The 56128-nt window shown below is 65.7% G+C and carries 54 protein-coding genes and 1 riboswitch (2 of these 55 running past the window's edge); of the genes, 25 read left to right on the forward strand and 29 right to left on the reverse strand.

From position 1 onward, the window contains the following. A protein-coding gene (locus D8676_RS09200; protein WP_121580581.1) for an outer membrane protein crosses the window boundary here: on the forward strand, positions 1 to 88 show its 3' portion. 578 nt of this gene lie to the left of the window's left edge; the window shows 88 of its 666 coding nt (coding positions 579-666); its start codon lies off the left edge, out of view; it ends in the stop codon at positions 86 to 88. A 9-nt stretch (positions 89 to 97) separates the two neighbouring features. Here D8676_RS09200 and D8676_RS09205 read toward each other — a convergent pair whose 3' ends face one another. From D8676_RS09205 to D8676_RS09225, 5 genes are all read right to left on the reverse strand, one after another. Then, complete coding sequence (locus D8676_RS09205) at positions 98 to 805, reverse strand: GNAT family protein (RefSeq protein ID WP_121580582.1); 708 nt, start codon at positions 803 to 805, stop codon at positions 98 to 100. A 3-nt stretch (positions 806 to 808) separates the two neighbouring features. After that, positions 809 to 1315, reverse strand: coding sequence for a hypothetical protein (locus D8676_RS09210; protein WP_121580583.1), 507 nt, complete (start codon positions 1313 to 1315; stop codon positions 809 to 811). Between the two features lie 37 nt (positions 1316 to 1352). Continuing rightward, positions 1353 to 2588: a 23S rRNA (adenine(2503)-C(2))-methyltransferase RlmN gene (gene rlmN / locus D8676_RS09215; RefSeq protein ID WP_121581064.1), complete on the reverse strand. Its 1236-nt coding sequence runs from the start codon at positions 2586 to 2588 to the stop codon at positions 1353 to 1355. Positions 2589 to 2745: 157 nt separating this feature from the next. Further along, positions 2746 to 3255 (reverse strand): invasion associated locus B family protein, encoded by a 510-nt coding sequence (locus D8676_RS09220; protein ID WP_121580584.1) that lies wholly within the window; start codon positions 3253 to 3255, stop codon positions 2746 to 2748. 258 nt (positions 3256 to 3513) lie between these two features. Continuing rightward, on the reverse strand, positions 3514 to 3870 hold the full coding sequence (locus D8676_RS09225; RefSeq protein ID WP_121580585.1) for a YkvA family protein: 357 nt from the start codon (positions 3868 to 3870) through the stop codon (positions 3514 to 3516). A 121-nt stretch (positions 3871 to 3991) separates the two neighbouring features. On the opposite strand from D8676_RS09225, the gene D8676_RS09230 reads away from it, so the two are divergent. Further along, positions 3992 to 4480: a low molecular weight protein-tyrosine-phosphatase gene (locus D8676_RS09230; protein ID WP_121580586.1), complete on the forward strand. Its 489-nt coding sequence runs from the start codon at positions 3992 to 3994 to the stop codon at positions 4478 to 4480. Between the two features lie 4 nt (positions 4481 to 4484). On the opposite strand, the gene thpR is transcribed toward D8676_RS09230, so the two are convergent. Together thpR and D8676_RS09240 are read right to left on the reverse strand one after the other, a co-directional pair. Then, entirely contained in the window at positions 4485 to 5078 is a 594-nt protein-coding gene (gene thpR, locus D8676_RS09235) for an RNA 2',3'-cyclic phosphodiesterase (RefSeq protein ID WP_121580587.1), read from the reverse strand. Between the two features lie 140 nt (positions 5079 to 5218). Then, positions 5219 to 5875, reverse strand: a complete 657-nt coding sequence (locus tag D8676_RS09240) for an arylesterase (protein ID WP_121580588.1) — start codon at positions 5873 to 5875, stop codon at positions 5219 to 5221. 64 nt (positions 5876 to 5939) lie between these two features. On the opposite strand from D8676_RS09240, the gene D8676_RS09245 reads away from it, so the two are divergent. The 4 genes from D8676_RS09245 (at position 5940) to D8676_RS09260 (ending at position 10920) form a co-directional block, all read left to right on the forward strand. Continuing rightward, positions 5940 to 6647: an ABC transporter ATP-binding protein gene (locus D8676_RS09245; RefSeq protein WP_121580589.1), complete on the forward strand. Its 708-nt coding sequence runs from the start codon at positions 5940 to 5942 to the stop codon at positions 6645 to 6647. Between the two features lie 37 nt (positions 6648 to 6684). Further along, positions 6685 to 9228 (forward strand): ABC transporter permease, encoded by a 2544-nt coding sequence (locus D8676_RS09250; protein WP_121580590.1) that lies wholly within the window; start codon positions 6685 to 6687, stop codon positions 9226 to 9228. A gap of 223 nt (positions 9229 to 9451) precedes the next feature. Continuing rightward, positions 9452 to 10234, forward strand: coding sequence for a Bax inhibitor-1/YccA family protein (locus D8676_RS09255; protein ID WP_121580591.1), 783 nt, complete (start codon positions 9452 to 9454; stop codon positions 10232 to 10234). Positions 10235 to 10350: 116 nt separating this feature from the next. Beyond that, entirely contained in the window at positions 10351 to 10920 is a 570-nt protein-coding gene (locus D8676_RS09260) for a GNAT family N-acetyltransferase (protein ID WP_121580592.1), read from the forward strand. A gap of 103 nt (positions 10921 to 11023) precedes the next feature. On the opposite strand, the gene D8676_RS09265 is transcribed toward D8676_RS09260, so the two are convergent. The 3 genes from D8676_RS09265 to acnA form a co-directional block, all read right to left on the reverse strand. After that, on the reverse strand, positions 11024 to 11407 hold the full coding sequence (locus tag D8676_RS09265) for a DUF2794 domain-containing protein (RefSeq protein WP_121580593.1): 384 nt from the start codon (positions 11405 to 11407) through the stop codon (positions 11024 to 11026). A 410-nt stretch (positions 11408 to 11817) separates the two neighbouring features. Beyond that, positions 11818 to 12573 carry a DUF1223 domain-containing protein gene (locus D8676_RS09270; protein WP_121580594.1) on the reverse strand — a complete coding sequence of 252 codons (756 nt, stop codon included), beginning with the start codon at positions 12571 to 12573 and terminating at the stop codon, positions 11818 to 11820. A 175-nt stretch (positions 12574 to 12748) separates the two neighbouring features. After that, the gene (gene acnA, locus D8676_RS09275; RefSeq protein WP_121581065.1) at positions 12749 to 15442 is read right to left on the reverse strand and encodes an aconitate hydratase AcnA; all 2694 of its coding nucleotides are present in this window, start codon (positions 15440 to 15442) and stop codon (positions 12749 to 12751) included. A gap of 278 nt (positions 15443 to 15720) precedes the next feature. On the opposite strand from acnA, the gene ccmA reads away from it, so the two are divergent. The 5 genes from ccmA to D8676_RS09300 all read left to right on the forward strand — a co-directional run bounded on the left by ccmA (position 15721) and on the right by D8676_RS09300 (position 18250). After that, entirely contained in the window at positions 15721 to 16329 is a 609-nt protein-coding gene (gene ccmA, locus D8676_RS09280) for a heme ABC exporter ATP-binding protein CcmA (RefSeq protein WP_121581066.1), read from the forward strand. Between the two features lie 64 nt (positions 16330 to 16393). Continuing rightward, positions 16394 to 17059, forward strand: coding sequence for a heme exporter protein CcmB (ccmB, locus tag D8676_RS09285; protein WP_121580595.1), 666 nt, complete (start codon positions 16394 to 16396; stop codon positions 17057 to 17059). Beyond that, a complete protein-coding gene (locus tag D8676_RS09290) occupies positions 17059 to 17451 on the forward strand; it encodes an Imm50 family immunity protein (RefSeq protein WP_121580596.1) in 393 nt (130 codons plus the stop codon). Before ccmB ends, D8676_RS09290 begins: the two co-directional genes overlap by 1 nt. A 59-nt stretch (positions 17452 to 17510) precedes the next feature. Then, the gene (gene ccmD, locus D8676_RS09295; protein WP_121580597.1) at positions 17511 to 17678 is read left to right on the forward strand and encodes a heme exporter protein CcmD; all 168 of its coding nucleotides are present in this window, start codon (positions 17511 to 17513) and stop codon (positions 17676 to 17678) included. Further along, positions 17678 to 18250, forward strand: coding sequence for a DsbE family thiol:disulfide interchange protein (locus D8676_RS09300; RefSeq protein ID WP_121580598.1), 573 nt, complete (start codon positions 17678 to 17680; stop codon positions 18248 to 18250). The genes ccmD and D8676_RS09300 overlap by 1 nt, the downstream gene beginning before the upstream one ends. 38 nt (positions 18251 to 18288) lie before the next feature. Here D8676_RS09300 and D8676_RS27265 read toward each other — a convergent pair whose 3' ends face one another. The 7 genes from D8676_RS27265 to D8676_RS09330 all read right to left on the reverse strand — a co-directional run bounded on the left by D8676_RS27265 (position 18289) and on the right by D8676_RS09330 (position 23813). Continuing rightward, the gene (locus D8676_RS27265) at positions 18289 to 18453 is read right to left on the reverse strand and encodes a hypothetical protein (RefSeq protein ID WP_183097043.1); all 165 of its coding nucleotides are present in this window, start codon (positions 18451 to 18453) and stop codon (positions 18289 to 18291) included. A gap of 172 nt (positions 18454 to 18625) precedes the next feature. Further along, entirely contained in the window at positions 18626 to 19246 is a 621-nt protein-coding gene (locus D8676_RS09305) for a pyridoxamine 5'-phosphate oxidase family protein (protein ID WP_121580599.1), read from the reverse strand. A gap of 26 nt (positions 19247 to 19272) precedes the next feature. Then, entirely contained in the window at positions 19273 to 19923 is a 651-nt protein-coding gene (locus D8676_RS09310; RefSeq protein ID WP_121580600.1) for a septation protein A, read from the reverse strand. A gap of 57 nt (positions 19924 to 19980) precedes the next feature. Continuing rightward, positions 19981 to 21384, reverse strand: coding sequence for a signal recognition particle-docking protein FtsY (gene ftsY / locus D8676_RS09315; RefSeq protein ID WP_121580601.1), 1404 nt, complete (start codon positions 21382 to 21384; stop codon positions 19981 to 19983). 5 nt (positions 21385 to 21389) lie between these two features. Continuing rightward, positions 21390 to 22682 (reverse strand): tRNA (N(6)-L-threonylcarbamoyladenosine(37)-C(2))-methylthiotransferase MtaB, encoded by a 1293-nt coding sequence (gene mtaB / locus D8676_RS09320; protein ID WP_121580602.1) that lies wholly within the window; start codon positions 22680 to 22682, stop codon positions 21390 to 21392. After that, complete coding sequence (dapF, locus tag D8676_RS09325; RefSeq protein WP_121580603.1) at positions 22682 to 23563, reverse strand: diaminopimelate epimerase; 882 nt, start codon at positions 23561 to 23563, stop codon at positions 22682 to 22684. The genes mtaB and dapF overlap by 1 nt, the downstream gene beginning before the upstream one ends. 88 nt (positions 23564 to 23651) lie before the next feature. Beyond that, a complete protein-coding gene (locus D8676_RS09330) occupies positions 23652 to 23813 on the reverse strand; it encodes a DUF1328 family protein (RefSeq protein ID WP_121580604.1) in 162 nt (53 codons plus the stop codon). A gap of 305 nt (positions 23814 to 24118) precedes the next feature. Here D8676_RS09330 and D8676_RS09335 point away from each other — a divergent pair, with 305 nt between their 5' ends. Together D8676_RS09335 and zapE are read left to right on the forward strand one after the other, a co-directional pair. After that, positions 24119 to 24652 (forward strand): AprI/Inh family metalloprotease inhibitor, encoded by a 534-nt coding sequence (locus tag D8676_RS09335; RefSeq protein ID WP_121580605.1) that lies wholly within the window; start codon positions 24119 to 24121, stop codon positions 24650 to 24652. Positions 24653 to 24682: 30 nt separating this feature from the next. Beyond that, positions 24683 to 25879, forward strand: a complete 1197-nt coding sequence (zapE, locus tag D8676_RS09340; RefSeq protein ID WP_121580606.1) for a cell division protein ZapE — start codon at positions 24683 to 24685, stop codon at positions 25877 to 25879. Between the two features lie 109 nt (positions 25880 to 25988). On the opposite strand, the gene D8676_RS09345 is transcribed toward zapE, so the two are convergent. Further along, positions 25989 to 26438 (reverse strand): GNAT family N-acetyltransferase, encoded by a 450-nt coding sequence (locus D8676_RS09345; RefSeq protein ID WP_121580607.1) that lies wholly within the window; start codon positions 26436 to 26438, stop codon positions 25989 to 25991. Between the two features lie 205 nt (positions 26439 to 26643). Between D8676_RS09345 and mdh the strand changes: the two genes are divergently transcribed. From mdh to D8676_RS09395, 11 genes are all read left to right on the forward strand, one after another. Then, complete coding sequence (gene mdh / locus D8676_RS09350; protein WP_121580608.1) at positions 26644 to 27612, forward strand: malate dehydrogenase; 969 nt, start codon at positions 26644 to 26646, stop codon at positions 27610 to 27612. 28 nt (positions 27613 to 27640) lie between these two features. Further along, positions 27641 to 28834, forward strand: a complete 1194-nt coding sequence (gene sucC / locus D8676_RS09355; RefSeq protein WP_121580609.1) for an ADP-forming succinate--CoA ligase subunit beta — start codon at positions 27641 to 27643, stop codon at positions 28832 to 28834. 12 nt (positions 28835 to 28846) lie between these two features. Next, positions 28847 to 29152: a hypothetical protein gene (locus D8676_RS27005; protein ID WP_147448179.1), complete on the forward strand. Its 306-nt coding sequence runs from the start codon at positions 28847 to 28849 to the stop codon at positions 29150 to 29152. After that, on the forward strand, positions 29152 to 30048 hold the full coding sequence (gene sucD / locus D8676_RS09360) for a succinate--CoA ligase subunit alpha (RefSeq protein ID WP_121580610.1): 897 nt from the start codon (positions 29152 to 29154) through the stop codon (positions 30046 to 30048). The genes D8676_RS27005 and sucD overlap by 1 nt, the downstream gene beginning before the upstream one ends. A 115-nt stretch (positions 30049 to 30163) precedes the next feature. Continuing rightward, a complete protein-coding gene (locus D8676_RS09365) occupies positions 30164 to 33163 on the forward strand; it encodes a 2-oxoglutarate dehydrogenase E1 component (protein WP_121580611.1) in 3000 nt (999 codons plus the stop codon). 58 nt (positions 33164 to 33221) lie between these two features. After that, positions 33222 to 34517 (forward strand): 2-oxoglutarate dehydrogenase complex dihydrolipoyllysine-residue succinyltransferase, encoded by a 1296-nt coding sequence (odhB, locus tag D8676_RS09370; protein ID WP_121580612.1) that lies wholly within the window; start codon positions 33222 to 33224, stop codon positions 34515 to 34517. 108 nt (positions 34518 to 34625) lie between these two features. Beyond that, the gene (locus tag D8676_RS09375) at positions 34626 to 35030 is read left to right on the forward strand and encodes an MAPEG family protein (RefSeq protein ID WP_121580613.1); all 405 of its coding nucleotides are present in this window, start codon (positions 34626 to 34628) and stop codon (positions 35028 to 35030) included. 156 nt (positions 35031 to 35186) lie between these two features. Continuing rightward, positions 35187 to 36590, forward strand: coding sequence for a dihydrolipoyl dehydrogenase (gene lpdA, locus D8676_RS09380; RefSeq protein WP_121580614.1), 1404 nt, complete (start codon positions 35187 to 35189; stop codon positions 36588 to 36590). A gap of 312 nt (positions 36591 to 36902) precedes the next feature. After that, positions 36903 to 38036, forward strand: a complete 1134-nt coding sequence (locus D8676_RS09385) for an efflux RND transporter periplasmic adaptor subunit (RefSeq protein ID WP_121580615.1) — start codon at positions 36903 to 36905, stop codon at positions 38034 to 38036. A 27-nt stretch (positions 38037 to 38063) separates the two neighbouring features. Further along, positions 38064 to 41237, forward strand: coding sequence for an efflux RND transporter permease subunit (locus D8676_RS09390; protein ID WP_121580616.1), 3174 nt, complete (start codon positions 38064 to 38066; stop codon positions 41235 to 41237). A gap of 167 nt (positions 41238 to 41404) precedes the next feature. Then, on the forward strand, positions 41405 to 41563 hold the full coding sequence (locus tag D8676_RS09395) for a DUF3309 family protein (protein WP_121580617.1): 159 nt from the start codon (positions 41405 to 41407) through the stop codon (positions 41561 to 41563). A gap of 53 nt (positions 41564 to 41616) precedes the next feature. Here D8676_RS09395 and D8676_RS09400 read toward each other — a convergent pair whose 3' ends face one another. After that, complete coding sequence (locus D8676_RS09400; RefSeq protein ID WP_121580618.1) at positions 41617 to 42804, reverse strand: MFS transporter; 1188 nt, start codon at positions 42802 to 42804, stop codon at positions 41617 to 41619. A 149-nt stretch (positions 42805 to 42953) separates the two neighbouring features. Further along, positions 42954 to 43116: riboswitch (FMN riboswitch) on the forward strand. A 74-nt stretch (positions 43117 to 43190) separates the two neighbouring features. Between D8676_RS09400 and D8676_RS09405 the strand changes: the two genes are divergently transcribed. Beyond that, on the forward strand, positions 43191 to 43625 hold the full coding sequence (locus D8676_RS09405; RefSeq protein ID WP_121580619.1) for a 6,7-dimethyl-8-ribityllumazine synthase: 435 nt from the start codon (positions 43191 to 43193) through the stop codon (positions 43623 to 43625). Positions 43626 to 43733: 108 nt separating this feature from the next. Here the strand turns inward: D8676_RS09405 and pyc are convergent, their stop codons facing one another. The 10 genes from pyc to D8676_RS09455 form a co-directional block, all read right to left on the reverse strand. Next, positions 43734 to 47192, reverse strand: coding sequence for a pyruvate carboxylase (pyc, locus tag D8676_RS09410; protein WP_121580620.1), 3459 nt, complete (start codon positions 47190 to 47192; stop codon positions 43734 to 43736). A gap of 171 nt (positions 47193 to 47363) precedes the next feature. Next, complete coding sequence (locus D8676_RS09415) at positions 47364 to 48479, reverse strand: branched-chain amino acid ABC transporter substrate-binding protein (protein ID WP_121580621.1); 1116 nt, start codon at positions 48477 to 48479, stop codon at positions 47364 to 47366. Between the two features lie 138 nt (positions 48480 to 48617). Beyond that, complete coding sequence (locus tag D8676_RS09420) at positions 48618 to 48971, reverse strand: DUF6867 family protein (protein ID WP_121580622.1); 354 nt, start codon at positions 48969 to 48971, stop codon at positions 48618 to 48620. A gap of 9 nt (positions 48972 to 48980) precedes the next feature. Continuing rightward, a complete protein-coding gene (locus D8676_RS09425; RefSeq protein WP_121580623.1) occupies positions 48981 to 49709 on the reverse strand; it encodes an ABC transporter ATP-binding protein in 729 nt (242 codons plus the stop codon). Next, positions 49709 to 50989: an ATP-binding cassette domain-containing protein gene (locus tag D8676_RS09430; RefSeq protein ID WP_121580624.1), complete on the reverse strand. Its 1281-nt coding sequence runs from the start codon at positions 50987 to 50989 to the stop codon at positions 49709 to 49711. The genes D8676_RS09425 and D8676_RS09430 overlap by 1 nt, the downstream gene beginning before the upstream one ends. After that, positions 50989 to 52380: a high-affinity branched-chain amino acid ABC transporter permease LivM gene (gene livM, locus D8676_RS09435; protein ID WP_121580625.1), complete on the reverse strand. Its 1392-nt coding sequence runs from the start codon at positions 52378 to 52380 to the stop codon at positions 50989 to 50991. Before livM ends, D8676_RS09430 begins: the two co-directional genes overlap by 1 nt. A gap of 4 nt (positions 52381 to 52384) precedes the next feature. Beyond that, positions 52385 to 53287: a branched-chain amino acid ABC transporter permease LivH gene (locus tag D8676_RS09440; RefSeq protein WP_121580626.1), complete on the reverse strand. Its 903-nt coding sequence runs from the start codon at positions 53285 to 53287 to the stop codon at positions 52385 to 52387. Positions 53288 to 53628: 341 nt separating this feature from the next. Then, entirely contained in the window at positions 53629 to 54630 is a 1002-nt protein-coding gene (locus D8676_RS09445) for a 4-hydroxyproline epimerase (protein ID WP_121580627.1), read from the reverse strand. A 13-nt stretch (positions 54631 to 54643) separates the two neighbouring features. After that, a complete protein-coding gene (locus tag D8676_RS09450; protein WP_121580628.1) occupies positions 54644 to 55954 on the reverse strand; it encodes an FAD-binding oxidoreductase in 1311 nt (436 codons plus the stop codon). A gap of 49 nt (positions 55955 to 56003) precedes the next feature. Beyond that, positions 56004 to 56128, reverse strand: partial view of a dihydrodipicolinate synthase family protein gene (locus tag D8676_RS09455; RefSeq protein ID WP_121580629.1) — the 3' end only. The gene runs 787 nt beyond the window's last position; only the last 125 of its 912 coding nucleotides appear in the window; its start codon lies beyond the right edge, outside the window; it ends in the stop codon at positions 56004 to 56006.

The raw sequence follows: 56128 nt of genomic DNA on the forward strand, positions 1-56128 counted from the left end.
GGTTGTCGATCCGGGCGAAGGGAATCCGAGCTTCGATCCTTCGCTAGACACGGTGAAGGTCGGCATATCCTTCCGCTTCGGGCAGTAGCTGCCGACCTCAGCGCATGCGGCGAAATGACGGATCGATTCCCGGGCCGTCATAGGATGCCGAAAAGCCCGGATCGAGCCCCATCTCGTCGCGTTCGGCGAATTCGGCGCGGGTCATGCCGAAGACCACCTGGTCGAGACGCTCGCCGGTGCGGCCGTCGATGCGGTGCGAACGCAACGTTCCTTCCAGTTGAAGCCCGCTTGACCTGCAGACTTCAACTGCTCGGGTATTGCGGGCAAGCGGCTGGAAGGTCAGCTTCTCCATCTTCCGCTCAAGAAAGAAGTGACGGACCATGACGGTCACGGCGTCGGTGGCGACGCCGATGTTGCGATTTTCGGCCTCGCCGACGACGATGTGCAGCGACCCGACCTTATGGCGCAGGTCGATCTCCAGCATCATAAGACCAAGCGGGGCATCGTCCGACTTGCGGCGGATCGCAACCAGGTTTCGCCGGAGATTGTCGAAGCTCGCGACATAGGCGCGGAAGGCATCGATGCCCATGGCGTCGCGCGGCGCGTTCAACCCTTCCATCACTTCAGGCGCGGTCAGCCAGTTGGCTATCTCAGGGGTCACCTCGTCAGGCTTCAGCGTGCGGACGTGGTAGCGCTCGCTCCAGCGGTCGACGAAGACAGGCTTCAACCGGGCCGCCGCAAGTGGCGTGACGACTCGCTTGGTCGGCGACTGGGGCTGGCTTCCGAACTTCGGCATCTTCGGCATCAGCTATCCATGCGGGGCGGCAAGCTGCCGGTCAAGGCCCCGAGCCTCCGCGCCGGGCGCGGCTTCGCGCGTCCGCCAGCCGCCGGCGCCGCGGCCGGCGACAGCCCAGTAGCCGATGCCGCCGCACATGCCGGCGCCGATCACCACCAGCGCGAAATTGAGGTCGGCGATTTCGGCGAAGGCCGATCCCTCGCCGCCGCGGCTGAAGCCCAGGATGACCAGGGCGACGATCCCGCCGGCGAGCGCATGGAAGAGCCAGTCGCGCTTGCCCATGATCTCCGAAACGGCGATCGCGACGGCCGAGGGGATGAAGGCGAGATAGGCGACGAAAAGCGCGACGAAGGGCACGGAGAAGACGAAGGAACTGGTCGCGACCATGCGCGTCTCCTCGGCGGTGAAGCCGAACCAGGCCAGCATCACGACATTGAGGAAGGCGCTCGCCGCGAGCGATGCGACGGCATAGCCGACAAGGATGACGAAGCAGCGGACGAGGCCGGCGACCACGCTCATCGCGCGTGCCCGGCGGCGGTCCCGGTGCAGGGCTGCCTCACGCCTCGCCGTGTCCCGCGATCATCATCGCCTCGAGGGCCAGGCGCTCGGTCTTCTTCAGCCGCTCCGATTCCGACTTGAGCTGGCCGCAGGCGGCGAGGATGTCGCGGCCACGCGGCGTGCGGATCGGCGAGGCATAGCCGGCATTGTTGATGTAGTCGGCAAACTTCTCGATCGTCTCCCAGTCGGAGCACTGGTAGTTGGTACCCGGCCAGGGATTGAACGGGATGAGGTTGATCTTGGCCGGAATGCCGCGGAGCAGCTTCACCAGCGCCTTGGCGTCATCGAGCGAATCGTTGACGTCCCTCAGCATCACATATTCGAAGGTGATGCGGCGCGCGTTTGACAGGCCCGGATAGGCGCGGCAGGCGGCGATCAGCTCCTTCAGCGGATACTTCTTGTTGATCGGCACCAGGAGGTCGCGCAGATCGTCATTGGTGGCGTGCAGCGAGATGGCGAGCATGACGCCGATCTCCTCGCCGGTGCGCACGATCTCCGGCACGACGCCGGAGGTGGAGAGCGTGATGCGGCGCTTCGACAGCGACAGGCCGTCGCCGTCGGACGCGATCAGCAGCGCCTTCTTCACAGCCTCGAAATTGTAGAGCGGCTCGCCCATGCCCATCATGACGATGTTGGAAACCTTGCGGCCCTCGGCGGGCACGATGGCGCCGGCCGGCGTGTCGCGGTCCGGGAAGTCGCCGAGGCGGTCGCGCGCCGTCATCAGCTGCGCGAGGATTTCTTCCGCCGTCAGGTTGCGCACCAGCTTCTGGGTGCCGGTGTGGCAGAAGGAGCAGGTCAGCGTGCAGCCGACCTGGCTGGAGATGCAGAGCGTGCCGCGGCCTTCCTCGGGAATGTAGACGGTCTCGATCTCGACCGGGCGACCGGCGCCGCGCGGCGGGAAGCGAAACAGCCATTTGCGGGTGCCGTCCTCGGAAATCTGCTCCTCGACGATCTCGGGCCGGGCGATGGAGAAATGGCGGTCGAGTTCGCCGCGGAGTTCCTTGGAGATGTTGAACATCTCGGCGAAGTCGGAGACGCCGCGCACATAGAGCCAGTGCCAGAGTTGCTGGGTGCGCATCTTGGCCTGCCGCTCCGGCACGATACCGGCGGCGACCAGCGCCTCGGCGAGCTCGCTGCGGGTGAGACCGATCAGCGGCGGCTTTTCGGGCGCGCCGGCACGTGGTGAAAGCGCTGCGCGGGCAGGTGCCGTGGTGAGGTCGAGCGAGAGGGCCATGGTCAGATCATATAGGGTGGGCCGGTCCGGGATGCCGCCCAAGTCGGGCCGCATGTATCACGGCGGCGGTCCGGCGTCACGCCGGCCGTGCCTCTTAAAGCGGATGGGGCCGGTCTGAGCCGGCCCCATCCGAGAATTCATTCGAGCGGTTTCCAGCCTATTTGCAGCCGGCGATCGAATCCAGAGCGGCGGTGATGCCCTTCAGCGAGAAGGAGTAGCTCGTCTTGGTACCGCGCCCGGAGGTGGCCTTGACCTCCATCTCGGAGCCGCCCTTCATGGCGGCGATCAGCTGCGGCTCCTCGGCGGCGTTCTCGACCCAGGCCGACTTGCCCTTGGTGAACATGGTGAAGTCCTTGCTGCCGATGCTGACGGAGACTTTCGAGCCCTCCCGCAGAGCGTAGCCGGCAATGAACTGCGGCTCGAAAGAGACCGCCTGGCCGGGCCGCTGGCTGACGAAGAAGAACATGTCGCCGTGGTTGACGCTCGCCGGTTTCATCGAACTCGGCTTCGGCACGGTCAGCACGTAACAGACCTTGCCGTTCTGCGCCTGGTAGCTGTAGGTCGCCCAATCGCCGTGCTCGGCCATCTTGCGGGCGGACTGGGCATGGGCCTGGCTGGCCAGAATGACCAGCGCCAGGCTGGAGAAAAAGGTGATCAATCCCCGCATCGTCTTTCGTCTTCCTATGTTTGCCGGCTGTCCGTACTGGCTCGATTGCTGGCCGGATGCGACCCAAGCCCGTTGGGTTCATTTTGATTTAATCTGGGTTACCAAATGATGAACCCTTCGCGAGAAGGACCATCTTCGGCCGCACCGCCCGGCGCAGGTACGGAACCTGCGTTAATTTACCCCTTGATCGGGTTCAAGAGCAGGAAAAAGGCAAGAGTTTGACTTCTGCCGGTGTCGATCGCCTCCGGAAGGCAGCGATCAATCTTCCGCGAGCGCCTGTTTGGCGGCCAGGCGATGCGCCGGCGTCATATGTGCGCGCACGGCGGTGATGGCGGCGGTCAGCACCGCGACGTCGTCGGTGAAGCCGAGCCCAAGCACGATGTCGGGGATGGTGTCGACCGGCAGGATGAAATAGCCGAGGGCCGCAAGCAGGATGCCCTTGGCGCGCAAGGGCGTGTTCCTGTCGAGCGCGCAGTAGTAGGCGGCGACGACCTCGTCCATGAAGGGGACCTGCCGCGCCGCCCGCTTGGCGGTGCGCCAGAATTTTTCGCGCACCTCGCTTTCGCTGGCGTCGATGGTACGGTCGGTCTTGGCGGAACGGGTCCAGGCGGCCATTGGCAAATCTCCTCGCGCGAGAATGTGGGGTGATCCGGGCGGCGCTGCAAGATGGCGGCGGCTTGCCCGCCGGGCCGTTCCCGTGCCATGCCCTCCGCTTGCCCCGGAGACCGCCTACCTCATGCCCAAGCAATCGATCCTGTTCGTCTGTCTCGGCAACATCTGCCGGTCGCCGCTCGCCGAAGGCGTGTTCCGGGCGGTGCTTGCCGAGCGCGGCATGGCCGACGACTTTTTGGTCGATTCGGCTGGCATGGGCGACTGGCATGCCGGCCAGGCGCCGGACCATCGCGCGATCGCGGTCGCCCGCGCCAACGGGCTCGACATATCCGGCCAGCAGGCGCGCGCGATCACGGAAAGGGATTTCGAGCGCTTCGACCTGATCCTCGGCATGGACCGCAAGAACATCAGGGAATTGCAGGAGATCGCACCGGACGCCTTTCGCGACCGCATCCACCTCTTCCGGGACTTTGCCGGCGGCGGCGCGGAGGAGGTGCCCGACCCCTATTTCGGCGATGCGGCCGGCTTCGACGAAACCTACCGGCTGATCCGCGCGGCCTCGGAAGGGCTGGCGGACAGGCTGGCCAAGCCGGGCCGGGGGAAACCGGCCTAGGCCGTCACAGCGTCCTGAACACGCCCGGCGCGACATAGGGCGTTGCGGACGGCCGCTGGTCGGCGCCGCTCAGCGGCCAGGCCTCCTCGATCACATAAGGCCCGCCGCCGACCGAATCACGCGACGACATCAGCACGAAGCGGCCGACGCGGAAGGGCGCGGCGGAGAAATTGCCGCGCGCCGAAAGGTATTTCGCGACCTCGGCCGGGCTGGTGTTGCGCAGCCTCGCCAGCGTGACATGCGGCGTGAACTTGCGGGCGTCGGCGGCGATGCCCAGCCGCTGGCAGATGCGGTCGATCTCGCCCTGCAGCGCGTTGAGGTCGGGTGACGCCTTGGCGCCCGCATAGACTGCATGCGGCTTCTTGGAGCCGAAGGCGCCGACGCCTGACAGTGTCAGCGAGAAGGCGGGCCGGCGCACGCGGTCGAGCGCATTGGCGATCTCGTCGGCGACGTGGCCTTCGACGTCGCCGATGAAGCGCAGCGTCATGTGGTAGTTCTCGACGTCGATCCAGCGTGCCCCGGGCAGGCCCCCGCGCAGCAGGGAAAGCGAAAGCGCGGCGTCACGCGGAATTTCGAGGGCGGTGAAAAGTCGCGGCATGGCCAGGCTCCCTTCCTCGAATCGTACTTACAGGCTCAGCGAATCACCGATCCCCACGGGGGGCAAGCGGTTTTTCACAACTGCACGGTGCAGCGGGGATGCCGCTGCGTGAACCCGCGTTCGCCGGTTGCCGCGCCCGTTCAGGCGCTGCCGGGGCGCTCCGCGAGCAGCTTCTCGACCACCGGCAGCAGCCTTTCGACGATGCGGTCGACGCCTGCCGGGTTGGGATGCATGCCGTCGGCCTGGAGATAGCCAGGGTCGGCCGCCACTCCGTCGAGGAAAAACGGATAGAGCGGCACGCCGTGCTTTTCGGCGAGCCGCGGATAGATGGCGTCGAAGCCCGCCTGGTATTCCGGCCCGAGATTGGGCGCGGCGCGCATGCCGGCGAGCAGCACGGCGATGTTTCGCTCCTTCAGCCGCGAAATCATCGCGTCGAGGTTCTTCTCGGTGATGTCGGGGCCGATGCCGCGCAGCATGTCGTTGGCGCCGAGTTCGAGAATCACGAACCGGGTGCCGTCCGGCACCGACCAGTCGAGCCGCGACAGGCCGCCGGACGAGGTGTCGCCGGACACGCCGGCGTTGGCGATCACAACATCGTGACCCTTTTCCCGGAGTGCTTTTTCAAGCTTTTCGGGAAAAGCGTGTCCGGCATCGAGGCCGAAGCCGGCCATCAGGCTGTCGCCGAGGCCGACGATTTTGTAGGGCTCGGCCCGGGCGGAGGCAGTAGCTGCCAGGACGGCGAGCCATGCAAGAACGACGAGACGCAAGGGAAGCCGGACAGGGAATTTGAAAGCCATGCCTGAAAGACCATATGACGAAGACTGCCTTCGCCTCCTGCCCTCCATATAGGACAGATTTCACGTGACTGAACCCGTCATCCAGTTGAAGGACGTGTCGCTGACGCTCGGCCAGGGGGCGTCCTCGGTGCATGTGCTGAAGGGCGTCAGCCTCGAGGTCGGGCAGGGCGAGGCGACCGGCATCGTCGGTCCGTCTGGCTCCGGCAAGTCGACGCTGCTGATGGTGCTGGCCGGGCTGGAGCGGGTAGACGCTGGCACGGTCCGCATCGCCGGCGAGCTGCTCAACGGCAGGAGCGAGGACCAGATCGCCGCCTTTCGCGGAAAGAATGTCGGCATCGTCTTCCAGTCCTTCCACCTCATCCCCAACATGACGGCGCTGGAGAACGTCGCCGTGCCGCTGGAGCTCGCCGGCCATGCCGATCCGTTCGGCGTCGCCGCGCGGGAGCTGGCGGCGGTCGGCCTCTCCGAGCGCGTGACGCATTATCCGGGCGAGCTTTCCGGCGGCGAGCAGCAGCGGGTGGCGATCGCCCGCGCGCTGGCACCCGAGCCCAGCATCCTGATCGCGGACGAGCCGACCGGCAATCTCGACCAGGCGACGGGGCGGCAGATCGCCGACCTGCTGTTCGCCAAGGCGAAGGAGCGGGGCATGACGCTGGTGCTGGTCACGCACGACCCGGCGCTCGCGCAGCGCTGCGCGCGGCAGGTGGCGATGCGCTCGGGCCGGATCGAGACCGCGCCCGAACTGACGGCTGTCGAAAGGGCGACCGCGTGAGGAGGCGGCGCAGGGCTCCCGTCAACACGGTTTCCGCATGATGAAGGATCTGCGCCTTGCGCTCCGTTTCGCGCTGCGCGAAATGCGCGGCGGGCTGTCGGGCTTCCTCATCTTCATCACCTGCATCGCGCTCGGCGTGGCGGCGATCGGCGGCGTCAATTCGGTCGCCCGTTCGATCACCGCGGGCGTCGCCGAGGAGGGGCAGGCGCTGCTCGGCGGCGACATCCGCTTCGAGCTCAACCAGCGGCAGGTCACGCCGGCCGAGCGGAGCTTCCTGCAGGGGCTAGGCACGCTGGCGGAGAGCGCCAACATGCGCTCGATGGCGAGGCTCGAAGACGGTTCAGACCAGGCGCTGGTCGAGGCCAAGGCCGTCGACGCCGCCTATCCGCTCTATGGCGAACTCGTCACCGAGCCGGCTTTGCCACAGGCCGACCTGTTCGGCGAGAAGAACGGCATCTTCGGCGCGGCTGCGCCCGACCTGCTGTTCGAGCGGTTGGGCATCCAGCCGGGCGCTCGGATCAAGCTCGGCACCCAGACCTTCGAACTGCGCGCCAGGCTGGTCACCGAGCCGGATGCGGCGTCGGACGGGTTTGGCTTTGCGCCGAGGCTCCTGCTGTCGCTCGACGGGCTGACGGCGTCGGGGCTGGTGCAGCCGGGCAGCCTGGTCGAGCATGCCTACAAGGTCAGGCTCGACGGCCAGCCGAGCGAGGCCGATCTGGACGCCATCCGCGATCAAGCAGGCGAGGAATTTCCGCAAGCCGGATGGTCGATCCGCACGAGGCTCAACGCGGCGCCGGCGCTGTCGGCCAATATCGAGCGTTTCTCGCAGTTCCTGACGCTGGTCGGCCTGACCGCGCTGGTGGTCGGCGGGGTCGGCGTCGCCAACGCGGTGCGCGCCTATCTCGACGGGAAACGCGGCGTCATCGCCACCTTCAAGAGCCTCGGCGCGTCGGGAGGCTTCGTCTTCGCCGTCTATCTGATCCAGATGCTGGTCATCGCCGGCATCGGCATAGCGGCCGGGCTGGTGCTCGGCGCGCTGATGCCGTTCGCGGCGCAGGCTGCGCTGGCCTCGGTTATCCCGGTGCCGGCCGAGGCCGGCTTCTATCCGGCAGCACTCGGCATGGCCGCGCTGTTCGGCGTGCTGGTGACGCTCGCCTTCGCGCTGCTGCCGCTCGGCCGTGCGCGCGACGTGCCGGCGACGGCGCTCTTCCGCGAGATGGGTTTCGAGGCGGGCGCGCTGCCGCGCAGGCCCTATGTGGTCGCGGCGGTCGGCATCGCCGTCGCGCTGGCGCTGCTGGCGGTCTGGTTCTCCGGCGACCGGCGCATCGCCACCATCTTCGTCGGCGCCGTCGTCTTCTCCTTCCTCGTGCTGCGCGCGGTCGGCCAGCTCGTGCAGTGGCTGGCGAGGAGGAGCCCGCGCGTGCGCTCGGTGGCACTCAGGCTGGCCATCGGCAACATCCATCGGCCCGGCGCGCTGACGCCGTCGGTGGTGCTGTCGCTTGGGCTCGGGCTGACGCTGCTCGTCACGCTGGCGCTCATCGACGGCAACCTCAGGCGGCAGCTCGCCGGCAGCCTGCCGGAGCGCGCGCCGAACTTCTTCTTCGTCGACATACAGAGCACCGAGGTCGAGGATTTCGCTTCCTTCATCGCCAGCGAGGCACCCGACGGCAAGCTGGTCCGCGTGCCGATGCTGAGGGGCCGGATCGTCCAGCTCAACGGCATCGACGTGCAGCGCATACAGGTGCCGCCGGAGGGAGCCTGGGTCCTGCGCGGCGACCGCGGCATCACCTACGCCAGGAACCTGCCCGAGAGCTCCAGGCTTGCCGCGGGCGAATGGTGGCCGCAGGACTATTCGGGCGAGCCGCTTGTCTCGTTCTCGGCGCAGGAAGCCGGCGAGATCGGGCTGGAGATCGGCGACACGGTCACCGTCAACGTGCTCGGCCGCGACGTGACGGCGAAGATAGCGAACCTGCGCAATGTCGAATGGGAATCCATGTCGATCAATTTCGTCATGGTGTTCTCGCCCAACACCTTCGCCGGCGCGCCGCACAGCTGGCTGGCGACGCTGACCACGCCGGACGCCACCACCGCGGACGAGGCGCGCCTGCTCAACGCGGTGACGCGCAGCTTCCCGGCGGTCACCACGGTCAGGGTCAAGGATGCGCTCGACGTGGTGAACCGCATCGTCGGCGAGCTCGGCACCGCGATCCGGGCGGCGGCAAGCGTGGCGCTGATCGCCTCCGTGCTGGTGCTGTCCGGCGCGCTGGCGGCGGGCAACCGCGCCCGCATCCACGATGCGGTGGTGCTGAAGACGCTCGGCGCCACCAGACGGACGCTGATCACGGCCTTCTCGCTGGAGTATGCGCTGATCGGGCTCGCCACGGCGATTTTCGCGCTGTTCGCCGGCGGCCTGGCGGGCTGGTACGTGGTGGCGCAGGTCATGCGGCTGCCCTCGACCTTCCTGCCGGAGGTCGCGCTGGCGACGGTGATCGCGGCGCTGGCGCTGACGGTCGGCTTCGGCCTCGCCGGCACCTGGCGGGTGCTCGGCCACAAGGCGGCGCCGGTGCTGCGCAACCTCTGAAGGACGCGATTCGAAGCGTTTTGACGTGGTTTCCGGGCCGGTAACAGTCGCGTGATTACGAAAAATTCATCCGCTCGCGCGCCCTGCAAACCGTTGCGGCCCTTGTCCTTTGGTGCCGAAAGCCTCATATTTCGCGGAGGCATGCTGGAGTCCCGCCAGCGGCGCCTGGGCGCTTGAAAGGGCCGCCCGACACCCGACGGGGCAGAAGCAACAGAGGAATCCCATGGCTGAACTCCGCAACTATCAGACGCGAGCCGTGCCCAATGCCGGCACCCGCGCCGATACCTCGATCGACGAGGGCCTGCGCGCCTATATGATCAAGGTCTACAACTTGATGGCGCTGGGCCTCGCCATCACCGGCGTCGCCGCGCTGGCGACGATGATGATCGCCACCACCAACGATCCGGCCGCCGCGGTCGCCACGCTCGCCAACGGCAAGATGCTGACTGGCGCCGGCGTCGCTCTCTACGGCTCGCCGCTGAAGTGGGTGGTCATGCTCGCTCCGCTCGGCATGGTGTTTTTCCTGAGCGCGCGCGTGCACACGATGAGCCTCTCGGGCGCGCAGACCGCGTTCTGGGTGTTCGCCGGCCTGATGGGCCTGTCGCTGTCGTCGATCTTCCTGGTCTACACGGCGCAGAGCATCGTCCAGACCTTCTTCATCACCGCCGCCGCCTTCGGTGCGCTGTCGCTCTACGGCTACACGACCAAGCGCGACATGACCGGCATGGGCACGTTCCTGTTCATGGGCGTGATCGGCCTGATCATCGCGATGGTGGTCAACATCTTCCTGGCGTCGCCGGCCCTGCAGTTCGCCATCTCGGCGATCGGCGTGCTGGTCTTCGCGGGCCTGACCGCCTACGACACGCAGAAGATCAAGGAGATGTACTACGAGGGCGACGAGGTCCTGGTCGCCGGTCGCAAGGCCATCATGGGCGCGCTGACGCTCTATCTCGACTTCATCAACCTGTTCACCTTCCTGCTGTCGTTCCTCGGCAACCGCGAGTAACGGAAGCAGCCGCAAGGCTGGACCAGAAAAGAACGAAGGGCGGCCCAAGCGGCCGCCCTTTTCTTTTGGCGCCCGGGTCGCTTTTATCTGCCGGTCCCAAAGCGGAATGAGCCCGAGTGAACGACCTTGCGATCCGGCCGGCGACGGCAGCAGACCTCGACGCGATCACCGACATCTATGCCGACGCGGTGCGCAACGGCACGGCGAGCTACGAGCTGGAGCCGCCGACCAGGGCGGAGATGGCGGCGCGCTTCGAGGCGCTGGCGGCCGGCGGCTTCCCCTATCTCGCTGCGACGAGCGCGGCTCGAGTCGTCGGCTATGCCTATGCCGGCCCGTTCCGTCCGCGCCCGGCCTACCGCTTCGTCGTCGAGGACTCGATCTATATTGCCCCGGACGCCAAGGGCCGGGGGCTGGGCAGGCTGCTGCTCGAAAGGCTGATCGTGGAGGCCGAGCGGCTTGGCTTCCGGCAGATGATCGCCGTCATCGGCGACGGCCACCCCGAGAGCGCCTCGGTGAAGCTGCATGAGCGCATGGGATTCCGCCACAGCGGCCGGCTGGAAGGGTCGGGTTACAAGCACGGCCGCTGGCTGGACACGACCTTCATGCAACTGTCGATGAACGGCGGCGCGGAGACGGCGCCCGATCCCGATTCACTGCCGGAGAAGAGGTTCAGAAAGGCGAAGTGACGGCTGGCCGCTGCACTTCAACGGGGCGCACCCATCGGAGGCGCGGTCAGGCGGGGCTTACCCGTGACGCGCAAATACGACTGCTGGCCCGAGCGGCGGAAAATCAGGCCTCGACCAGTCTCAGCTTCTTGTCGAAGACGGCGAGCACGCTGGCCAGCTCGTGGCCGCGCTTCAGGATGAGGCCGGTCGCCGAGACTACCGACCACATGCCCTGCTTGCGGGCCAGCGCCGGGTTCTTGGTGATGCTGTAGAGCGGCGTCTCGCTGGTGCGCCGGAACACCGAGAAGACGGCGCGGTCTGAGAGATGGTCGATGGCGTAGTCGCGCCATTCATTGGCCGCCACCATGCGGCCGTAGAGCCTGAGGATCTGGTCGAGTTCGCGCCGCTGGAACGCCACGGGCAGGTTCTGCCGATCCCGCCGCGCCTCGTGCAGCGGGATCAATGTCGGGGAATCGTCCCCACCCTCCGTTCCGCCGAACCGATCCATGGCTGCCGACCTTTCATCAAATCGTCACAGGGGTCGAGCGTGACGTTTTCATGCCGGAATTGCAAGTCCCGGGCAGGCGATCCGGGCAGGCTCCCAACTTTAATCACAAATCGGTAACAGGAATGAAACATTCCGTTACGATTGGTGATGCTGCGCCACAATACCGCCGTTTTTTATCCGCGCTGACGCCACGATGTCCGACGAACTTACACCCGTTGCCTGAGACGGTTCGGTCCGGCACCGGCTCGTAAACCCCAAGCCCCCCGCCCACGGGTCAGCGTCGGATCGAACCAACCTCGGCTTCCACGGAAGCCGAATGCGACGATCCCAAATTCCTGATGACCGGTGTCAGAAGCAAGCTGGCGCCGGTTTTCTTTGCCGGCTGCCCTGAAAGTGGGGCCGCGGCGCGATCATGGCGTCTGCGCCTCCGGCGGCACCACTGCGGCGCCGATGATCGGCCCCGGCAGCCCATTCTTGTCGACCGACTGCAGCAGGATGGCGCAGCCGCCCTTCTGGTTGATCTCGCTGCGCGGTAGCTCGAAACGCGCCGCCTTGCCGTGCCACATGCCGGCGGTCTGGATCTTGGTGACCGGGTTGGCGTAAGCGATCGTCCGGCCCTTGTTCTCGCCGCGCTCTATGGTGACCGGCCGCATCGGATCGAAATGCACCAGAACGAGATGCGCCTCGCCCTTGCCCTGCGGCGTGCCGGCCGCGTCGATGACGACGCTCTCGCCGTTGCGGGTGACGCCGATGTCGACGGTCAGCCCCATGCCGGTGCGTTCCATCTCCGACATGGCGGCGTCGATGGCGCCGCGCTTGCCGGCCTTGACGTGGGTGCGGCCGTTGATGACCGCCTGCGGCGTATAGACCTCGCGCTTGCCGAATGCCTTGCCGTAGAGCTTCTGCCGCTCGGTGTTCGCCGGCGAGGCCAGCGTGTCCTTCCAGCCGAGATAGTCCCAGTAGTCGACATGGTAGCCGAGCGCGACCACGTCGCCCTTCTCAGCGAGCTTGGCGAGCACGGAATCGGCCGGCGGGCACGAACTGCAGCCCTGGCTGGTGAACAATTCGACCACGGCCTTTGGCTTCAGAATGTCGCCGGCAAAGGACGGCGCGGCGCAGATCACCGCGGCGGCGGCCGCCAATCGCAACACGAGTCTTCGGTTCATGGTCTTCAATTCTTGGGCGTTTGGATCCCGCCGGCGGGGTCCGGCTTTTGTTGCCGGCATGGTTGCCAGAGCGCCTCTACAAGAGGAAGTCACGTTGCGGTGAAATATGCGGGCGGCGGGCGGAGGGCGGCCCTCCCGCGTGGTGGCTGCGGGAGGGCCGGGAGTGCGAGGCGGCCTAAGCGGCGAGGTCGCGCAACACGTATTGCAGGATGCCGCCGTTCCTGAAGTATTCGAGTTCGTCGATCGTATCGATGCGGCAGAGGATCGGCACGTTCTTCACCGTGCCGTCGGCATAAGTGATCTTCGCCGTCATCTTCTGGCGCGGACGAATCTCCTCCAACCCGGCGATGGTCACGGTCTCGTCGCCCTTCAGGCCCAGCGAGGCCCAGGAGGTGCCCTCCTCGAAGACGAAGGGGACAACGCCCATGCCGACCAGGTTCGAGCGGTGGATGCGCTCGAAAGACTGGGCGATGACGGCGCGCACGCCGAGCAGGTTGGTGCCCTTGGCGGCCCAGTCGCGTGACGAGCCGTTGCCGTATTCGACGCCGGCGAAGACGACGAGCGGCACGCTTTCCTGCTTGTAGAGCATGGCGGCGTCGTAGATCGACATCTCCTCCTTCGACGGATAGTGGATGGTGAAGCCGCCTTCCTTGCCGTTCTCGCCCAGCATGTGGTTGCGGATGCGGATGTTGGCGAAGGTGCCGCGCATCATCACCTCGTGATTGCCGCGCCGGGTGCCGTACTGGTTGAAGTCGGCGACGCCGACGCCGTGCTCGGTGAGGTATTTTCCGGCCGGCGAGGCGGCCTTGATCGAACCGGCCGGGGAGATGTGGTCGGTGGTGATCTTGTCGCCGAAGAGGCCGAGGATGCGGGCGCCTTCGATGCCCTGGACCTCGCCCGGCTTGCGGCCCATGCCGACGAAATAGGGCGGGTTCTGCACATAGGTCGAGGAATCGTTCCAGCTATAGGTCTGGCCCTCGGGCGCCTGCACGGCCTTCCAGTTGTCGTCGCCCTTGAAGACGTCGGCATATTTGCGGGCGAAGAGCTCGCGGGTGACGTTCTCGGCGATGAACTCCTCGATCTCCTGGGTGGAGGGCCAGATGTCCTTGAGATAGACCGGCTTGCCGTCCTTGTCCTCGCCGAGCGGCTCGCTGGTGAGGTCCATGGTGACGGTGCCGGCGAGCGCGTAGGCGACGACCAGCGGCGGCGACGCCAGGTAGTTCGCCTGCACGTCGGGCGACACGCGGCCCTCGAAGTTGCGGTTGCCGGAGAGCACGGCGGCGGCGATCAGGCCCTTGTCGTTGATGGTCTTGGAGATCGGCGCCGGCAGCGGGCCGGAGTTGCCGATGCAGGTGGTGCAGCCGAAGCCGACGAGGTTGAAGCCGATCTTGTCGAGCTCCTTCTGCAGGCCCGACTTCTCAAGATATTCGGCCACCACCTGCGAGCCGGGAGCCAGCGAGGTCTTGACCCAGGGCTTCTGCTTGAGGCCGAGGCGGTTGGCGTTGCGGGCGAGCAGGCCGGCGCCGATCAGCACGCTCGGGTTCGAGGTGTTGGTGCACGAGGTGATGGCGGCGATGACGACGTCGCCATGGCCGAGATCATGGTCGGTGCCTGGCACCGAATAGCGGGAGGCGATGTCGGCGGCCTTCTTGTATTCGGTCTCCATCGCCTTGGCGAAGCCGGAGGCGATATCCTCGAGCGCGGCGCGGCCTTCCGGACGCTTCGGGCCGGCCATCGAGGGCACGACGGTGGAGAGGTCGAGGTCGAGCAGGTCGGTGAAGACCGGGTCGGCCGAATCCTTGTCGCGCCACATGCCTTGCGCCTTGCAGTAGGCCTCGACCAGCGCGATGCGGTTCTCCGCGCGGCCCGACATGGTGAGGTAGCGGATGGTTTCGGAATCGACCGGGAAGAAGCCGCAGGTCGCGCCGTATTCCGGTGCCATGTTGCCGATGGTGGCGCGGTCGGCGAGCGTCATGTTTGAGAGGCCGGGGCCGAAGAACTCGACGAACTTGCCCACCACGCCCTTCTTGCGCAGCATCTGGGTGACGGTGAGCACCAGGTCGGTGGCGGTGACGCCCTCCTTGAGCTTGCCGGTGAGGCGGAAGCCGATCACCTCGGGAAGCAGCATGGAGACCGGCTGGCCGAGCATGGCCGCCTCGGCCTCGATGCCGCCGACGCCCCAGCCGAGCACGCCGAGGCCGTTGACCATGGTGGTGTGGGAATCGGTGCCGACGCAGGTGTCCGGATAGGCGACGATGTCGCCATCCTCGCCGGTCAGCGTCCACACCGTCTGTGCGAGATATTCGAGATTGACCTGATGGCAGATGCCGGTGCCGGGCGGCACGACGCGGAAGTTGCGGAACGCCTGCTGGCCCCACTTCAGGAAGTTGTAGCGCTCCTGGTTGCGCTGGTATTCGAGGTCGACGTTGCGGGCGAAGGCAACGGGCGAGCCGAATTCATCGACGATGACGGAGTGGTCGATGACCAGATCGACCGGCACCAGCGGATTGATCTTCTCGGGATCGCCGCCGAGCGAGGCCATGGCGTCGCGCATCGCCGCGAGGTCGACCACCGCCGGCACGCCGGTGAAATCCTGCATCAGCACGCGGGCGGGGCGGTAGGCGATCTCGACGCCGGCCTTGCCCTTGTCCGTCAGCCAGCCGGCGACGGCCTGGATCGCCTCCTTGGTGACGGAACGGCCGTCCTCGTTGCGAAGCAGGTTCTCGAGCAGCACCTTCATCGAGTAGGGGAGCTGGCTGACGCCCGTCAGCCCGTTCTTCTCAGCTTCGATGAGGTTGTAATAGACATATTCCGCGCTTCCCACGTTGAGGGTGCGGCGGCAATTGAAACTGTCGAGCGATTTGGACACGTGCGATCCCATCCTGGTCTGTTCTGCCTGAGGGAACGGACTCCGATGGCATGCTCATCACGCGCAAGGGTGCGGGTACGGCCATTTCCGCTGTCCGCTCCCGAGCGTCTGTCCGTGAGAACGGTGCAGGCGCTGGTCCGGCGCATATAAAGGTTGCCTTCCCCGACCGCTGGGGTTGGTGAGACGCATATAGAGAAGTTCCTGGAATAGTTCTAGACACGGAATCGCCATTTTTATTGCGCTGCAGCGGCGGCGACGACCGGATCGAAGGGGAGAGCATGCGGCTGATCGCCGAGGACCTGAGCGGCGAGCGCGGCGGCCAGCCGGTGTTCGCCGGCATCGACTTCTCGCTCGCCGAGGGCGACGCGCTGATCGTCACCGGGCCGAACGGATCGGGCAAGTCGACGCTGCTCAGGGTGGTTGCGGGGCTGCTGCCGGCAACCGGCGGCGGCGTGCGGCTGGAGGGCGGCGGCGAGGCCTTCCCGACCGCCGCGTCGGCCGCGCATTATCTCGGCCATCTCAACGCCATGAAGCCGACGCTGACGGTTGCCGAAAACCTGTCCTTCTGGCGCGATTTCTGCGGCGAGCCGGAACTTTCCGTCGAGGCTGCGCTGGACACGGTCGGGCTCGACGGGATCGGGCATCTGCCCTTCGGCTACCTCTCCACCGGCCAGAAGAGGCGCGCCGCGATCGCCAGGCTACTGGTCAGCCGGCGGCCGCTCTGGCTGCTCGACGAACCGACCGCCGGGCTCGACGCGGCATCCGAACGGCGGTTTTTCGTGCTGATGGAGAAGCACCGAGCCGGCGGCGGCATGATCCTGGCGGCGACCCACCTGCCGCTCGGCATGGAGAAGGTACAGGAACTGAGGATGGGGGAGGCTGCTTGACGAGGCTGCGCTCCAGGCCCTCCCACTCCCCTCCGATCAATTTTTCGCGAAGGGGACGATAACAGTGCGCGCGCTCTTCCTGCGCGAGCTTCGCCTCGCCACCCGCGCCGGCGGCGGGGCGCTGACCGGCGTGCTGTTCTTCCTCGCCGTCGTCGCGACCATCCCTTTCGCGCTCGGCCCCGACCTCAACCTGCTCGCCCGCATCGGCCCGGCGGTGCTGTGGATCGGCGCGCTGCTCGCCTCGCTGCTCGGCCTCGACCGGCTGTTCCAGGCCGACCGCGAGGACGGGTCGCTCGACATGCTGGTGCTGTCGGCCGACCGGCACATGCTGGCGCTGACGGTGCTGGTGAAATGCCTGGCGCACTGGACGGCGAGCGTGCTGCCGTTGGTGATCGCCGCGCCCGTGCTGGGCCTGCTGCTCAACATGGAAGCGACGGCGATCGGCGCCACCGCGCTGACGCTCCTGGTCGGCACGCCGGCGATCGCCTTCGTCGGCGCGGCGGGGGCGGCGGTCGCGGTAGGCCTGCCGCGCGGCGGCGTGCTGGTGTCGGTGCTGGTGCTGCCGCTCGCCATCCCGGTGCTGATCTTCGGCGTGTCGGCGAGCTATGCCGCCGTCAATGAGCCCGACCCGTTCCTGCCGCCCTTTCTCATTCTTGCCGCACTGACCATGTTTCTCGCCGTGATCGGCCCGGTCGCCGCCGCGCTGGCGCTCAGATACGGAGCGGACTGATGTGGCCGTCACGCATCGAGAACCCGATATTCCTGCTCAATATCTACGGACATTATCCGAGCTTGGCGGATGTTGAGGTGACCTCACTGCAAATCATCCGAGATGGCCCCAGCCTCAAATTGTCCTTCATATCGAAAGTGTTGCCATATCGACCACCAACCAAATGGGAACCATTCAACGCGGTCGGCTTCGAACTGAACTTCTTCGCTCTGAAGGCAGTGAACGTCGTTCACATGGCGAGTGACGGCCTTAGCACCATAAAAATGCAGGACGGCTATGGCGCCATTTCCATGAGTTGCGAGGGTGCGCTGAAATGCTCGCTAACCTGCGGCTTCCTTTTCGTTGACAAGATTGTAGGGCTGCTTCAGTCCGATAAAGAAGACTGGTCCTAACAAGGTCTCAAACCGAGCCAATACCCGTTTGCAATGAAAACCGCTTCACGACGCACGTAATGACCGCACACGCGCTCTACGTAACAGCCGCTTACGGCATATCGGCGCTGGCGATCGCCGGGCTGATCGCCTGGGTGCTCGTCGACGGCCGGGCGCGGCGGCGCGAGATGGCGGAACTGGAAGCGAGCGGCCTGCGCCGCCGCTCCGACCGCAAGGATGTGGCGTGATGGCCGACGAAACCACCATACGCAAGCCGCGGCGCCTGCTCGTCTTCCTGCCGGTCGTGGTTTTCCTGGTGCTGGCGGGGTTGTTTCTCATCCAGCTGACCTCCGGCCGCAACATCGCCGAGATCCCGTCCGCGCTGATCGGCCAGCAAGCGCCGGCAACCAGCCTGCCGCCGCTCGAAGGGGTTTCGCTGCCCGGGCTCGACAGCAAGGATTTCGCCGGCAAGGTGACGCTGGTGAACGTCTGGGCGTCGTGGTGCGCGCCCTGCCGCGAAGAGCATCCGGTCCTGCTCGCACTCTCCGCCGACAAGCGGTTCGGCATCGCCGGGCTGAACTACAAGGACGCGCCGGAGAATGCGCGGCGCTTCATCGGCAGCCTCGGCAATCCCTATTCGGCGATCGGGGTGGACAGCGCCGGCAGGGCGGCGATCGACTGGGGCGTCTACGGCGTGCCCGAGACCTTCCTCGTCGGCAAGGACGGCAAGATCCTGCTCAAGCATGTCGGACCGCTGACCGAACAGTCGGTCACCGCCGACCTGCTCCCGGCAATAGAAAAGGCGCTGGCAGCGGAATAGCTGCAGCGCCTTTCAAATTTCTACTGACGTCCGGCAGTTCAGCCGTAGATCGACTTGCGGGCGTGGCGCAGCATGTCGCCGCGGTCGGCCCTGAGGTCGGCGAGGTCGCGCTGCGAGAGGCCGAGGATCTCGTCGGCGAGGCGGTTGTACTGCCGGCGCTTGGCGATGCGGTCCTGGGCGTAGGCGATGAAATTCTGGATCATGGCGAGGCTCCTTGCCGCTCCCCAATCGGCGGCTCTGGTTGTTCCTCCCTGACACCACGGAAGATATGCGTTCGATTGTGCGATGCAACATCTCATGTTGCATCGCAGCAATGCAGATCACGCATGGCCGGTTAACGGAGCGTTGCGGCCGCCGGCGTACCGGCGGGGAGCGCTACCACATGGATTGCCTGTAGCCGTCGTCGAGCCAGCGGTCAGTCTGTTCGGCGGTCTGGTCGAGCGCCAGCTGATCGCGCAGGATCTCGCCGAGCGTCGGCATGGAGGCCCGGTCCGGCCAGCTTTCATTCCGCCAGAGCTGCGAGCGCATGAAGGCTTTGGCGCAATGCATGTAGGCGGCGCTGACGGCGACCACGACGACGCTCAGCGGCGGCTTGCCGTCGACCGCCAGCCGTTCGCGCAACGCGGCGTCGACGGTGATCCTGGCCTCGCCGTTGACGCGCAGCGTCTCGTTCATGCCAGGGATCAGGAAGAGCAGGCCGACGGCCGGGTTGGCGACGATGTTCTCCAGCGTGTCGAGCCGGTTGTTGCCGGGCCGGTCAGGAATGGCGATGGTGCTGTCGTCGAGGATGGCGGCGAAGCCGGGCTTGTCGCCCTTGGGCGTCACGTCGGCATTGCCCTTGCCGTCCGACGAGCCGATCAGCACGAAGGGGCTCCTGGCGATGAAGGCGCGGCAATGGCCGTCGAGCTTCTTCAGTTCCTTGCGGATGGCGCCGGCGGTGGGCTCCGGCGTCTTGTAGATCCTACGCAGTTCCTCATGCGAGGCGATGAAGTCCAAGGTTCCCTCCCGCTGGAATCTCCAGGCTATTTCTTCTGCAGTTTCTCGTCGAGCGAATGGCGCATGATGAGCGGCATCTGGCTGAAGGTGAAGAGGATGGTGATCGGCATGATGCCCCAAACCTTGAAGGCCACCCAGGTATCGGTCGAGAAGGAGCGCCAGACGATCTCGTTGACGATGGCGAGGAAGAGGAAGAACAGGCCCCAGCGCAGCGTCAGCTTGCGCCAGCCCTCGGCGTCGAGGCTGAAGGCCGAATCGAAGACGTAGCCGAGCAGCGATTTTCCGAACCAGAGGCCGCCGAGCAGCACCGCCCCGAACAGCGTGTTGATGATGGTAGGCTTCATCTTGATAAAGACGTCGTCTTGCAGCCAGAGCGTCAGCCCGCCGAACACGAAGACGACGACGCCCGAGACCAGCGGCATCATCGGCAGCGTGCGGGTCAGCGACCAGGAGACTGCGAGCGCGATGGCCGTCGCGATCATGAAGAGCGCGGTGGCGATGAAGATCGGGCCGCCGAAGGCGGCGAGCGCTGGGAACCGTTCGACCAGCCACCCGCCGCGCGCATTGGCGAAGAAGAAGACGAGCAGCGGCCCGAGTTCCAGCGCCAGCTTGAGCAGCGGGTTGATCTCTTTCTTCCTGGGGTCGCTGGGATCGCGTTCGAGGATGGGTGGGTTCATGATTTCCTTCTGCGCATGGCCCTGTCCAAAAGTCTGCAACTTTTTGGGACCACGCGTCTACGCCACTCCCGCGATCGCTTTTGCGAAATCGCCCGCCGAAAAAGGTTCGAGGTCGTCGACCTGCTCGCCGACGCCGATGAAATAGACCGGCAGCTTATGCCTGGCCGCGATCGCCACAAGGATGCCGCCGCGTGCCGTGCCGTCAAGCTTGGTCATCACCAGGCCACTGACGCCGGCCACGTTGCGGAAGGTCTCGACCTGGCTCATGGCGTTCTGGCCGGTGGTGGCGTCGACGGTCTGCAGGACCGTGTGCGGGGCGTCGGGATCGTGCTTGCCGAGGACGCGCACGATCTTCTCCAGCTCCGCCATCAGCTCGACCTTGTTCTGCAGCCGGCCGGCGGTGTCGATGATCAACACGTCGGAGCCGGCTTCCTTCGCCTTCTCGTAGGCGTCGAAGGCGAGGCCGGCGGCGTCTGCTCCGAGCTTCGAGGAGACGACGGTCGAGCCGGTGCGCTCGCCCCAGATCTTGAGCTGCTCGATTGCCGCGGCGCGGAACGTATCGCCGGCGGCGAGCGTCACCTTCAGCCCGCCGGCGGTCAGCTTCGCGGCGAGCTTGCCGATGGTGGTGGTCTTGCCGGTGCCGTTGACGCCGACGACCAGCACGACATGCGGCTTCACCGAGAGGTCGAGCTCAAGCGGCTTCGCCACCGGCGTCAGCACCTTCTCGATCTCGGCGGCCATGATTGTGCGCACGTCGGCGTCCGACACGTCGCGGCCATAGCGGGCGGCCGACAGCGCGTCGGTGACGCGCAGCGCCGTCTCCATGCCGAGGTCGGCGCGGATCAGCACGTCCTCCAAGTCCTGCAGCGTCTCCTCGTCGAGACGCCTGCGGGTGAAGACGCCGGCGATGTTGCCCGTGAGTTCCCGCGAGGAGCGGGAAAGCCCCTGGCTGAGGCGCTGGAACCAGGAAAGTTTCGGCGCTTCGGCCGGGGGCGGAGCGACGGGTTCGGCCTTCTGCTCGACGGTTGTCGTGACGGTGACCGTGCCGGACGCGACAGGCTGGGCAGCCGTGGTCCCAGGAGGAATTTCCAGCGGCACCGGTTGCGCAGGCGTCGGACCGGGAATCTCGGGCGCCGGGGGCTGATATTCCGGCGGCGCTTCAGGGGGTATCTCGGCCGGCGCCGGTGTCTCGGGCTGGGTCGGGAATGGTGGCACTTCCCGCGGCCGCTCGGGCCCCGGTGACGGCGGGACGTCCGGAACCGGAGGGAGCGGCGGAGTTTCCGGTGTGGGACCCGGCGGCTGCTCTGGCGGACTTGGCGGGGTCACAGGCTGGGGAGCCGGTGGAGTCTCGGGTGGAGCCGGCGGGGTTTCAGGTGGACGCGGCGGTTCGACGGGCGTCGGCTGCTGCTCGACCTTGTCCTGGCCGAACGAGAAGACCTTTTTGAAAAATCCAAGCGCCATATGCGTCAGGCAGCCCGGTTGTGGCTGATAGCGGCGGGCACGGCAATCAGCCGCTCGCCGTCATGGCCGGTGACCTGCGCTTCGACGATCTCGCCGGGCTGGCCGGCATCGAGCGCGACAAGCGTGAAACCTTCGGTGCGGCCGAGACCCTCGCGCTCGATCAGCACCGACTGACGAGTGCCGGCGTGCGAGGCGAGATGCCTCGCATAGGCCTTTTCGCCGACGGCGCGCAGCCGCGCGGCGCGCTCTTTCACCAGCTCGCGCCTGACCTGCGGCATGCGCGCAGCGGGCGTGCCCTCGCGCGGCGAGAAGGGGAAGACGTGGAGATGGGTCAGCCCGCACTCCTCGACGATTTTCAAAGAATTCTCGAACATCTCCTCGGTCTCGGTCGGGAAGCCGGCGATGATGTCGGCGCCGAAGACGATGTCGGGACGCAGCGCCCGCACCTCGGCGCAGAAGCGGATGGAATCGTCGCGCAGATGGCGGCGCTTCATGCGCTTCAGTATCATGTCGTCGCCGGACTGTAGCGACAGATGCAGATGCGGCATCAGCCGCTTCTCGGTGGCGATTGCCTCCAGCAGCTCGGCGTCGGCCTCGATGGAATCGATAGAGGAGAGGCGAAGCCGCCTGACATCGGGAACCTGGCGCAGGATGGTCTTGACCAGCCGGCCGAGCTTCGGACTGCCCGGCAGGTCGGCGCCGTAGCTGGTGAGGTCGACGCCCGACAGCACGACCTCGGCATAACCGTTGCCGGCCAGCCGCTTCACCTGCTCGACCACCGCGCCCATCGGCACGGAGCGCGAATTGCCGCGGCCGTAGGGGATGATGCAGAAGGTGCAGCGGTGGTCGCAGCCATTCTGCACCTGCACGAAGGCGCGGGCGCGGCCCTCGATGGCGTCGACCATGTGGGATGCCGTCTCGCGTACGGAGAAGATGTCGTTGACGCGCGCCTTCTCGAAATCGTTGACGCCGAAATCGGGCAGCGCGCGGTAATTGTGGCGCTGAAGCTTTTCCTCGTTGCCGAGCACGAGATCGACCTCGCCCATCGCGGAAAAGCTCGCCGGATCGGTCTGGGCGGCGCAGCCGGTGACGATGATCCTGGCGTTGGGGTTCTCGCGGCGGGCCTTGCGGATCGACTGCTTGGCCTGGCGCACGGCTTCCGCCGTCACCGCGCAGGTGTTGAAGATCACCGCGCCGTCCTCGAGCTCGCCGAGGCCGGCGGCCGTCGCCTCGCGGCGCATGACTTCCGACTCGTAGGTGTTGAGCCGGCAGCCGAAGGTGACGACGTCGATGCCCATCAGGCGGCGCTTTCGGTGTCGCGCGCCCAGCCGCCCGTCGCCGGGTCGAAGGTGCCGGAGAATTCCCACTCGGCCGGGCCGGTCATGACGACGTGGCCGTCCTCGCGCCAGTCGATGTGGAGCGGCCCGCCGGGCACGGTCACCGTCACCGTGCGGCCGGTGCGGTTGGTGCGCGCAGCACTGACGGCGACGGCGCAGGCGGCCGAGCCGCAGGCGCGCGTCAGCCCGGCACCGCGTTCCCAGGTGCGGATGGTGATCGCTTCCGGCGAAGTGACATGGGCGATCGAGATGTTGGCGCGCTCGGGGAAGATCGGGTGGTTCTCGAGCATCGGCCCGAAACGGTCGAGCTCGTATGTCCAGACATCGTCGTCGACCCAGAAGACGGCGTGCGGGTTGCCCATGTTGGCGACCGAGGGAGAGTGCAGCACAGGCGCATCGATCGGGCCGATCTGCAGCTCGATCATGCGGGTGTCGCGGAACTCCTCGGCCAGCGGGATCTCCTGCCAGCCGAAGCGTGGCACACCCATGTCGACAGAGATCAGCCCGTCGGCATGTTCCTCGGCCGTGAGAATGCCGGCGATGGTCTCGAAGGTGAACAGCTTGCGGCCGGTCTCGGCCGACAGCGCCTGCACGACACAGCGCATGCCGTTGCCGCAGGCCTGCGCCATCGTGCCGTCGGAATTGATGATCTCGATGTAGTTCTCGGTGCCCGGCGTCCTGCTATCGTGGATCGCCATGATCTGGTCGAACTTCGTCGCCGGATCGGCGGCGAGCGCCACCGCCGCCGCCGGCGTGACGCGGTCCGCGCGGCCGCGCATGTCGGCGACGATGATGTCGTTGCCGAGCCCGTTCATCTTGGCGAAGGGGGCTGCGCTGGCCATGAGGCAAGGGTTTCCGCTGTCTTCCGGCGCTATATGGCCGAACGGACCGCAAATTACCAGTACGGTAACTGTCGGCGCAGGGCCGCCTTCAGCTTATGGCGAAGAGGCCGAGCACCACCAAAAGGAAGAGGATGAGCACGATGCCGATGAGGATGCGCGCGCCGGTGGCCGCCGCGCCCGCCAGCGCCGGCATGCCGAGCAGGCTCGCCGCCGCCGCGACGATGAGAAGGATGAGAATCCATTTGATCATCGGAATCGTGCTCCGGATTTCAGTCAGCCGGCACAACGCGCCGCGCCGTCCCGATGTTCCGCGGGGCGTGAAACTCGGGCGTTGCCGCCATATCGCGGGCCCTAGCCTCCGTGTCTTCGCGCCGGGCGTGGCGCACGGCGGCTGACGGACGGAGTCGGACGGTCACAATTGTTGAAAAAATTTCGCGACAAATCCGACCACACACCCAATTTTAACCATATGAGGCTGAAATTCGGCCACCTTCGCCGGCATGTTGGTGTGAGGAACGGTCCTGTGGCGCCGCCGGCGCCTGACGGAGGGTTGCGATGGTTGTTTCGAAGACTGGTATGATTGCGGTTTCGCTGGCAGCGCTGCTTGCCGCGGGCTGCTCGAGTACCCGCTTCTCGTCGATGAACGAGCAGCCCGCGCCGTTGCAGGCCGCCCCCTCCGGCAAAGTGACCAGCTCGACGTCCCTGCCGCCGCCGGCCGCGCCCGGCACGGCCACCGATCCGGCGAGCTTCCCGGCCGCCCCCGGCGCCTCGACGCAGATGGCCGGGGTCGATCCGGCTGCCGCCGCGCCCGACCTCACCACCGGCAACGTCGTCGGCGCCTGGAACGCGTCGGTGTCCGGCCAGAGCTGCCAGCTCATCACCTCGCTGACCAAGCTCGGTTCGAACAACCGCGCGGCGTCGCGCGGCTGCGCCACCCCCGTAAACGGGGTGAAGAGCTGGAACGTCTCCGGCAAGCAGCTCTCTCTCTACGACGAGAGCGGGTCGACGCTCGCGACGCTCTATTCATCCGGAGCGGAAAAATTCAATGGACAGACCTCGACCGGATTGCCTATCTCGCTGTCCAGGTAGACCGTTCCATCCCTTTCCGTTCCATGACCAATGCACCTGCGTGACGGCCTCCAGCCGCATTCGACCGTCGCGCAGCGCTATGCGCACCTCGCGGAGACCGGCGAGATCGCCGAGGATCCGGCGCAGCGCCCGGTTGTATCGGCCCTCGACCACCTGATCGACGAGATCAGGGCCAAGCGCCTCGCCCGCAAGTCGAGCGCGCTCGGCTGGCTGTTCGCCAAGAACCGCGCCGCGACCGAGCCCGTGACCGGCCTCTACGTCCATGGCGGCGTCGGGCGCGGCAAGACCATGCTGATGGACCTGTTCTTCGACACGGTGCCGGTGCGCCGCAAGCGGCGCGTGCATTTCAACGACTTCATGGCCGATGCGCATGACCGCATCCAGAAGCACCGGCAGGCCCGCAAGGAAGGCACGGTTCGCGAGGACGACCCGATCCCGCCCGTCGCCAGGGCGCTGGCCGAAGAGGCCTGGGTGCTCTGCTTCGACGAGTTCTCGGTCACCGACATCGCCGACGCGATGATCCTGTCGCGGCTGTTCTCGGCGCTGTTCGCCAACGGCGTGGTGCTGGTCGCCACCTCCAATCTGGCGCCTGACGATCTTTACCGCGACGGGCTGAACCGCCAGCTCTTCCTGCCTTTCGTCGCCCTCCTGAAGCGGCATGCGAGGGTGATCGCGCTCGATTCCGAGACCGACTACCGGATGGAGAAGCTGAACCGGCTCCCGGTCTACATGACGCCACTGTCGGCCGAGACGGACCGCAGGATGGACGAGGCGTGGGGCGCGGTGACGCGCGGGACGGCGAGCGCGCCGGATGCGCTGACGGTCAAGGGACGGCAGGTGGCGGTGCCGATCGCGGCGGGCGAGGCTGCCCGCTTCAGCTTCGCCGAGCTTTGCGAGAAGCCGCTCGGCGCGCGCGACTATCTGGCGATCGTCGACAGGTTCGGCACCATCTTCGTCGACCATGTGCCGGTGCTCGACCAGACGCTGCGCAATCCCGCCAAACGCTTCATCCTGCTGATCGACACATTGTACGACAAGCGTGCGCGGCTGGTGCTGAGCGCCGCGGCGCCGCCCGACCGGCTCTATGCCGGCCGCGCTGGCGTCACCGAGGCGTTCGAGTTCGACCGTACCGTCTCGCGGCTGATCGAGATGCAGAGCCGGGAGTGGCTGGACGAATGGTCCGAGAGGCGCGGCGACCCTCCGAAGGCGGCGGCCTCCGGATCCTGACCGCAGCTAGAGCGTATCCGTCTTCTCTCCGAATCGCGGAACCGCTCCATCCGTTTGTTTTTACGCAATTCCGGACGCAAAACCGCTGCGCACTTTTGCTGGAATTGCTCTACAGCCGATAGGCGTACATGACGAAGGTCCCGGTCTCGTCCAGGTGCAGATCAAGGCTTTCATACAGCCCCCGCGCCGGCAGATTGTCCGGCTCGGTGCCGACCCAGGCTTCGCCGCAGCCGAGTTCCCTGCCGATCCCGAGCATGCTTTCGACCAGCGCGCGGCCGATGCCATTGCGCTGCATGGCGGGCGTCACGCCGACCTCGTCGAGATAGAGTTCCGTCACCTTGTCGGGATGGCGATGGAGGACGGCTGCGCATTGGCCGACCACAATGCCGCCCGAAAGCGCGACCAGCATGATGTGGCCGGGTTCGGCCAGATAGGCAGCCAGCCGATCGGCGCGGACCGGCTCGTCGAACACGTCGTCGGCGAGGCGATGGAGCAATTCGGCATTGTCGGGCGAGAGCCTGACGATCTCGAAACTTGTGTCCTCCAAAGGTGAGATCATGACAACTCCGTGACTATTCTTTGACGTTTACGTAAATGCATTATTATCTAACCGATTGAAAATATTCACCCAAAAATAATCGTTTGAACTTTATCTGGCGCGAGGCTATCTCGGGGCCGCGAATTTTTCGGCATCGCTCTTTTTCTGGCCTTTCGCTCTTCCCGGGTCATTCGCCCGGTCTACGGATCAAGGGAAAAATCCTAACATGGCACGCAACAAGATAGCCCTCATCGGGTCCGGCATGATCGGCGGCACGCTCGCCCACCTCATCGGCCTCAAGGAACTCGGCGACGTCGTTCTGTTCGACATCGCCGAGGGCACGCCGCAGGGCAAGGGACTGGACATCGCTCAATCCTCGCCGGTCGAGGGTTTCGACGCGCGTTATGTCGGCGTCAACGACTATGCCGGCATCGAGGGCGCGGACGTCTGCATCGTCACCGCCGGCGTGCCGAGAAAGCCCGGCATGAGCCGCGACGACCTGATCGGCGTCAATCTCAAGGTGATGGAGCAGGTCGGCGCGGGCATCCGCAAATACGCGCCCAAGGCCTTCGTCATCTGCATCACCAACCCGCTCGACGCCATGGTCTGGGCGCTGCAGAAGTTCTCCGGCCTGCCCAAGACCCATGTGGTCGGCATGGCCGGCATCCTCGACTCGGCGCGGTTCCGCCATTTCCTGGCCGAGGAGTTCAAGGTCTCGGTCGAGGACGTCACCGCCTTCGTGCTCGGCGGCCACGGCGACACGATGGTTCCGCTGGTGCGGTATTCGACGGTTGCCGGCATCCCACTGCCCGACCTCGTCAAGATGGGCTGGACCTCCAAGGAGAAGCTCGACCAGATCGTGCAGCGCACCCGCGACGGCGGTGCCGAGATCGTCAGCCTGCTGAAGACCGGCTCGGCCTATTACGCGCCGGCGGCGTCGGGCGTCCAGATGGCCGAGGCCTACCTCAAGGACAAGAAGCGCGTCCTGCCTTGCGCGGCGCATCTGTCGGGCCAGTACGGGGTGTCGAACCTCTATGTCGGCGTGCCGACGGTGATCGGCGCCGGCGGCGTCGAGCGCGTCATCGAGATCGACCTCAACAAGGCCGAGCAGAAGATGTTCGAGAAGTCGGTCGAGGCCGTGCAGACGCTCTGCGAGACCTGCGTGAAGATCGCGCCGAACCTGGCCAAGAAGTAATCTCGCCCAGAAACAAGGACGGTCCGCGATGAACATCCATGAATATCAGGGCAAGCAACTCCTGAAGGCCTATGGCGCGCCGGTCGCCGACGGCGTGGCGCTGCTTGACGCCGGCGAGGCGGAAGCGGCGGCGAAGAAGCTGCCCGGCCCGCTCTACGTGGTGAAGAGCCAGATCCACGCCGGCGGCCGCGGCAAGGGCAAGTTCAAGGAGCTTCCCGCCGACGCCAAGGGCGGCGTCAGGCTGGCCAAGTCGGTCGAGGAAGTCGTCGCCAACGTCAAGGAGATGCTTGGGCATACGCTGGTCACCAAGCAGACCGGTCCCTCGGGCAAGCAGGTCAACCGCCTCTATATCGAGGACGGCGCCGACATCGAGCGCGAACTCTATCTCTCGATCCTGGTCGACCGCTCGGTCGGCAGGATCGCCTTCGTCGTCTCGACCGAGGGCGGCATGGACATCGAGGCGGTGGCGCATGACACGCCGGAGAAGATCGTCACCGTGGCGATCGACCCCGACAAGGGCGTGACCGCCGAGGACGTGAAGGCGCTGAACGCGGCGCTGAAGCTCGACGGCGACGCGGCCAACGACGGCGGGACGCTCTTCCCGCTGCTCTACAAGGCCTTCGTCGAGAAGGACATGAGCCTGCTCGAGGTCAACCCGCTGATCGTCATGAAGGACGGCCGGCTGCGCGTACTCGACGCGAAAGTGTCGTTCGACAACAACGCGCTCTTCCGCCACCCGGAGATCGTCGAGCTGCGCGACATCACCGAAGAGGACGAGAAGGAAATCGAGGCGTCGAAATACGACCTCGCCTATGTCGCGCTCGACGGCAATATCGGCTGCATGGTCAACGGCGCGGGCCTCGCCATGGCGACGATGGACATCATCAAGCTCTACGGCGCCGAGCCTGCCAACTTCCTCGACGTCGGCGGCGGCGCTTCCAAGGAGAAGGTGACGGCGGCGTTCAAGATCATCACCGCCGACCCGGCCGTGAAAGGCATCCTCATCAACATCTTCGGCGGCATCATGAAGTGCGACATCATCGCCGAGGGTGTGATCGCCGCGGTGAAGGAAGTCGGGCTGAAGGTGCCGCTGGTGGTCCGGCTCGAAGGCACCAATGCCGAGCTCGGCAAGAAGATCATCAACGAGAGCGGGCTGAACGTAACCTCCGCCGACGATCTCGACGATGCCGCCAAGAAGATCGTCGCGGCGGTGAAAGGGTAGGCGGTGAACGTCTTGTCGATCCCGCTGCCGCTTGTCGTTGTCGTGCCTGTTGCGATGATGCTGGCGGCTGGGTTGAGCCCAAGGCTTGGGCTGGGACGTTTTGCTGCTGTAACCGTTGTAGTGCTTTCGTTGATTGGCGCCGGCCTGATTTGGCTTTCAGGTTTAAGGGCCACTTGCGGGATCAATGAGAGTGAATGCTTGGGTGCAACAGCAACGACTTACCTCGTTGGTCTGTTTTGGCTGATGGCATTTGCAACCAGTATTATTTCAATTTCGCGCACCAAGGCCGTGGGAAATAATTCGGAGTCCGGGAACTAATGTCCATCCTCATCGACAAGAACACCAAGGTTCTCGTGCAGGGCCTGACCGGCAACACCGGCTCCTTCCACACCGAGCAGGCGCTCGCCTATCACGGCACCAAGATGGTCGGCGGCATCCATCCGAAGAAGGGCGGGACCAAGTGGGACGGCTCGGTTCCGCTGCCGATCTTCGCCACCGTTGCCGAGGGCAAGGCTGCGACCGGCGCCAACGCGTCGGTGGTCTACGTGCCGCCGGCAGGCGCTGCCGCGGCGATCATCGAGGCGATCGAGGCCGAGATTCCGCTCATCGTCTGCATCACCGAAGGCATTCCGGTGATGGACATGGTCAAGGTGAAGGCGAAGCTCGACAAGTCGAAGTCGCGGCTGATCGGGCCGAACTGCCCGGGCATCGTCACGCCGGATGAGTGCAAGATCGGCATCATGCCCGGCAACATCTTCCGCAAGGGCTCGGTCGGCGTTGTTTCCCGCTCGGGAACACTTACCTATGAGGCGGTGTTCCAGACCACCAATGAAGGGCTCGGCCAGTCCACCGCTGTCGGCATCGGTGGCGATCCGGTCAAGGGGACAGAGTTCATCGACATATTGGAGATGTTCCTGGCCGACGACGAGACGAAATCGATCATCATGATCGGCGAGATCGGCGGCTCGGCCGAGGAGGATGCGGCGCAGTTCCTGATCGACGAGGCAAAACGCGGCAGGAAGAAGCCGATGGCGGGCTTCATCGCCGGCCGTACCGCCCCTCCCGGCCGCACGATGGGCCATGCGGGCGCGGTGATCTCGGGCGGCAAGGGCGGCGCCGAGGACAAGATCGCGGCGATGGAAGCCGCGGGCATCAAGGTGTCGCCGTCGCCGGCAAGGCTGGGCAAGACCCTGGTCGAGGCGATCAAGGGTTAAGGGAGTATGGGTTTAGGGGAGTAGGTTAGTAGGGCGCCTAACGCTTTCCCCTACTTCCCTTACTCACCTACTCCCCTCGAAAAGGAGACGGAGCGCGGCGCTCCGACAGGTAAAGATGGCACGGCAAGATCAGGCCAACGACGAATTCTCTCTCACCTCCTTCCTCTACGGCGGCAACGCCGACTATCTCGAGCAGCTTCAGGCTGCCTATGAGGAAGATCCGCAGTCGGTCGATCCCGAGTGGCAGGACTTCTTCGGCGCCCTGAAGGACGACGCGATCGACGTCAGGAAGAACGCCAGGGGCGCGTCCTGGTCGAAGCCGTCCTGGCCGCTGCAGGCGAACGGCGAACTGGTCTCGGCGCTCGACGGCGACTGGGGCCTGGTCGAGAAGCACATCGAGAAGAAGGTCCGGGACAAGGCGGTCAATGGCGGAGCGGCCGCCGGCGTCGCGATCTCGGACGCCGACATACAGCAGGCGACGCGCGATTCCGTGCGCGCCATCATGATGATCCGCGCCTTCCGCATGCGCGGGCACCTGCACGCCAATCTCGATCCGCTCGGCATCGCCAAGCCGCTCGAGGATTACGACGAGCTGTCGCCCTCCTCCTACGGTTTCGTCGAGGCCGATTACGACCGCAAGATCTTCATAGACGGTGTGCTCGGGCTCGAATACGCGACCATCCGCGAGATGCTCGACATACTGACGCGGACCTATTGCTCGACGCTCGGCGTCGAGTTCATGCACATCTCCGATCCCGAGGAGAAGGCCTGGATCCAGGCCCGCATCGAGGGCACGGACAAGGAGATCACCTTCACCGCCGAAGGCAAGAAGGCGATCCTGTCGAAGCTGATCGAGGCGGAAGGCTTCGAGCAGTTCATCGACGTCAAGTACAAGGGCACCAAGCGCTTCGGTCTGGATGGCGGCGAGTCGGTCATCCCGGCGCTGGAGCAGATCATCAAGCGCGGCGGCGCGCTCGGCCTCAAGGAGGTCGTGCTCGGCATGGCCCACCGCGGCCGCCTGAACGTCCTCTCCCAGGTGATGGCCAAGCCGCACCGCGCCATCTTCCACGAGTTCAAGGGCGGCTCCTTCGCGCCCGACGACGTGGAGGGCTCGGGCGACGTGAAGTACCATCTCGGCGCCTCGTCGGACCGCGAGTTCGACGGCAACAAGGTGCACCTGTCGCTGACCGCCAACCCCTCTCATCTCGAGATCGTCGATCCGGTCGTGATGGGTAAGGCGCGCGCCAAGCAGGACCAGCTTTTTGGCCGTACCAGGGAAGAGATCGTGCCGCTCGAGGAGCGCGCCAAGGTGCTGCCGCTGCTCCTGCACGGCGACGCCGCTTTCGCCGGCCAGGGCGTGATCGCCGAAATCCTGGGCCTGTCGGGCCTGCGAGGCCACCGCGTCGCCGGCACGCTGCACTTCATCATCAACAACCAGATCGGCTTCACCACCAATCCGCGCTTCTCGCGTTCCTCGCCCTATCCGTCGGACGTCGCCAAGATGATCGAGGCGCCGATCTTCCACGTCAACGGCGACGATCCGGAAGCCGTCGTGCATGCCGCCAAGGTGGCTACTGAATTCCGCATGAAGTTCCACAAGCCGGTCGTGGTGGACATGTTCTGCTACCGCCGCTTCGGCCACAATGAGGGTGACGAGCCTGCCTTCACGCAGCCGATCATGTACCGCAAGATCCGCGGCCAGAAGACGACGGCGGCGATCTACGCCGAGAAGCTGATCGCCGAAGGGCTGGTCACGCAGGCCGACATCGACAAGATGCGGGCCGACTGGCGCGCCCGTCTCGAGACCGAATGGGAGATCGGCCAGTCCTACAAGCCCAACAAGGCCGACTGGCTGGACGGCGCTTGGACGGGGCTGAGGGCCGCCGACAACGAGGACGAGCTGCGCCGCGGCAAGACCGCCGTGCCGGTCAAGACGCTGAAGGAGATCGGCAAGAAGCTGACCGAAGTGCCGAAGGATTTCGAAATCCACCGGACCATCGGCCGCTTCCTGGACGCCCGCCGCAACATGATCGAAACCGGCGAGGGCATCGACTGGTCGACGGCCGAGGCGCTCGCCTTCGGATCCATCGTGCTCGACGGCAATCCGATCCGCCTCTCCGGCCAGGATTCGGAGCGCGGCACCTTCTCGCAGCGCCACGCCGTGCTCTACGACCAGCGCGACGAGACCCGCTACATCCCGCTGAACAACCTCTCGGCCGCCCAGGCCGGCTTCGAGGTGATCAACTCGATGCTGTCGGAAGAGGCCGTGCTCGGCTACGAATACGGCTACTCGCTGTCGGCGCCGAACGCGCTGACGCTGTGGGAGGCGCAGTTCGGCGACTTCGCCAACGGCGCGCAGGTCGTGTTCGACCAGTTCATCTCCTCGGGCGAGCGCAAGTGGCTGCGCATGTCGGGCCTCGTCTGCCTGCTGCCGCACGGCTACGAAGGGCAGGGGCCCGAGCATTCCTCGGCCAGGCTCGAGCGCTTCCTGCAGCTCTGCGCGGAAGACAACATGCAGGTGGCGAACGTCACGACGCCGGCAAACTATTTCCACATCCTGCGCCGGCAGCTGAAGCGCGACTTCCGCAAGCCGCTGATCCTGATGACGCCGAAGTCGCTGCTGCGCCACAAGCGCGCCGTGTCGAGCCTGTCGGAGATCTCGGGGGAAAGCTCCTTCCACCGGCTGCTGTGGGACGATGCGCAGCTGCTGCCGAACCAGGCGATCAAGCTGGTCAAGGATTCGAAGATCCGCCGCGTCGTGCTCTGCGCCGGCAAGGTCTACTACGACCTCTACGAGGAGCGCGAGAAGCGCGGCATCGACGACGTCTACCTCCTGCGCGTCGAGCAGCTCTATCCGTTCCCGGCCAAGGCGCTGATCACCGAGCTCAGCCGCTTCCGCAACGCGGAGATGGTGTGGTGCCAGGAAGAGCCGAAGAACATGGGCGCCTGGTCGTTCATCGACCCCTATCTCGAATGGGTGCTCGCCCATATCGACGCCAAGCACCAGCGCGTACGCTACACCGGCCGTCCGGCCGCGGCGTCGCCGGCGACCGGCCTGATGTCGAAGCACCTGGCGCAGCTCGCCGCCTTCCTCGACGACGCGCTCGGCCAATAACGAAGCCAATAACGAAGATCGTACGGTAAACACAGAACGGACAGGCAGGACCAGAACAATGGCTACCGAAATCCGCGTTCCCACCCTCGGTGAATCCGTGTCGGAGGCGACTGTCGGCAAATGGTTCAAGAAGGTCGGTGACGCGATCGTCGCCGACGAGCCCATCGTCGAACTCGAGACCGACAAGGTGACCGTCGAGGTGCCCGCGCCTGCCGCCGGCACGCTGTCGGAAATCACCGTCAACGAGGGCGACACGGTCGGCCTCGGCGCGCTGCTCGGCCAGATCGCGGCCGGCGGAGAGGCTGCCGCCAAGCCGGCGGCGAAGGCCGAGGCGAAGCCGGATGCGGTTGCCCAGGCTGCCGGGGCCTCGGGAGCGGACACGACGAAGGAAGCGGCCAAGAAGACGGCCGCGACCGCCGGAGACGCAGGCGGAGTCGAGACGCGCAAGACGCCGCCGGCGCCCGCCGCCGCCAAGCTGCTTGCCGAAGCCAATCTGTCGGTCGACCAGGTGGCGGGAACGGGCAAGCGCGGCCAGGTGCTCAAGGGCGACGTGCTCGACGCCATCGCCAGGGGCGCTCCCTCGCAGCCGGTCGAGACGCCGCGCGTGGCCGAGGCGCCCGCCGCCCCGCGCGCGCCGTCCTCCGGCGACGATGCGGTGCGCGAGGAGCGCGTGCGCATGACCAAGCTGCGCCAGACCATCGCGCGCCGGCTGAAGGAAGCGCAGTCCACCGCCGCCATGCTCACCACCTTCAACGAGGTGGACATGAAGGGCATCATGGACCTGCGCGCCAAGTACAAGGACGTGTTCGAGAAGAAGCACGGTGTGAAGCTCGGCTTCATGGGCTTCTTCACCAAGGCGATCACGCATGCGCTGAAGGAGATCCCGGCGGTCAACGCGGAGATCGACGGCACCGACATCATCTACAAGAACTACGCCCATATCGGCGTCGCCGTCGGCACCGACAAGGGGCTCGTCGTGCCGGTGGTGCGCGACGCCGACCAGATGTCGATCGCCGAGATCGAGAAGGAGATCGGCCGACTGGGGCTGGCGGCGCGCGACGGCAAGCTGTCGGTCGCCGACATGCAGGGCGGCACCTTCACCATCTCCAACGGTGGCGTCTACGGCTCGCTGATGTCGACGCCGATCCTCAACGCGCCACAGTCGGGCATCCTCGGCATGCACAAGATCCAGGACCGGCCGGTGGCGCTCGGCGGCCAGGTCGTCATCCGCCCGATGATGTATCTGGCGCTCAGCTACGACCACCGCATCGTCGACGGCAAGGAGGCGGTGACCTTCCTGGTACGCGTCAAGGAGAGCCTGGAGGACCCGGAACGGCTGGTGCTCGACCTCTAGGCGCATTGCTTCGCTGTGTTCGCCTGTCGGAACGGCCGGTTCTCGAACGACATTCGCCTGTAACTGTCTCGAAAGCGAAGCATCGCTTCGCGTCAGGAAGGTAGTGACATGGAAGTCGCAGCAGCATCGACCGAAATCTGGGTTCTCGGCTGGAGCGCGGTGCTCCTCATCCTGCAGGTCGCCGCGCAGGCGACCGCCGCCGGCGATCTCGGCGGCGAATATCTGCTCGGGCCGCGCGACGAAAAACGCGAATCGAAGAGCATCCTTGCCGGCCGACTCGACCGCGCGCTGAAGAACCTGCTCGAGACCTACCCGGCCTTCATCGCCATCGTCGTGGCGTTGGTGGTGACCGGCAAGACCGGCGGCATGGCCGCGACCGGCGCGTGGATATGGCTGGCGGCCCGCGTGCTTTATGTCTTCCTCTATGCGGGCGGCGTCCGCGCCATTCGCACGCTGGCGTGGACCGTCTCGATCGTCGGTCTCGTGCTGATGCTGATCAGGCTGTTGTTCTGATGTGGCCGTCGATGCGGGGGCCAGCATTCCCAAGAATGATTTTGCATCGAAGGGTTGCCGGGAACGGCCGGCTCGACCGTGGCTTTCAGGCCGCGAAGATCATAGATAGCAGGGGTCGCCGGGCTACCGGCGCACTGAAAACGGCAGGATGGAAAAATGGCTTATGATGTCGTCGTCATCGGTTCGGGACCGGGCGGATATGTTTGCGCGATCAAGGCTGCGCAGCTCGGACTGAAGGTTGCGGTGGTCGAGAAGAACGCGACCCTCGGCGGCACCTGCCTCAACATCGGCTGCATCCCGTCCAAGGCGCTGCTTCATGCCTCCGAGATGTTCGCCGAGGCGGGCCATTCCTTCGACACGCTCGGCGTCGAGGTGACGCCGAAGCTCAACCTCAAGAAGATGATGGCGCACAAGGACACGACGGTGTCGGCGAACGTCAACGGCGTCGCCTTCCTGTTCAAGAAGAACAAGATCGATTGGCTGAAGGGCACCGGCAAGGTGGTCGGCGCCGGCAAGGTCTCGGTGACCGGCGAGGATGGCAAGGTCGAGGACGTCGAGACGAAGAACATCGTCATCGCCACCGGCTCCGATGTCGCCGGCATTCCGGGCGTCGAGGTCGCGATCGACGAGAAGGTGATCGTCTCCTCGACGGGAGCGCTCTCCCTCGACAAGGTGCCTGGCCGTCTGGTCGTCGTGGGCGGCGGTGTGATCGGGCTCGAGCTCGGCTCGGTCTGGGCGCGGCTCGGCGCCAAGGTGACCGTCGTCGAGTATCTCGACACGATCCTCGGCGGCATGGACGGCGAAGTGGCGAAACAGTTCCAGCGCATGCTCGCCAAGCAGGGCTTCGACATCAAGCTCGGCTCCAAGGTTACCGCCGTGAAGAAGGCGAAGAAGGGCGCGTCCGTGACCTTCGAGCCGGTCAAGGGCGGCGAGGCCGAGACGATCGAGGCCGATGTCGTGCTGATCGCCACCGGCCGCAAGCCCTACACTGACAAGCTCGGGCTGGCCGAAGCGGGCGTCGAGCTCGACGAGCGCGGCCGCGTCAAGACGGACGGCCACCTCAGGACCAACATCGCGGGCATCTATGCGATCGGCGACGTGGTTGCCGGGCCGATGCTGGCGCACAAGGCGGAGGACGAGGGCGTCGCGGTCGCCGAGATCATCGCCGGCCAGGCGGGCCATGTGAACTACGACGTCATCCCGAGCGTGGTCTATACCAGCCCGGAGGTCGCCTCGGTCGGCAAGACCGAGGAGGAGCTGAAGAAGGCCGGCATCGACTACAAGGTCGGGAAGTTCCCCTTCTCCGCCAACGGCCGCGCCCGCGCCATGCTGCACACCGACGGTTTCGTGAAGATCCTTGCCGACAAGGCGACTGACCGCGTGCTGGGGGCGCATATCGTCGGCTTCGGTGCCGGCGAGATGATCCACGAGGCCGCCGTGCTGATGGAATTCTCAGGCTCGTCCGAGGATCTGGCCCGCACCTGCCACGCCCATCCGACCATGTCGGAAGCGGTCAGGGAGGCGGCGTTCGCCACCTTCTCCAAGCCGATCCACACCTGATCCTTACGCCGGTGCGGAAAGCGATGTTCCGTAGCGTAAGCTGAAACGCCGGCCAGCCGGCGAAATACCGGGCGGGGGGTTCATCTCCCGCCGATCATGCGGCAGGAGCCTTGTCAGGACTGATCGCCGTATGAATTTTTGTGACTGTTTTGCAGTGCAAACTTGATGTATGAGTGCGCCGCCCCTGCGTAAGCCCGGGCGTGGGCGGACTCGAATCGTTTGAAGTCGGTGTAGCGCGAACCCATATCGGACTCACTCGCGTTCGACTTGACTGCTGCCTCGGACTACCTGCGCAAGCGGATCACGTGAAGCATGGCAAGATTCAGGTTTCATAAGCTGGCCGCTCTGGCGGTCCTCTTCGGTGTCGGCGCATGGGTCGCGACCGGCGAGTTCTCGTCTGTGGGCAGCGCCCAGAACGAAGCGCCGCCGACGCCGGCCGAAGCCGCCGCAGAGGTGAAGGCGCCGCTGAGGACGGTGGCGGTGATCACGCCGCCGCGCGTCGAGCATGCGCGCGCCATCCGCATATCCGGGCACACCGACGCCGAAAAACGCGTCACGCTGGCGACCCGCGTCATGGGCGTGATCGACGAACTGCCGGTGAAGCAGGGCGAGCGCGTCGAGCGCGGCGAACTGGTGATGCGCCTCGAGGCCGAGGACAAGGAAGCGGCGGTCAGGATGGCCGAAAGCCTGGTCACGCAGCGCCAGGCCGAGGCGGACGCCGCGGAGCGGCTCGTCTCGGGCGGCAATGCGCCGAGGCTGCAGGCCGATCAGGCCCGCGCCTCCCTTGCCACCGCCAAGTCGCAGTTGGAGGGCGCCAAGGCCGAACTCGCCCAATATTCCATCTACGCACCCTATAATGGCGTCGTCGATCGCATTCCGGTCCAGCGCGGGAGCGCGATCCTCGCCGGAACCGAAGTGGCGACGCTGATCAATCTCGATCCCTTGCTGGCGATAGGCGAGGTGAGCGAGCGCGACCTCAGATATCTGAAGCCGGGCAACACCGCCCAGATCAGGCTGGTCGACGGCACCGTCACCGAAGGAACGCTGCGCTATGTCAGCCGCGACGCCTCGCCCGCTACGCGCACCTTCCGCATCGAGGTGGCGATCCCCAACGAGGACAAGAAGCTGCCCGCCGGCATGACGGCCGAGATCGTGCTGCTCGCCGATCCGGCCGATTCGGTGGTGCTGCCGCGTTCGGTGGTGACGCTGAGCTCGAACGGCGACCTCGGCATCCGCGCCGTCGACAAGGACAACAAGGTCGTGTTCTTCCCGATCGACCTCGTCGACGACACGCCGAAGGGCCTTGTGCTTGCCGGCATCCCGGCCGATGCGCGCGTCATCGTCGCAGGCCAGGACCTGGTCAGCGACGGCGACGAGGTGAAGCCCGTCGAAGCCGACCTTGCGACGGTCCAGAAGCTCGCCGGCGAGACCGCCGACGGAACCTGATCCGGAGAAGCACGGAACAATCGCCCCATGGATATCGTCAAGCTAGCGATCAAGAACGCGCGACTGACGTTGTCCGTGCTTGCCTTCCTGGTGATCGCGGGCGCGCTTGCCTATCAGGCGGTGCCCAAGGAGGCGGAGCCGGACGTCGCGATCCCCATCATGTATGTGAGCCTGGTCTATCAGGGCATCTCGCCCGAGGACTCGGAACGCCTGCTGCTGAGGCCCGTCGAATCCCAGCTCAAGAACCTCAAGGGGCTGAAGGAGATGAAGTCCGCCGCCTATGAGGGCGGCGGCTACGTGCTGGTCGAATTCGACCCGTCGACAGATCTCGGCGACGCGCTGATCGACACCCGCAACAAGGTGCAGGACGCCAAGCGCGACCTGCCCGAAGGCGTCGAGGAGCCGACGGTCAACGAGGTCAACATCTCGGAATTCCCGGTGCTCGTCGTCACGCTGTCCGGCAATGTGCCGGAACGCACGCTGACGGCGGCGGCGAAGGAGCTGCGCGACCGCATCGAGGAAGTCCCCGGCGTGCTCGAAGGGGCGCTCCAGGGTTCGCGCGACGAGCAGGTCGAGGCGATCATCGATCCGGTGAAGCTGTCCTCCTACGGGCTGCGGCTCGACCAGCTCATCCAGGGCGTGGGCACTTCGAACAGCCTGGTGGCCGCCGGTGCGATCGAGGGCTCCGAGGGCAAGTATTCGGTCAAGGTGCCTGCCCTCATCGAGACGCCCCAGGACGTCGCCAACCTGCCGGTCGTCGCCGGCGAGAACGCCGTCGTGCGCGTGCAGGACATCGCCACCGTGCGCTCGACCTTCAAGGACGCCGAGACGATCACCCGGCTCGATGGCAAGCCCGCCATCGCCATCGAGGTGAAGAAGCGCATCGGCGCCAACATCGTCGAAACGATCGAGGGCGCCAAGGCCGTCGCCGACGCCTTCGTAAAGTCCGCGCCGGAGGGCATGGAAGTCACCTACACGCAGGACAAGTCGGTCTTCGTCAACACGCTGCTCAACGACCTGCAGAACCATGTGATCATCGCGGTGGTCCTGGTCTTCATCGTCATCCTCTACGCGCTGTCCGGCCGCGCCTCGCTGCTCATCGGCCTCGCCATCCCGTCCTCCTTCCTGATGGGCATACTGGCGCTCGCGCTGATGGGCTACACGATCAACATGATCGTGCTGTTCTCGCTGATCCTGGCGGTCGGCATGCTGGTCGACGACGCGATCATCGTCACCGAATTCGCCGAGCGGCGCATGTCGGAAGGCATGCCCAAGGAACAGGCCTTCGAGCTCGCCGCCAAGCGCATGGCCGGCCCGGTCATCGCCGCCACCATGACGCGCATCGCCGCCTTCTCGCCGCTGCTGTTCTGGCCGGGCATCGTCGGCGACTTCATGAAATACCTGCCGATCACGCTGATCGTGACGCTCGCCGCTTCCATGGCCTATGCGCTCATCTTCGCGCCCACCATCGGCGCGCTCTACGCCAAGGCGCCTAAACATGGCGAGGAGGAGCACAAGGACGGCTTCTACATGGCGATCGTCAACAAGGCGGTCCACTATCCCAAGACCGTCCTGGTGCTGACGGTTGCGCTGCTGGTCGCCGTGCCGGTCGCCTATTCGAAATACGGCGCCGGCGTCGAGTTCTTCCCGACCGTCGAGCCCGACTACGGCCTGCTCTACGTGCATGCGCGCGGCAACCTCTCGCTCGCCGAGATGGACGCGGCGACGCGCGAGGCGGAGAAGCGCATCCTCGGCTGGCCGGGCATCAAGTCGGTCTACACGCGGGCGGGTAAATCGCGCGGCGGCGGCGCCGAGATCCCGGAGGACGTGGTCGGCGTCATCCAGTACGAATTCATCGACTGGCGCCAGCGCAAGTCGGCGCATGAGATACTCGACGATTTGCGCGTGGCGATGGCCGGCATTCCCGGCGTCGACGTCGAAGTGCGCGTGCCCGACGCCGGCCCGCCAACCGGCAAGCCGATCCAGGTGCAGCTCTCCGCCGTCGATCCGACCGGGCTCAACGAAAGGGCCGCGAAGGTCGCCGCCGAAGTCGCCAAGGTGCCCGGCGTCATCGACATCTCAGACGGCCTGCCGCCGCCGGGCGTCGACTGGTCGCTTGAGATCGACCGCTCGAAGGCGGCGCAGTTCGGCGTCAGCCCGATGGCGGTCGGTACCGCCGTCCAGCTCGTCACCACCGGCCTCAAGCTGACCGATTACCGGCCGGCCGGCGCCGACGACGCGGTCGACATCCGGCTGCGCCTGCCCGAGGACCGCCGCACGCTGGCCGAACTCGACCAGCTGCGCATCCAGACGGCCCAGGGCGCCGTGCCGATCTCCAACTTCGTGTCGCGCAAGCCGGAGAAGACGGTCGGCATCCTGAACCGCATCGACGGCAAGCGCACCATCACGATCCAGGGCAATGTCGCCTCAGGCAATCAGGTGGCGGCCGTGCAGGGCCAGGTCAGCCAGCTCGTCGGCGGCATGGGTCTCGACCAGGAAGGCATCGACTGGAAGCTCGCCGGCTCCAATGAGGACAGCGAGGAGGCGAGCGCCTTCCTCAGCAATGCCTTCGGCGCGGCGATCTTCCTCATCTTCCTGGTGCTGCTGGCGCAGTTCAACAAGTTCACCAGCGTGTGGCTGGTGCTGTCCTGCGTGGTCATGGCGACGATTGGCGCGCTGCTCGGCATGATGCTGACCGGCCAGGCCTTCGTCATCGTCATGTCCGGCATCGGCGTCATTGCGCTGGCCGGCGTGGTGGTGAACAACAACATCGTCTTGATCGACACCTACGACCGTCTTCGCGACGAAGGCTGGAACAAGTTGGACGCGGTGCTGCAGACCTGCCGCGAGCGCGCCCGCCCCGTCGTGCTGACGGCGCTGTCGGCCATCCTCGGCGTGCTGCCGATCGCCTTCGGCCTGGGCCTCGAACTCTTCCACCACGAGACGACGATCAACGCGCCGTCGACGCAGTGGTGGATCGCGCTCTCCTCGGCGATCGTGTTCGGCCTCTCCTTCGCCACCGTGCTGACGCTGGTCGTGACGCCGTCGATGCTGATGGTGTTCACGCGTGACGTGCCCAAGAAGGGCGAGCGGCGCGGCTGGTTCAGCCGCCTGTTCCGCCGCGGCGGCAAGGCCGAGGAACCGGCCGCTCCGGCCGCGAAGGACGAACCTGCCATCGCCTTCCCGAAGGCGGCGGAATAACGCCGACGATCCCGTTCGGTACGGACTTCCGGACGGGATCGCGCTTTTCCAGTCAATTCCCTCGGCACTTGGCCGGCCAGGCAATCGCCCGACGTCTCCCAGACGCAGGGAACAAGCCGCCGATCTCGCGCATTGTTGTGCGATTGCAACACCAAGCGAGGGTTCAAATGACCTTGACGACCATCCTGATCATCATCCTCATCCTAATCCTGCTCGGCGCGATCCCCGCTTGGCCGCATTCGCGCGGCTGGGGTTATGGACCGTCCGGCATCGTCGGCGTTATCCTCATCATCCTGCTGATCCTGGTGCTGATGGGCCGCATCTGAACGACCGCCGGCGTCTCAGGAACCAACAGGATAGAGTGGTTCTGCTAACCGCTCTAGATCGGCAGGACGGGATCGCTGCTGTCAGGCGAAAAGTCGGCGGTGCGGGTGATGCTGGAACCCAGGAACACCAGCATCAGCAGGATGGCGATCGCTATGTAGATCGGCGAGAAGCCGGTGCGCTCGCCGACGAAGCCGATCAGCGAAGGGGCCACCAATATGCCTGAATAGCCCATGGTGGTGACGACACTGACGCCGGCGCCGGGACTTGTGTCGGGCTGGTTGCCGGCCGCCGAAAACAGGATCGGGATCGTGTTGGCGATGCCGAGGCCTGCGATCGCGAAGGCGCCGATCGCCAGCCACGGCCACGGCGCCAGCCCCGCGACCAGTATGCCGGCGGCAGCGACGAGGCATGAGACGCGGAACGTGACCACGGCGCCGAACTTCTTGCGCACGCCGTCGCCGAGGAAACGCATGAGCGCCATGGCGCCGGCGAAGGCGCCGAAGGCGAGACCGGCGGTGGCGATGTCGCTGCCGAGTTCCTGGTTGAGATAGAGCGCGCCCCAGTCGAGGACCGCGCCCTCGGAATTCATGCAGAGAAGCGCCATGGCGCCGACGATGTAGACGCCCGGCCGGCGCGGCAGCGAGAACTTCTTGTGCTGTTCCGCGATCGGCAGGTCCGCGACCAGATGCCGGATCGCCAGTCCCGTCATGATCGCCGCCGCGATCGTCACGATCACCGCATGCGGCAGGTGTCCCCAGTTCTGGATCATCAGGCCGCCGGTGCTGCCGCCGACGAAGCCGCCCAGGCTCCAGAAGCCGTGCGAGGAGGACATGATGGGACGTCCGAGCCGCCGTTCCACCGTCACCGCGTTGGCGTTCATCGACACATCGGTCGCGCCGAAGGTGGCGCCGAATATGTACATCGCCACCGCCGCAGTGGCGACGCCCGGCGCCAGCGCGACCAGTAGCAGCCCGAAGCAACAGGAAATCGCAAACAGGGTCGTCACCCTCTTTGATCCGTGTTTCGGGATCAGATGGCCGGCCCAGATCATCGCGCTGACCGCCCCCGCACCGAACAGCAGGAGCAGCAGGCCGAGCGTGAACTCGGTGATCTGCAGCCGGACCAGGAGGACGGGAATCTGTGGCGCCCAGCTTCCCAGGACGAAGCCGTTCATGAAGAAGATCGCGGCGACCGCCCAGCGGCCGCGAATTGCGATAGCGGCGGCGTTGCTGGCATCCATGGGTGTAGCTCCGGTTCGGGCGCGAGGTAAATCGATTAGGTGAGGCCGAGTCAATCCGCGCGCATCGAAAGCGCTTGGGCCACGTTCCGGCGAGCATTGGCAAGACAGAGCGAATGCATTGCACATTCGCGGCGGCGGCTTTATGGCAGGATCGTTCTCAGGGCAGGGTGCAACTCCCTACCGGCGGTATGCGGCCGATTTGTGAATGAACAATTTGGTCGCGAGCCCGCGAGCGCCTTCCGCAAGGAAGGGTCAGCAGATCAGGTGCGATGCCTGGGCCGACGGTCATAGTCCGGATGAAAGAGAATATGCGGTGTGGAGTGGTCAACTCCGCACGATGCGTATGATCGCCTTGGGTGACGTGTCAGTTGCAGAAAGGTGATCATATGACACAAACCCGCTATGCATTCGTCAAAGCCAATTGGCATGCCGACATCGTCGACCGCGCCTATGAAGGCTTTTGCGAGATCATCCCCGCCGAACAGGTCGACGTCTTCACGGTCCCGGGCGCCTTCGAGCTGCCGCTGTTTGCCCGCGAGCTCGCCCTGACCGGACGCTACGCTTCGGTCGCGGCCGCAGCCTTCGTCGTCGATGGCGGCATCTACCGGCACGATTTTGTGGCGCAGGCCGTGGTCGAGGGGCTGATGCGCGTCGGCCTGGATACCGGCGTGCCGATCCTGTCGGTATCGCTCACGCCGCATCACTACCAGGAGACGGAACACCACAACCGGATCTTCCAGGCGCATTTCGTTGAGAAGGGCCGGGAGGCGGCGCGCGCCGCCCTCATGCTGGAAAAGTCGCGCGCGGCGATCGCCGCGTAATCAGACTGTCGCGATTTGCCGTCGCCTGACTGGCGTCGTCATCCCCGGCTTTTCCCCGAGGATGACGACTAGGCAGATGCGATCGAGGCGGAGCGCTTCCTCGCGGCCCTACCCGAACACCACAAGAAGGTCTTTCGCGTCGATCTGGTCGCCGGCCTTGACCAGCACTTCGGCCACCATGCCGTCGCGCTCGGCATGCAGCGCCGTCTCCATCTTCATCGCCTCGATCGACAGAAGGACGTCGCCGGCCTTGACCGCCTGGCCGACGGCGACGCCAAGCGTCGAGACGACGCCCGGCATCGGCGCGCCGACATGGCTTTCATTGCCGGCTTCGGCCTTGCGCCGCGCGGCGCTGGCGGAGGCGCCATGCGCCCGGTCCGGCACCTTGATGCGGCGCGGCTGGCCGTTCAGCTCGAAGAACACCGTCACCATGCCCTTGTCGTCGGTGTCGCCGATGCCCAGGCAGCGCACCACGAGCGTCTTGCCCTTCTCGATGTCGACGAAAATCTCGTCCTCGACCTGCATGCCGTAGAAATAGGTCGGCGTCGGCAGCACGCTGACCGGCCCATAGGTCTCCTGCGCGGCGGCGAAATCCGAAAACACCTTCGGGTACATCAGCCATGAGCCGAACTCGTGCTCGGAGAGCGGGCGGCCGAGCTTCTCCTCGATCTCCTTGCGGCTCGCCTGGAGGTCGGCGGCCTTCAGCAGCGAGCCGGGCCGCACGGTGATCGGCGCGGCGCCCTTCAGCGCCTTCTTCTGCAGCGTCTCGGGCCAGCCGCCGGGCGACTGGCCGAGGTCGCCGCGCAGCATCGACACGACCGAATCCGGGAAGGCGATGTCCTTGGCCGGGTTCTCGACGTCGGCGACGGTGAGGTCCTGGCTGACCATCATCAGCGCCATGTCGCCGACGACCTTGGAGGAGGGCGTCACCTTGACGATGTCGCCGAACATCAGGTTCACGTCGTGGTACGCCTGCGCCACCTCGTGCCAGCGCGTCTCCAGGCCGAGCGAGCGCGCCTGCTCCTTGAGGTTGGTGAACTGGCCGCCCGGCATTTCGTGCAGATAGACTTCCGAGGCCGGCCCCTTGAGGTCGCTCTCGAAGGCCGCATACTGGTTGCGCACGGCCTCCCAATAGAAGGAAATCTTCCGGATCCATGCGGGATCGAGGCCGGGGTCGCGGTCGCTGCCCTTCAGCGCCTCGGCAAGCGAGCCGAGGCAGGGCTGCGAGGTGTTGCCGGAGAAGGCGTCCATCGCCGCGTCGACGGCATCGACGCCGCTTTCGACCGCGGCCAGCACGGTCGCCGCCGACAGGCCGGACGTGTCGTGCGTGTGGAAATGGATCGGCAGGTCGGTTTCCTCGCGCAGCGCCTTGAACAGCACGCGCGCGGCGGCGGGCTTCAGCAGCCCGGCCATGTCCTTGACCGCGATGATGTGGGCGCCGGCCTTCTCGAGTTCCTTGGCGAGGCCGACGTAATATTTGAGGTCGTATTTGGCGCGCGCGGGGTCGAGCAGGTCGCCTGTATAGCACATCGCCGCTTCGCAGAGTTTTCCTTCGGCGCCGACCGCATCCATGGCGACCCGCATGTTCTCGACCCAGTTCAGGCAGTCGAAGACGCGGAAGAGGTCGATGCCGCCGGCAGCCGCCTGCTTGACGAAATGCTGCACGACATTGTCGGGATAATTGGTGTAGCCGACGCCGTTGGCGCCGCGCAGCAGCATCTGCAGGAGCAGGTTGGGAGCCGCGTCGCGCACCAGTGAAAGCCGCTCCCACGGGTCCTCGGTCAGGAAGCGCATGGCGACGTCGAAGGTCGCGCCGCCCCAGCATTCGAGCGACAGGAGCTGCGGCAGCGAGCGGGCGTAGATGCCGGCGATCCGGGCGATATCGTAGGTGCGCATGCGGGTCGCGAGCAGCGACTGGTGTGCGTCGCGCATCGTCGTGTCGGTGACGAGCACCTGCTTCTGGCTCCGCATCCAGGCGGCGAATTTTTCCGGCCCGAGCTCGTCGAGGCGCTGCTTGGAGCCCGAGGGAACGGCGCCGTTGAGATAGGGCACGACCGGCTCGGCGGCGTCGGGGTCGGGCGTTGGCCTGCCGCGAGTCTCGGGATGGCCGTTCACGCTGACGTCGGCGAGGTAGTTGAGCAGCTTGGTGGCGCGGTCCTGCCGCTTCACCTGCGCGAACAGTTCCGGCGTCGAATCGATGAAGCGCGTCGTGTAGGAATTGTCGCGAAACGAGGGGTGGTTGATGATCGCTTCGAGGAAGGTGAGGTTGGTCGCCACGCCACGGATGCGGAATTCGCGCAGCGCCCGGTTCATGCGCTGGATCGCCTCCAGCGGCGTCGGCGCCCAGGCGGTCACCTTCTCCAGCAGCGGATCGTAGTAGCGGGTGATCACGGCGCCCGAATAGGCGGTGCCGCCGTCGAGGCGGATGCCGAAGCCGGTGGCGCCGCGATAGGCGGTGATGCGACCGTAGTCCGGGATGAAGTTCTGCTCGGGATCTTCGGTGGTGATGCGGCACTGAAGCGCGTTGCCGTTCAGCCGGATCGCCGCCTGCGCCGGCACTCCGGATTCGGGCGTGCCGATGGCAAAACCGTCGAGGATGTGGATCTGCGCCTTGACGATGTCGATGCCGGTTACTTCCTCGGTCACCGTATGCTCGACCTGGATGCGCGGGTTCACTTCGATGAAGTAGAACTTGCCCGTGTCGGCGTCCTGCAGGAACTCGACCGTGCCGGCGCCGACATAGTCCGTCTCGTTCGCGATCTTCAGCGCGTAACCGCAGAGTTCCTGCCTCAGCGCGTTTGAGAGATAGGGTGCCGGCGCGCGCTCGACGACCTTCTGGTTGCGGCGCTGGATCGAGCAGTCGCGCTCGAACAGATGGACGGCGTTGCCGTGGGTGTCGCCGAGGATCTGCACCTCGACATGGCGGGCGCGTTCGATCAGCTTCTCGAGATAGACCTCGTCCTTGCCGAAGGCGGCCTTGGCCTCCCGCTTGCCCTCGGTCACCTCGCGCACGAGGTCTGCTTCGCTGCGGATGGCGCGCATGCCGCGTCCGCCGCCGCCCCACGAGGCCTTCAGCATCACCGGATAGCCGACCTCGGCGGCGAGTTTCTTCACCGCCTCCATGTCGTCGGGCAGCGGATCGGTCGCCGGGATGACCGGAACACCGACCTCGATGGCGAGATTGCGCGCCGCGACCTTGTTGCCGAGCCGCTTCATCGTCTCCGGCTTCGGGCCGATGAAGATGATGCCAGCGGCGGCGCAGGCCTCTGCGAATTCCGGGCTTTCCGACAGAAGGCCGTAGCCGGGATGGATGGCGTCGGCGCCCGACAGCCTGGCGACGCGGATCACCTCCTCGATCGAGAGATAGCTCTCGATCGGCCCCATATCGCGGCCGAGATGCGGGCCGCGCCCGACCTGGTAACTCTCGTCGGCCTTGAAGCGGTGCAGCGAATATTTGTCCTCCTCGGCCCAGATCGCGACGGTTTTCAGCCCGAGCTCATTGGCGGCGCGGAAGACGCGAATTGCGATTTCAGAGCGGTTGGCGACAAGAATCTTCGTGATGGGCAAGGGCGCGCTCCGGAAGGGACGGGTTTTGACGGAGCAACAATTAGCGCGAAAATGCTGCAGTGCAACCAAATTGCGTAGGCGGCTTCCGACCGATCCGGCCGGCCGCGCCGCGCCCGCCAAAAACAAAACGCCCGGCGCATGGCCGGGCGTTTCGCGTGATATCCTGGGATATCAGAGCTGGAAGTAGTTGTACTTGCCGTCGTCGCCCTTGCGCCATTCGTAGACGACGTAGTCGGCGTCGGTGCGGTCACCCTTCTCGTTGAAGGACAGCTCGCCGAGAACGGTCTTGAAGGGACCCTTCTCCTTGATCGCCTTGGCGACTTCCTGCGGATCGTTCGAACCGGCAGCGGTGGCCGCCTGGGCGAGGATCTGCGTGGCCGCATAGGCATAGAGCGTGTAGGCTTCCGGCTCGAAGCCGGCGGCGCGGAACTTCTCGACCACTTCCTTGGCGGCCGGGTTGTTGCGCGGATCCGGACCGAAGGTGTTCAGCGTGCCGGCAACGGCGTCGCCCGCGATCGAGGCGAGTTCGTTCGACACGATGCCGTCGCCCGAGAACAGCGGAGCCTTCAGGCCCTGGTCAGCCGACTGGCGGATGATCAGGCCGGCTTCCGTGTGCAGGCCGCCCCAGTAGATCAGGGTGACGCCGGCGTCCTTCATCTTGGCGATCAGCGCGGAGAAGTCCTTGTCGCCGACATTGACGCCTTCGTAGAGGGCTTCGGTGACGCCGGCGGCGTTGAGCGCCTTCTTGGTCTCGTCGGCGAGGCCCTGGCCGTAAGGCGTCTTGTCGTGGATCACCGCGACCTTGGCGTCCTTGAAGTTGGCGGCGATATAGGCGCCGGCCACCTCGCCCTGCTGGTCGTCACGGCCGCAGACGCGGAACGTGTTCCACAGGCCGCGCTCGGTGTAGACCGGGTTGGTCGCCGCAGGCGTGATCTCCAGGATGCCGTTCTCGGCATAGACTTCGGAAGCCGGGATCGAAACGCCCGAGTTGAAGTGGCCGACCACGAACTTGACGCCATCGGCGACGAATTTGTTGGCGACCGAGATGCCCTGCTTCGGATCGGAAACGTCGTCGCCGACGCTGAGCGAAATCTGCTCGCCGTTAACGCCGCCGGCGGCGTTGATGTCCTTAACGGCCATCTCCGCGCCCTTCTGGAGCTGCGCGCCGAAGGCAGCGTTCGGACCGGTGATCGGACCGCCGACGCCGACCAGAAGGTCAGCCCAGGCGCTGCCGCTGAACGCGAGCAACGATGTCAGCGCGACGGCGGACAAGAATGACTTTCTCATTGAAGACTCCCATTAAACCGAGTGGGCGTGGATGAACTTTCATGCGATGCCCACCCTATCGCAGAAAGCGTACTTTGCCGATTTTCCGGCGCTTGTCACGCCTATTCGGAACGGCTTGGCGTTACATCGCGGTAATGATCAGGCTCCGCTTTTCGGCCTCCAACTCAACAGAGATGCTCGCTCGTAGAGCCAGTTATACTGCGTCACCATCTGAGTGGTGCGCGTATACTGGTATCCGAGGATGCCGATGACGAGCAGGATTATCGTGTCGACGATGTAATATTGCGCCGTGAACATGGTGCCATTGAACAGCGCATGATGGATGAAGCGCACTGCTATGCCGAGAAGCAGCAGGAACACGACGAGCGAGGACATCGGCCGCCATGTCTGGGCGCAGGCGCGTCCCGTCATCCACGCCGCACCGCCGCCGAGCAGGCAGGTGATGAACAGGAATTGCCAGACCGAGGGTTCTTCGTAGAGGATGCCTTGCATGTATGCCTCCTAGTGCCGTCCGCCTTCGAGATAGGCGGCGCGCACTTCCGGATCGGCGAGCAGCTGCTGGCCGGTGCCGCTCATGGTGACGTTGCCGTTGACGAGCACGTAGCCGCGATTGGCGAGCTTCAGCGCGCCGAAGGCGTTCTGCTCGACCAGGAACACGGTGAGCCCCTGGCTGCGGTTCAACTCGCGCACCGCGTCGAAGATCTGCTTGACGATCAGCGGCGCCAGTCCCAGCGACGGCTCGTCGAGCAGCAGCAGCTTCGGGCGCGCCATCAGTGCGCGGCCGATCGACAGCATCTGCTGCTCGCCGCCCGACAGCGTGCCGCCGCGCTGGTTGATGCGCTCCTTCAGCCGCGGGAAGAGCTGGAAGACCTTCTCGGCGTCCTCGTCGTAATGCTTCAGCTGATCGAGGCTGGCGCCCATCTGCAGGTTTTCCATCACCGTCATGCGCGGGAAGATGCGCCGCCCTTCCGGCGACTGCGCGATGCGCATGCGCGCGATCTCGTGCGTCGGCATGTTGGTGATGTCGGTGCCGGCGAAGGTGATGGTGCCGTTCCTGGCGCGCGGCGTGCCGAAGATCGTCATCATCAGCGTCGACTTGCCGGCGCCGTTGGCGCCGATCAGCGCGACGATCTCGCCCTCGTTGACGGTGATCGAGACGCCGTTCAGCGCGCGGATATTGCCGTAATAGGTCTCGACGCCCTCGACCTGGAGCAGGGGTTTGCCGGCCATCACTCAGCCCCTCCGCTCTTTGCCGCGAGCGCTTTGGCCTGGCCGATCCAGTCCTCGCGCGCGATGCGTCCGTCGAACTCCAGATAGGCTTCGGCCGCCTTGACGTCCGCCTCGGTCCAGGCCGCGATCTGCGCGAAATGGAAGATGCCGTGCTCGTTGAGCTTTCTCTCGTTCACCGGCCCGATGCCCTTGATCAAAGTCAGCTTGTCGGGCGTGCCGCCCTTCGGCGCATTGAGCGCGTTGGAAACGCCCGTCCCGTGGCGATGGTCGTACTGCTCGGCCTTCGAGGCGCCGGGCGAAACCTTGACGGTCTCGCCGTCGTCGTCGCTGTGGCCGATCGTGTCGGAGACCGGCCCGGCCATCATCGAGGAGGAATCGGCGGGGCCGTGCGCCCGGTCGGGCTCGGCGTCGAGTTCCTCGATCACCTGCTCGTCGCCGACTGCCGCCAGCACTTCCGTAACCTCGTCGTCCTCGACGCCGAGATAGGCGGCGATCACGCGCGGATCGCTCCGTACCGAGGCCGGGTCGCCGTCGGATATCTTGCGGCCGTATTCCAGCACCACGACATGGTCGGAGATCTGCATCACCACCGACATGTCATGCTCGATCAGCAGGATCGAGGTGCCGGATGTCGCCTTGATGTCGTTGAGCAGTGCGTTCAACGCCAGCGACTCCTTCGGGTTGAGGCCGGCGGCCGGCTCGTCGAGGCAGAGCAGCTCCGGTCCCGTGCACATGGCGCGCGCGATCTCCAGACGGCGCTGCGCGCCATAGGGCAGGTCGCCCGCCGGATCGTCGGCGCGGTCGATCAGGTCGGCCTTCTCCAGCCAGTGCTTCGCCAGCTCTATCGATTCCGCCGAAGCCTTGCGGTAGCCGCCGAAGCCGAGCAGGCCGAGCACGGTGAAGCCCGACGCCTGCATCAGCCGGTTGTGCTGCGCGACGAGCAGGTTCTCCAGCAGCGTCATGCCGGAGAACAGCCGGATGTTCTGGAAGGTGCGCGCCACCTTGGCCTTGGCCGGGATCTGGAAGTCCGGCAGCCGTTCCAGCAGGAACTGGTTGCCGTCGCGGCCGGTCAGCGTGATCATGCCCTCGGACGGCTTGTAGAAGCCGGTGATGCAGTTGAACACGGTGGTCTTGCCGGCCCCGTTGGGGCCGATCAGCGCAGTGATTTCGCCGCGCTTCGCCTCGAAGGACAGGTCGCCGATGGCGACGAGGCCGCCGAACTTCATCGACAGGTGCTCGACCTTGAGGATCGGCATGTTCATAACGGAAGTCGCGTTCATCAGCCGTGTCCCTCCTTGGTGAAGGAACTGGATACGGCCTTGCGTTCATGCAGGAAGGCTGTCGGTTCGCGGCTGCCGACGAAACCGCGGGGTTTCCAGATCATGACGATGACCATGGCCGATCCGAACAGCAGCATGCGGTAGAGCTCCGGTGTGAAGCCTTCGCCGAATACCGCCTTGAGGAAGTGCAGCTCGCGCAGGATCTCGGTGCCGCCGATCATCACCAGCGCGGCGATGGCGATGCCGGTCAGCGAGCCCATGCCGCCCAGCACGACGATCGCGAGGATGATCGCCGATTCCAGGAAGATGAAGGATTCGGGGCTGACGAAGCCCTGGCGGGCGGCGAAGAAGGCGCCGGCGAAACCGCCGAACATGGCGCCGATGGCGAAGGCGGTGAGCTTGGTGTTGGTGGTGTTGATGCCGAGCGAACGGCAGGCGATCTCGTCCTCGCGCAACGCTTCCCAGGCGCGGCCGACCGGCAGCCGCCTGAGCCTGATGGTGACGAAGGCGGTCAGCAGGGCCAGCGCCAGCGCCAGATAGTAGAGGAAGATCTTGTAGTAGGCGCCCGACTGCGCGATGTCGAAGACCTTGGCGATGTAGTAGGGCGACGAGACGTCGAAGTCGAACAGGCCGAAGAACGTCACTTTCGGAATGCCGGAAACGCCGGCGGTGCCGTTGGTGACCTCGCGCCAGTTGATCAGCACCAGGCGGATGATCTCGCCGAAGGCCAGCGTCACGATGGCGAGGTAGTCGCCCCTGAGGCGCAGCACCGGGAAGCCGAGGATGACGCCCCAGAAGGCCGCCATCGCGCCGGCGGCCGGCAGCAGGATCCAGAAGGACCAGCCGAACTCGGTGCCGAGCAGCGCGTAGCAATAGGCGCCGACGGCGTAGAAGGCGACGTAGCCGAGGTCGAGCAGGCCGGCCAGTCCGACGACGATGTTCAGGCCCCAGGCCAGCATCACGTAGATCAGGATCTGGATGCCGAAATTGTCGACCCATTTCAGCGAGCCCTGGAAGCCGACCAGAAGCACGATGACAACCGGGTAGAGGATCAGCGCGCCGATGGCGATCTTGGTCCAGTGCCTGACGAAGGCGGATTTCTCCGCATGCGCCACGACCGGCGCCTTCGCCTTCTGGAGCTTGCGCGCCTCGAGATAGGGGTGCAGCCAGACGACCATCAGGAAGCGCCCGGCCATCACCAGCGCGATCACGACGGCGAGCAGGCCCCAGCGCGGCACGAGGATCAGTTCGTTGCGGATGTTCTGGTCGGTCTTGATGCCGATCAGCAGGAAGAACATGCCGAAGGAGATGGCGCCGGCATAAAGCGCCTCGCGTATGCCGCGCTGAACGAGACTCGTGTTTGCCGGCCGGTCCTGGGATATCGCGGTCATTCGCTCAGACCTTTTCGACTTCTGGCCGGCCGAGAATGCCGGAAGGCAGGAAGATCAGCACGATGGCCAGGATCGAAAAGGCGGCGACGTCCTTGTAGTCGATGGAGAAATAGGCGGACCACATGCCCTCGATGAAGCCGATGAGCAGGCCGCCGAGCACGGCGCCGGGGATCGAGCCGATGCCGCCGAGCACGGCCGCGGTGAACGCCTTCACGCCGGGAACGAAGCCGTCGGAGAAGACGACGACGCCGTAGTACATGAGGTAGAGCGTGCCGGCGACCGCTGCGAGCGAGGCGCCCATGATGAAGGTGATCGAGATGGTGCGGTCGACGTCGATGCCGAGCAGCGCCGCCATCTTGCGGTCCTGCTCGCAGGCTCTCTGCGCCCGCCCCAGCGAGGTCTTGTTGACCAGGTACCAGAAGATCGTGAGCAGGACGGCGGTGACAACCACGATGACGATCTGCTTAGCCGAGATCGAGATGCCGAACACGTTGTAGACGGTCGAGATCATCGGCGGGATCGGCTTGTTGCGCGGGCCCTGCGTGACCTGCACGAAGTTCGACAGCGCGATCGACATGCCGATCGCGGTGATCAGCGGCGCCAGCCGGAACGAGCCGCGCAAGGGGCGGTAGGCGACCTTCTCGATCGTCCAGTTCCAGAGACTGGTAAGCAACATCGCCACGATCATCATGATCAGCAGGAAGAGCACGACGTTGATCGAGGCGAAGATCGAGACAAGGAAGAGGAATACGATCAGCGCGATGAAAGAGCCGATCATGAAGATGTCGCCATGGGCGAAATTGATCATGCCGATGATGCCGTAGACCATCGTATAGCCGATCGCGATCAGGCCATAGATCGATCCCAGCGTCAGCCCGTTTACAAGCTGCTGGACGAAATATTCCATCTGTACGCTGCTCCCCCGGAATGTCGCCCAGTGGACGCATTCCTTTTCTTGCTTTCACCTAGTCCTAAAGTTTCGGGCTCCGATTGCAACGTCAAATTTTCGCGATGAAACATGCCCTTGCGGCATGCCCCGTTGCTGCTCCCCACTGTTCCGGATAGCCCTGGACCATATCGAAAGCTATCATTGGCACAACGCAATGTCTTTGACGAATCCCGCCAAAGAAAGCCCGAAAATCGAAGATCGTGCGGCCAAGTCGATAAGGCGCGGAAATATATTGCGCGCCGGAGCGCAGTTGCGGCGCTCCTCCAGCGCCGCTGCCTACATTGTTCCAATAGACGCTTCTACTTGACGATAAATCCATGCGCGAAGGGATCCCTGTCGTCGATGAAGATGGTGTTCAGGCCGGTCTGGCGCGCCCAGCCGCCGATCGAGGGAACGATGGCCGGCTTGCCCGCGACGCTCACTTCCCTCTCGACGCGGCCCTTGAAAAGCGAGCCGATGATGGACTCGTGCACGAAGCTGTCGCCCGCCTTCAGTCTGCCCTTGGCGTGGAGCTGCGCCATGCGCGCCGAGGTGCCGGTGCCGCAGGGCGAACGGTCGATCGCCTTGTCGCCGTAGAAGACGGCGTTCCTCGCGTCGGCCTCGGGATGCACCGGCTTGCCGGTCCACAGCATGTGGCTGAGGCGGTTGATGGCCGGGTTTTCCGGATGCTCGAAACTGTATTTCTCGTTGAGCCGCTGGCGCACCACCGGGCTCCAGGCGATGAGCTGGCCGGCGGAATAGTCTGCCATGTCGGCGTAGTTCTCCTGCGGCTCGACGATGGCGTAGAAATTGCCGCCATAGGCGACGTCGACCTTCAGCTCGCCGAGATCGGGACAGTCTACGGTCAGCCCTTCGGCGTAGAGGAAGGAAGGCACGTTGGTGATGCGCACTTCCTCGACATAGTCGCCCTCCTGCCGGTACTCGGCGATGACCAGGCCGGCCGGCGTGTCGAGCCGCAGCACGCCCGGCGTCTTCGGCTTCACCAGCCCGTTCTCGATCGCCATCGTCACGGTGCCGATGGTGCCGTGGCCGCACATAGGCAGGCAGCCCGACGTCTCGATGAAAAGGATGGCGATGTCGCAATCCTCGCGGGTCGGCGGATAGAGGATCGAGCCAGACATCACGTCGTGGCCGCGCGGCTCGAACATCAGGCCGGTGCGGATCCAGTCATATTCGGCGAGGAAATGCGCGCGTCGCTCCATCATCGAGGCGCCGTGGAGCAGCGGCCCGCCGCCGGCGACCAGCCGGACGGGATTGCCGCAGGTATGGCCGTCGATGCAGGTGAAGGTGTGTCGGGCCATTGTGTCGAATTCCTCAGAAACGCTGCGGACTGAAAGGCGAAATGTCGAGTGCGGGCGCCCGGCCTGAAACCAGATCGCGGATCAGGCGGGCGGTGCCCGCGGCCTGGGTCTTGCCGAGATGGCCGTGACCGAATGCATAATACACATTGGCCGACGACTTCGAGCGGCCGATCACCGGCAGCGAGTCCGGCAACGACGGGCGGTAGCCCATCCATTCGCGGCCGCCCTCGGTCTTCAGTCCGGGCAGGAAGCGCCTTGCCTTCTCCAGCATCGCCTTCGAGCGCGCGTAGTTGGGCGGCAGCTTCAGTCCGCCGAGCTCGACGGCGCCGCCGATGCGCAGGCCTGTCGAGAGCGGCGTGATGACGAAGCCGTGGCCGCCGAAGATGAGCTGCCGCTTTACGTCGAAGGCGTCGACCGGCAGCGTTGTGTTATAGCCGCGCTCGGTCTCGAGCGGGATGTCGTCGCCGAGTTGCTTCGTCAGCCTGTGCGACCATGCTCCCGCCGCGACCAGCACACGGCTTGCCGGCTCCGTGCCGCCGTCCGCGAAAAGCAGCGTGACGCCGGCGCCGGGCGGCACGATGGCGACCGCCTCGCGGCGCGCGAAAGTCGCGCCGAGGCGCTCCGCATAGGCCCAGATCGCCTTGCCGAGCAGTTTCGGATCGATCGAGGTCTTCCAGCCGGGGACGAAGGTCCCCTTGATGAACTGTCCGGAGAGGCCCGGCTGCAGGGTGGATATCTCGTCGCCGTCGACATGGCGGTAGGGAATGCCGAAACGATCCCTCGCCGCCCAGCCGGGCAGGGACGCCCGGAATTCGCCCTCGCTCTCATAGAGTTCCAGCGAGCCGTCCTCGCGCAGCATGCTCCGGGTGCCGGAGCGGTCGAGCAGGTCCATCCATTCGGGTTCGGCCAGCTTCATCATGCCGGCCTGCGCGGCGAGGCTCGCCTCGTAGTGCCTGGGCGAGCCGGCGCGCCAGAAGCGCCACAGCCACGGCAGGAGCTTCGGCAGGTGGGAAGGCGGAATGGCGAGCGGCCCGAGCGGATCGGCCAGCCAGCGCGGCAGGTTCCTCATCATGCCCTTGTGGGCGAGCGGCAGCACGTCGGAGAAGGCGAAGGCTGACGCATTGCCGGAACTCGTCTCCTCGCAGACGCCGGTGCGGTCGTAGACCTTCACCCTGTATCCGGCTTCCGTCAGATAGGCGGCCGCGCAGATGCCGACGATGCCCGCGCCGACGATGGCGATGTCGTTTCCTTCCCCCCGGTCACGGGGAGAAGGCCCCTCTTCGCGGGCATCGGAAATGCCTGTCACGTCGGCGCTGCCCCTCATCTGGCTGCCGTCATCCTCTTCCCGTTCGCGGGGAGAGGAAAGCCCTGCCTTATGCAGCCTTCGCGATCGACAGCTTCGGCAGTTCCGGCCTTGTCGCCATCGCGTCCCTGACGATCTTCTCGGCCATCGCCCGGCGCTCGCCCGTCAGCGGCTGGCGGGGCATGCGCACGCGGT

It is taken from the genome of Mesorhizobium sp. YM1C-6-2 (assembly GCF_003666685.1).
Lineage (GTDB): Bacteria > Pseudomonadota > Alphaproteobacteria > Rhizobiales > Rhizobiaceae > Mesorhizobium_K.

Excerpts from the sequence above, each read along its gene's own strand:
- D8676_RS09330 (WP_121580604.1), bottom strand. The coding sequence starts at position 23,813 with ATGATCAAATGGATTCTCATCCTTCTCATCGTCGCGGCGGCGGCGAGC.
- sucD (WP_121580610.1), top strand. The coding sequence starts at position 29,152 with ATGTCCATCCTCATCGACAAGAACACCAAGGTTCTCGTGCAGGGCCTG.
- D8676_RS09210 (WP_121580583.1), bottom strand. The coding sequence starts at position 1,315 with ATGAGCGTGGTCGCCGGCCTCGTCCGCTGCTTCGTCATCCTTGTCGGC.
- D8676_RS09440 (WP_121580626.1), bottom strand. The coding sequence starts at position 53,287 with ATGGAATATTTCGTCCAGCAGCTTGTAAACGGGCTGACGCTGGGATCG.
- thpR (WP_121580587.1), bottom strand. The coding sequence starts at position 5,078 with ATGCCGCGACTTTTCACCGCCCTCGAAATTCCGCGTGACGCCGCGCTT.
- rlmN (WP_121581064.1), bottom strand. The coding sequence starts at position 2,588 with ATGGCCCTCTCGCTCGACCTCACCACGGCACCTGCCCGCGCAGCGCTT.
- D8676_RS09395 (WP_121580617.1), top strand. The coding sequence starts at position 41,405 with ATGACCTTGACGACCATCCTGATCATCATCCTCATCCTAATCCTGCTC.
- D8676_RS09415 (WP_121580621.1), bottom strand. The coding sequence starts at position 48,479 with ATGAGAAAGTCATTCTTGTCCGCCGTCGCGCTGACATCGTTGCTCGCG.
- D8676_RS09375 (WP_121580613.1), top strand. The coding sequence starts at position 34,626 with ATGGAAGTCGCAGCAGCATCGACCGAAATCTGGGTTCTCGGCTGGAGC.
- D8676_RS09250 (WP_121580590.1), top strand. The coding sequence starts at position 6,685 with ATGATGAAGGATCTGCGCCTTGCGCTCCGTTTCGCGCTGCGCGAAATG.
- D8676_RS09365 (WP_121580611.1), top strand. The coding sequence starts at position 30,164 with ATGGCACGGCAAGATCAGGCCAACGACGAATTCTCTCTCACCTCCTTC.
- zapE (WP_121580606.1), top strand. The coding sequence starts at position 24,683 with ATGCACCTGCGTGACGGCCTCCAGCCGCATTCGACCGTCGCGCAGCGC.
- ccmD (WP_121580597.1), top strand. The coding sequence starts at position 17,511 with ATGACCGCACACGCGCTCTACGTAACAGCCGCTTACGGCATATCGGCG.
- ccmA (WP_121581066.1), top strand. The coding sequence starts at position 15,721 with ATGCGGCTGATCGCCGAGGACCTGAGCGGCGAGCGCGGCGGCCAGCCG.
- D8676_RS09420 (WP_121580622.1), bottom strand. The coding sequence starts at position 48,971 with ATGCAAGGCATCCTCTACGAAGAACCCTCGGTCTGGCAATTCCTGTTC.
- D8676_RS09220 (WP_121580584.1), bottom strand. The coding sequence starts at position 3,255 with ATGCGGGGATTGATCACCTTTTTCTCCAGCCTGGCGCTGGTCATTCTG.
- dapF (WP_121580603.1), bottom strand. The coding sequence starts at position 23,563 with ATGGCCAGCGCAGCCCCCTTCGCCAAGATGAACGGGCTCGGCAACGAC.
- mdh (WP_121580608.1), top strand. The coding sequence starts at position 26,644 with ATGGCACGCAACAAGATAGCCCTCATCGGGTCCGGCATGATCGGCGGC.
- odhB (WP_121580612.1), top strand. The coding sequence starts at position 33,222 with ATGGCTACCGAAATCCGCGTTCCCACCCTCGGTGAATCCGTGTCGGAG.
- D8676_RS09335 (WP_121580605.1), top strand. The coding sequence starts at position 24,119 with ATGGTTGTTTCGAAGACTGGTATGATTGCGGTTTCGCTGGCAGCGCTG.
- D8676_RS09450 (WP_121580628.1), bottom strand. The coding sequence starts at position 55,954 with ATGAGGGGCAGCGCCGACGTGACAGGCATTTCCGATGCCCGCGAAGAG.
- D8676_RS09405 (WP_121580619.1), top strand. The coding sequence starts at position 43,191 with ATGACACAAACCCGCTATGCATTCGTCAAAGCCAATTGGCATGCCGAC.
- D8676_RS09390 (WP_121580616.1), top strand. The coding sequence starts at position 38,064 with ATGGATATCGTCAAGCTAGCGATCAAGAACGCGCGACTGACGTTGTCC.
- ftsY (WP_121580601.1), bottom strand. The coding sequence starts at position 21,384 with ATGGCGCTTGGATTTTTCAAAAAGGTCTTCTCGTTCGGCCAGGACAAG.
- D8676_RS09205 (WP_121580582.1), bottom strand. The coding sequence starts at position 805 with ATGCCGAAGATGCCGAAGTTCGGAAGCCAGCCCCAGTCGCCGACCAAG.
- D8676_RS09230 (WP_121580586.1), top strand. The coding sequence starts at position 3,992 with ATGCCCAAGCAATCGATCCTGTTCGTCTGTCTCGGCAACATCTGCCGG.
- sucC (WP_121580609.1), top strand. The coding sequence starts at position 27,641 with ATGAACATCCATGAATATCAGGGCAAGCAACTCCTGAAGGCCTATGGC.
- D8676_RS09270 (WP_121580594.1), bottom strand. The coding sequence starts at position 12,573 with ATGAACCGAAGACTCGTGTTGCGATTGGCGGCCGCCGCCGCGGTGATC.
- D8676_RS09225 (WP_121580585.1), bottom strand. The coding sequence starts at position 3,870 with ATGGCCGCCTGGACCCGTTCCGCCAAGACCGACCGTACCATCGACGCC.
- livM (WP_121580625.1), bottom strand. The coding sequence starts at position 52,380 with ATGACCGCGATATCCCAGGACCGGCCGGCAAACACGAGTCTCGTTCAG.
- D8676_RS09255 (WP_121580591.1), top strand. The coding sequence starts at position 9,452 with ATGGCTGAACTCCGCAACTATCAGACGCGAGCCGTGCCCAATGCCGGC.
- lpdA (WP_121580614.1), top strand. The coding sequence starts at position 35,187 with ATGGCTTATGATGTCGTCGTCATCGGTTCGGGACCGGGCGGATATGTT.
- D8676_RS09345 (WP_121580607.1), bottom strand. The coding sequence starts at position 26,438 with ATGATCTCACCTTTGGAGGACACAAGTTTCGAGATCGTCAGGCTCTCG.
- D8676_RS09265 (WP_121580593.1), bottom strand. The coding sequence starts at position 11,407 with ATGGATCGGTTCGGCGGAACGGAGGGTGGGGACGATTCCCCGACATTG.
- D8676_RS09310 (WP_121580600.1), bottom strand. The coding sequence starts at position 19,923 with ATGAACCCACCCATCCTCGAACGCGATCCCAGCGACCCCAGGAAGAAA.
- D8676_RS09240 (WP_121580588.1), bottom strand. The coding sequence starts at position 5,875 with ATGGCTTTCAAATTCCCTGTCCGGCTTCCCTTGCGTCTCGTCGTTCTT.
- D8676_RS09430 (WP_121580624.1), bottom strand. The coding sequence starts at position 50,989 with ATGAACGCGACTTCCGTTATGAACATGCCGATCCTCAAGGTCGAGCAC.
- D8676_RS09300 (WP_121580598.1), top strand. The coding sequence starts at position 17,678 with ATGGCCGACGAAACCACCATACGCAAGCCGCGGCGCCTGCTCGTCTTC.
- D8676_RS09445 (WP_121580627.1), bottom strand. The coding sequence starts at position 54,630 with ATGGCCCGACACACCTTCACCTGCATCGACGGCCATACCTGCGGCAAT.
- D8676_RS09425 (WP_121580623.1), bottom strand. The coding sequence starts at position 49,709 with ATGGCCGGCAAACCCCTGCTCCAGGTCGAGGGCGTCGAGACCTATTAC.
- D8676_RS09290 (WP_121580596.1), top strand. The coding sequence starts at position 17,059 with ATGTGGCCGTCACGCATCGAGAACCCGATATTCCTGCTCAATATCTAC.
- mtaB (WP_121580602.1), bottom strand. The coding sequence starts at position 22,682 with ATGGGCATCGACGTCGTCACCTTCGGCTGCCGGCTCAACACCTACGAG.
- D8676_RS09400 (WP_121580618.1), bottom strand. The coding sequence starts at position 42,804 with ATGGATGCCAGCAACGCCGCCGCTATCGCAATTCGCGGCCGCTGGGCG.
- D8676_RS27265 (WP_183097043.1), bottom strand. The coding sequence starts at position 18,453 with ATGATCCAGAATTTCATCGCCTACGCCCAGGACCGCATCGCCAAGCGC.
- D8676_RS09385 (WP_121580615.1), top strand. The coding sequence starts at position 36,903 with ATGGCAAGATTCAGGTTTCATAAGCTGGCCGCTCTGGCGGTCCTCTTC.